At 33.2% G+C, this 57,671-nt stretch carries 51 protein-coding genes (1 of these 51 running past the window's edge); 14 read left to right on the plus strand and 37 right to left on the minus strand.

What is annotated here, in order from left to right:
- Positions 1-341: 341 nt before the first annotated feature.
- The 3 genes from ACFHWD_RS15185 to ACFHWD_RS15195 all read right to left on the minus strand — a co-directional run bounded on the left by ACFHWD_RS15185 (position 342) and on the right by ACFHWD_RS15195 (position 3,569).
- Positions 342-1,217, minus strand: a complete 876-nt coding sequence (locus ACFHWD_RS15185) for a MurR/RpiR family transcriptional regulator (protein ID WP_150358990.1) — start codon at positions 1,215-1,217, stop codon at positions 342-344.
- Between the two features lie 137 nt (positions 1,218-1,354).
- On the minus strand, positions 1,355-2,068 hold the full coding sequence (locus tag ACFHWD_RS15190; RefSeq protein ID WP_150358991.1) for a pseudouridine synthase: 714 nt from the start codon (positions 2,066-2,068) through the stop codon (positions 1,355-1,357).
- Between the two features lie 103 nt (positions 2,069-2,171).
- Complete coding sequence (locus ACFHWD_RS15195; protein WP_179977351.1) at positions 2,172-3,569, minus strand: glycosyltransferase family 2 protein; 1,398 nt, start codon at positions 3,567-3,569, stop codon at positions 2,172-2,174.
- A 265-nt stretch (positions 3,570-3,834) separates the two neighbouring features.
- On the opposite strand from ACFHWD_RS15195, the gene yedF reads away from it, so the two are divergent.
- Positions 3,835-4,416 (plus strand): sulfurtransferase-like selenium metabolism protein YedF, encoded by a 582-nt coding sequence (gene yedF / locus ACFHWD_RS15200; protein WP_150357178.1) that lies wholly within the window; start codon positions 3,835-3,837, stop codon positions 4,414-4,416.
- A 108-nt stretch (positions 4,417-4,524) separates the two neighbouring features.
- Here the strand turns inward: yedF and ACFHWD_RS15205 are convergent, their stop codons facing one another.
- On the minus strand, positions 4,525-5,352 hold the full coding sequence (locus tag ACFHWD_RS15205; RefSeq protein ID WP_150357179.1) for a carbon-nitrogen hydrolase family protein: 828 nt from the start codon (positions 5,350-5,352) through the stop codon (positions 4,525-4,527).
- A 223-nt stretch (positions 5,353-5,575) separates the two neighbouring features.
- Here ACFHWD_RS15205 and ACFHWD_RS15210 point away from each other — a divergent pair, with 223 nt between their 5' ends.
- Positions 5,576-6,346, plus strand: a complete 771-nt coding sequence (locus ACFHWD_RS15210; protein WP_150357180.1) for a ThiF family adenylyltransferase — start codon at positions 5,576-5,578, stop codon at positions 6,344-6,346.
- A 15-nt stretch (positions 6,347-6,361) separates the two neighbouring features.
- On the opposite strand, the gene ACFHWD_RS15215 is transcribed toward ACFHWD_RS15210, so the two are convergent.
- From ACFHWD_RS15215 to ACFHWD_RS15245, 7 genes are all read right to left on the minus strand, one after another.
- The gene (locus ACFHWD_RS15215) at positions 6,362-6,883 is read right to left on the minus strand and encodes a hypothetical protein (RefSeq protein WP_179977350.1); all 522 of its coding nucleotides are present in this window, start codon (positions 6,881-6,883) and stop codon (positions 6,362-6,364) included.
- A gap of 28 nt (positions 6,884-6,911) precedes the next feature.
- Positions 6,912-8,090 carry an alanine--tRNA ligase-related protein gene (locus ACFHWD_RS15220; protein ID WP_150357182.1) on the minus strand — a complete coding sequence of 393 codons (1,179 nt, stop codon included), beginning with the start codon at positions 8,088-8,090 and terminating at the stop codon, positions 6,912-6,914.
- A 237-nt stretch (positions 8,091-8,327) separates the two neighbouring features.
- Positions 8,328-9,728, minus strand: coding sequence for an APC family permease (locus ACFHWD_RS15225; RefSeq protein WP_378062644.1), 1,401 nt, complete (start codon positions 9,726-9,728; stop codon positions 8,328-8,330).
- Between the two features lie 25 nt (positions 9,729-9,753).
- Complete coding sequence (hutH, locus tag ACFHWD_RS15230; RefSeq protein ID WP_150357184.1) at positions 9,754-11,277, minus strand: histidine ammonia-lyase; 1,524 nt, start codon at positions 11,275-11,277, stop codon at positions 9,754-9,756.
- Positions 11,278-11,322: 45 nt separating this feature from the next.
- On the minus strand, positions 11,323-11,961 hold the full coding sequence (locus ACFHWD_RS15235) for a cyclodeaminase/cyclohydrolase family protein (protein WP_150357185.1): 639 nt from the start codon (positions 11,959-11,961) through the stop codon (positions 11,323-11,325).
- 30 nt (positions 11,962-11,991) lie between these two features.
- Positions 11,992-13,257 carry an imidazolonepropionase gene (gene hutI / locus ACFHWD_RS15240; RefSeq protein WP_378062645.1) on the minus strand — a complete coding sequence of 422 codons (1,266 nt, stop codon included), beginning with the start codon at positions 13,255-13,257 and terminating at the stop codon, positions 11,992-11,994.
- 41 nt (positions 13,258-13,298) lie between these two features.
- Positions 13,299-15,323, minus strand: a complete 2,025-nt coding sequence (locus tag ACFHWD_RS15245; protein ID WP_378062646.1) for a urocanate hydratase — start codon at positions 15,321-15,323, stop codon at positions 13,299-13,301.
- A 283-nt stretch (positions 15,324-15,606) separates the two neighbouring features.
- Here ACFHWD_RS15245 and ACFHWD_RS15250 point away from each other — a divergent pair, with 283 nt between their 5' ends.
- Positions 15,607-18,666: an AAA family ATPase gene (locus ACFHWD_RS15250; protein ID WP_150357188.1), complete on the plus strand. Its 3,060-nt coding sequence runs from the start codon at positions 15,607-15,609 to the stop codon at positions 18,664-18,666.
- Positions 18,667-18,767: 101 nt separating this feature from the next.
- Here the strand turns inward: ACFHWD_RS15250 and ftcD are convergent, their stop codons facing one another.
- The 4 genes from ftcD to ACFHWD_RS15270 form a co-directional block, all read right to left on the minus strand.
- Entirely contained in the window at positions 18,768-19,664 is an 897-nt protein-coding gene (gene ftcD, locus ACFHWD_RS15255; protein ID WP_150357189.1) for a glutamate formimidoyltransferase, read from the minus strand.
- A 119-nt stretch (positions 19,665-19,783) separates the two neighbouring features.
- A complete protein-coding gene (locus ACFHWD_RS15260) occupies positions 19,784-20,668 on the minus strand; it encodes a potassium channel family protein (protein WP_150357190.1) in 885 nt (294 codons plus the stop codon).
- 206 nt (positions 20,669-20,874) lie between these two features.
- Positions 20,875-22,287: a cysteine--tRNA ligase gene (gene cysS, locus ACFHWD_RS15265; RefSeq protein WP_179977344.1), complete on the minus strand. Its 1,413-nt coding sequence runs from the start codon at positions 22,285-22,287 to the stop codon at positions 20,875-20,877.
- Between the two features lie 99 nt (positions 22,288-22,386).
- Positions 22,387-23,310, minus strand: a complete 924-nt coding sequence (locus ACFHWD_RS15270; RefSeq protein ID WP_150357192.1) for a patatin-like phospholipase family protein — start codon at positions 23,308-23,310, stop codon at positions 22,387-22,389.
- A 135-nt stretch (positions 23,311-23,445) separates the two neighbouring features.
- Between ACFHWD_RS15270 and ACFHWD_RS15275 the strand changes: the two genes are divergently transcribed.
- Entirely contained in the window at positions 23,446-23,832 is a 387-nt protein-coding gene (locus tag ACFHWD_RS15275) for a hypothetical protein (RefSeq protein ID WP_229981711.1), read from the plus strand.
- A gap of 88 nt (positions 23,833-23,920) precedes the next feature.
- Here ACFHWD_RS15275 and ACFHWD_RS15280 read toward each other — a convergent pair whose 3' ends face one another.
- The 7 genes from ACFHWD_RS15280 to ACFHWD_RS15310 form a co-directional block, all read right to left on the minus strand.
- The gene (locus ACFHWD_RS15280; RefSeq protein WP_150357194.1) at positions 23,921-24,877 is read right to left on the minus strand and encodes an ROK family protein; all 957 of its coding nucleotides are present in this window, start codon (positions 24,875-24,877) and stop codon (positions 23,921-23,923) included.
- Positions 24,878-24,914: 37 nt separating this feature from the next.
- On the minus strand, positions 24,915-25,949 hold the full coding sequence (locus tag ACFHWD_RS15285) for a methylcobamide:CoM methyltransferase MtbA (RefSeq protein ID WP_150357195.1): 1,035 nt from the start codon (positions 25,947-25,949) through the stop codon (positions 24,915-24,917).
- Between the two features lie 10 nt (positions 25,950-25,959).
- On the minus strand, positions 25,960-27,039 hold the full coding sequence (locus ACFHWD_RS15290; RefSeq protein ID WP_150357196.1) for a uroporphyrinogen decarboxylase family protein: 1,080 nt from the start codon (positions 27,037-27,039) through the stop codon (positions 25,960-25,962).
- Positions 27,029-27,697, minus strand: coding sequence for a corrinoid protein (locus tag ACFHWD_RS15295; RefSeq protein ID WP_150357197.1), 669 nt, complete (start codon positions 27,695-27,697; stop codon positions 27,029-27,031). Before ACFHWD_RS15295 ends, ACFHWD_RS15290 begins: the two co-directional genes overlap by 11 nt.
- A 20-nt stretch (positions 27,698-27,717) precedes the next feature.
- Complete coding sequence (locus tag ACFHWD_RS15300) at positions 27,718-28,590, minus strand: uroporphyrinogen decarboxylase family protein (protein WP_150357198.1); 873 nt, start codon at positions 28,588-28,590, stop codon at positions 27,718-27,720.
- A gap of 13 nt (positions 28,591-28,603) precedes the next feature.
- On the minus strand, positions 28,604-30,313 hold the full coding sequence (locus ACFHWD_RS15305; RefSeq protein WP_150357199.1) for an ASKHA domain-containing protein: 1,710 nt from the start codon (positions 30,311-30,313) through the stop codon (positions 28,604-28,606).
- Positions 30,314-30,504: 191 nt separating this feature from the next.
- Complete coding sequence (locus tag ACFHWD_RS15310) at positions 30,505-31,806, minus strand: cation:dicarboxylate symporter family transporter (RefSeq protein WP_150357200.1); 1,302 nt, start codon at positions 31,804-31,806, stop codon at positions 30,505-30,507.
- Positions 31,807-32,046: 240 nt separating this feature from the next.
- On the opposite strand from ACFHWD_RS15310, the gene ACFHWD_RS15315 reads away from it, so the two are divergent.
- Both ACFHWD_RS15315 and ACFHWD_RS15320 read left to right on the plus strand, forming a co-directional pair.
- Positions 32,047-33,348, plus strand: coding sequence for a HAMP domain-containing sensor histidine kinase (locus ACFHWD_RS15315; RefSeq protein WP_236035205.1), 1,302 nt, complete (start codon positions 32,047-32,049; stop codon positions 33,346-33,348).
- The gene (locus ACFHWD_RS15320) at positions 33,348-34,274 is read left to right on the plus strand and encodes a response regulator (protein ID WP_150356717.1); all 927 of its coding nucleotides are present in this window, start codon (positions 33,348-33,350) and stop codon (positions 34,272-34,274) included. Before ACFHWD_RS15315 ends, ACFHWD_RS15320 begins: the two co-directional genes overlap by 1 nt.
- 45 nt (positions 34,275-34,319) lie before the next feature.
- Here ACFHWD_RS15320 and ACFHWD_RS15325 read toward each other — a convergent pair whose 3' ends face one another.
- The 5 genes from ACFHWD_RS15325 to infC form a co-directional block, all read right to left on the minus strand.
- Positions 34,320-34,454: a FeoB-associated Cys-rich membrane protein gene (locus ACFHWD_RS15325; RefSeq protein WP_150356716.1), complete on the minus strand. Its 135-nt coding sequence runs from the start codon at positions 34,452-34,454 to the stop codon at positions 34,320-34,322.
- A 1-nt stretch (position 34,455) separates the two neighbouring features.
- Positions 34,456-36,612 (minus strand): ferrous iron transport protein B, encoded by a 2,157-nt coding sequence (feoB, locus tag ACFHWD_RS15330; RefSeq protein WP_150356715.1) that lies wholly within the window; start codon positions 36,610-36,612, stop codon positions 34,456-34,458.
- 42 nt (positions 36,613-36,654) lie between these two features.
- Complete coding sequence (locus tag ACFHWD_RS15335; RefSeq protein WP_150356714.1) at positions 36,655-36,876, minus strand: FeoA family protein; 222 nt, start codon at positions 36,874-36,876, stop codon at positions 36,655-36,657.
- A 39-nt stretch (positions 36,877-36,915) separates the two neighbouring features.
- Entirely contained in the window at positions 36,916-37,125 is a 210-nt protein-coding gene (locus ACFHWD_RS15340) for a FeoA family protein (protein WP_106008614.1), read from the minus strand.
- A gap of 278 nt (positions 37,126-37,403) precedes the next feature.
- Positions 37,404-37,934: a translation initiation factor IF-3 gene (gene infC, locus ACFHWD_RS15345; RefSeq protein ID WP_179977341.1), complete on the minus strand. Its 531-nt coding sequence runs from the start codon at positions 37,932-37,934 to the stop codon at positions 37,404-37,406.
- A 171-nt stretch (positions 37,935-38,105) separates the two neighbouring features.
- Here infC and ACFHWD_RS15350 point away from each other — a divergent pair, with 171 nt between their 5' ends.
- Positions 38,106-39,959 carry an Nramp family divalent metal transporter gene (locus ACFHWD_RS15350; RefSeq protein WP_378062647.1) on the plus strand — a complete coding sequence of 618 codons (1,854 nt, stop codon included), beginning with the start codon at positions 38,106-38,108 and terminating at the stop codon, positions 39,957-39,959.
- A gap of 5 nt (positions 39,960-39,964) precedes the next feature.
- On the opposite strand, the gene ACFHWD_RS15355 is transcribed toward ACFHWD_RS15350, so the two are convergent.
- Positions 39,965-41,281: an NRAMP family divalent metal transporter gene (locus tag ACFHWD_RS15355; protein ID WP_150356712.1), complete on the minus strand. Its 1,317-nt coding sequence runs from the start codon at positions 41,279-41,281 to the stop codon at positions 39,965-39,967.
- A gap of 206 nt (positions 41,282-41,487) precedes the next feature.
- Between ACFHWD_RS15355 and ACFHWD_RS15360 the strand changes: the two genes are divergently transcribed.
- Positions 41,488-42,156 (plus strand): helix-turn-helix domain-containing protein, encoded by a 669-nt coding sequence (locus ACFHWD_RS15360; RefSeq protein WP_150356711.1) that lies wholly within the window; start codon positions 41,488-41,490, stop codon positions 42,154-42,156.
- Positions 42,157-42,239: 83 nt separating this feature from the next.
- On the opposite strand, the gene ACFHWD_RS15365 is transcribed toward ACFHWD_RS15360, so the two are convergent.
- From ACFHWD_RS15365 to ACFHWD_RS15375, 3 genes are all read right to left on the minus strand, one after another.
- Positions 42,240-43,058: a purine-nucleoside phosphorylase gene (locus ACFHWD_RS15365; protein WP_179977339.1), complete on the minus strand. Its 819-nt coding sequence runs from the start codon at positions 43,056-43,058 to the stop codon at positions 42,240-42,242.
- Positions 43,059-43,108: 50 nt separating this feature from the next.
- Positions 43,109-44,053: a homoserine O-succinyltransferase gene (metA, locus tag ACFHWD_RS15370; protein ID WP_179977338.1), complete on the minus strand. Its 945-nt coding sequence runs from the start codon at positions 44,051-44,053 to the stop codon at positions 43,109-43,111.
- 76 nt (positions 44,054-44,129) lie between these two features.
- Positions 44,130-44,756: a B12-binding domain-containing protein gene (locus tag ACFHWD_RS15375; protein WP_150356708.1), complete on the minus strand. Its 627-nt coding sequence runs from the start codon at positions 44,754-44,756 to the stop codon at positions 44,130-44,132.
- 238 nt (positions 44,757-44,994) lie between these two features.
- Here ACFHWD_RS15375 and ACFHWD_RS15380 point away from each other — a divergent pair, with 238 nt between their 5' ends.
- A complete protein-coding gene (locus ACFHWD_RS15380; protein ID WP_150356707.1) occupies positions 44,995-46,563 on the plus strand; it encodes a CdaR family transcriptional regulator in 1,569 nt (522 codons plus the stop codon).
- Positions 46,556-48,397: an ASKHA domain-containing protein gene (locus ACFHWD_RS15385; RefSeq protein ID WP_378062648.1), complete on the plus strand. Its 1,842-nt coding sequence runs from the start codon at positions 46,556-46,558 to the stop codon at positions 48,395-48,397. Before ACFHWD_RS15380 ends, ACFHWD_RS15385 begins: the two co-directional genes overlap by 8 nt.
- A 168-nt stretch (positions 48,398-48,565) precedes the next feature.
- Here ACFHWD_RS15385 and ACFHWD_RS15390 read toward each other — a convergent pair whose 3' ends face one another.
- The 6 genes from ACFHWD_RS15390 to ACFHWD_RS15415 form a co-directional block, all read right to left on the minus strand.
- The gene (locus ACFHWD_RS15390; RefSeq protein WP_179977335.1) at positions 48,566-49,672 is read right to left on the minus strand and encodes a uroporphyrinogen decarboxylase family protein; all 1,107 of its coding nucleotides are present in this window, start codon (positions 49,670-49,672) and stop codon (positions 48,566-48,568) included.
- On the minus strand, positions 49,669-50,301 hold the full coding sequence (locus ACFHWD_RS15395) for a B12-binding domain-containing protein (protein ID WP_150356704.1): 633 nt from the start codon (positions 50,299-50,301) through the stop codon (positions 49,669-49,671). Before ACFHWD_RS15395 ends, ACFHWD_RS15390 begins: the two co-directional genes overlap by 4 nt.
- Positions 50,302-50,380: 79 nt before the next feature.
- Positions 50,381-50,938 carry a DUF2284 domain-containing protein gene (locus ACFHWD_RS15400; protein WP_150356703.1) on the minus strand — a complete coding sequence of 186 codons (558 nt, stop codon included), beginning with the start codon at positions 50,936-50,938 and terminating at the stop codon, positions 50,381-50,383.
- Positions 50,935-51,357 carry a hypothetical protein gene (locus tag ACFHWD_RS15405; RefSeq protein WP_150356702.1) on the minus strand — a complete coding sequence of 141 codons (423 nt, stop codon included), beginning with the start codon at positions 51,355-51,357 and terminating at the stop codon, positions 50,935-50,937. Before ACFHWD_RS15405 ends, ACFHWD_RS15400 begins: the two co-directional genes overlap by 4 nt.
- Positions 51,350-51,958, minus strand: coding sequence for a GTP-binding protein (locus ACFHWD_RS15410; RefSeq protein WP_229981723.1), 609 nt, complete (start codon positions 51,956-51,958; stop codon positions 51,350-51,352). The genes ACFHWD_RS15405 and ACFHWD_RS15410 overlap by 8 nt, the downstream gene beginning before the upstream one ends.
- A gap of 47 nt (positions 51,959-52,005) precedes the next feature.
- Positions 52,006-52,803 (minus strand): methyltetrahydrofolate cobalamin methyltransferase, encoded by a 798-nt coding sequence (locus ACFHWD_RS15415; protein ID WP_150356700.1) that lies wholly within the window; start codon positions 52,801-52,803, stop codon positions 52,006-52,008.
- A gap of 218 nt (positions 52,804-53,021) precedes the next feature.
- Here ACFHWD_RS15415 and amrA point away from each other — a divergent pair, with 218 nt between their 5' ends.
- From amrA to ACFHWD_RS15435, 4 genes are all read left to right on the plus strand, one after another.
- On the plus strand, positions 53,022-54,425 hold the full coding sequence (gene amrA / locus ACFHWD_RS15420) for an AmmeMemoRadiSam system protein A (protein WP_179977331.1): 1,404 nt from the start codon (positions 53,022-53,024) through the stop codon (positions 54,423-54,425).
- A gap of 10 nt (positions 54,426-54,435) precedes the next feature.
- Positions 54,436-55,293: an AmmeMemoRadiSam system radical SAM enzyme gene (gene amrS / locus ACFHWD_RS15425; protein WP_150356698.1), complete on the plus strand. Its 858-nt coding sequence runs from the start codon at positions 54,436-54,438 to the stop codon at positions 55,291-55,293.
- A gap of 124 nt (positions 55,294-55,417) precedes the next feature.
- Entirely contained in the window at positions 55,418-56,359 is a 942-nt protein-coding gene (locus tag ACFHWD_RS15430; protein WP_229981724.1) for a CsxC family protein, read from the plus strand.
- Positions 56,360-56,552: 193 nt separating this feature from the next.
- Positions 56,553-57,671, plus strand: partial view of a CsxC family protein gene (locus tag ACFHWD_RS15435; protein WP_229981725.1) — the 5' portion only. The gene runs 99 nt beyond the window's last position; the window shows 1,119 of its 1,218 coding nt (coding positions 1-1,119); it begins with the start codon at positions 56,553-56,555; its stop codon lies off the right edge, out of view.

Below are 57,671 nucleotides of genomic sequence, written 5' to 3' on the forward strand. Positions count from 1 at the left end.
ATTTTGTTCCATATATTCAGGATGCTTCTCAAATACTGGTCCTATAGATCCTAAAACTTCTTCCACTGTTTGTAGGAATTCAGGCTCGTTTGAATTTCTTGCCTTTACTTTTTCAATTACTCCATTGACATAATTTTGTACTTTCTCATCAGTCATAAGTGGTAACACCCTCCTTGTGTGATTATTAATCACTTATTTATTAAATTACAGAATTAAGACATTTTTAATTTATCTTATATAAAAGTATTCTATATAAAATTCAAAATTCCTTCTTAAAATTACATAAAATCTTTTAATAATTTAATAAATTATTGCATATTATTCAATTTTCCTAATTTTAGCTAATTTTGATCTTTAAATGAGTAAACCTGGTATTCTTTCCAGATATCTTCCAAATCTGAAAATGTAGAGGATATTTTTTCTTTTTCTCGTAATCCTACAGCAATAATCAATGCGTTGATTACGCTTAAAGGTGCTACCAATGAATCTACAAACGAAGCCATATTGCTTTGAGCAATTAATGTATAATCAGATCTAGCTGCAAGAGGTGACAATAAGCTGTCAGTAATAGCTATTATTTTAGCATTTCTACTCTTAGCAAAGGCCAGTGCTTCAATAGTTCTCACCGCATATCTAGGAAATCCTATTCCTATGACTAAATCTCCTTCCTTTAAATTTATCATCTGCTCAAAGATATCACTTATTCCATATCCAACCACCTTCACATTATCTAATATTAAATTCAAATAAAAGCCTAAAAAATCTGCAATTGCAGTAGAACTTCTAAGGCCCAATATATATATTTTTTGAGCTTCAAATATACTGTCCACTACATCATCAAAAGTTTTATGATTTATTTTTTCCAGGGTAGCTCTTATATTTTCCATATCAGATTTTAAAACACTTTTTAAAGGGCTCTCCTGACTTACAAAATCATTTGACAATTCTATTCTCTGTACAGTGGTAAGTTTATTTTTTATAAGCTCCTGAAGGGATTTCTGCAATTTGGGATATCCTGAGAATCCCAGTTCATTTGCAAATCTAACTACCGTTGATTCACTTACACCTACATTTAAACCCAATTTTGCAGCAGTCATAAATGCTGCTTTGTCATAATGCTTTAAGATATACTCGGCTATTAATTTTTGACCTTTACTCAATCTTGGGAATTTAATTTGAATTGTCCTTATTAAATCTTGATTATTAACCTGTTCCATTTTCATTCATTCCTTTCTATCCACACTCAATCTATTTTGCAATATTTGTTTCATTTTACCATCTATTGATTAGATTATCAAGACATCTTTCAATTGTTTATCTATTTTATTTATAAGTATTTGTCATATTTGCATTTTTATTTTTTTATATAATTTATTTCTTCTTTATTCAAATATCTCCAACTTCCTTCTTTTAAATCTCCCAACTGTATATCTCCTATGGCTATTCTAGTTAATTTTAGTACAGGACAACCTATCTTGTCACACATCTTTCTTATCTGTCTGTTTTTACCTTCATGTATCTCTATTTTAACTTTCGACTCGTTTTTATTTTTATTTGCATTAATTACTTTAAAATTTGCGGCAGCAGTTATATATCCACCTATGTCCAATCCATTTTTAAATTTTTCTATGGCATCATTAGATGGTATGCCTCTTAATGTAGCAATGTATACCTTATTTCGTTCTCTCTTAGGGTGAGCTATATTATTATACACTTCTCCGTCATTAGTTAATATTATGAGCCCCGAGGTATTATAATCCAATCTGCCTATTGGATAAATCCTCTCTTTTACCTTTACAATATCCAGCAGCGTATTTCTTCCCCTATCGTCTTTAACTGTAGAAACATATCCTATTGGCTTATTTAACAATATATAAATTTTTTTCTCCCTCTTTTTTATTATCACATTATCTACAGAAATTACATCCATTTTATCATCAATCTTCACACCTAATTTATTTACAGTAATGCCGTTCACTTTTACTCTTCCCTGTAATATTATATTTTCACACTTCCTTCTTGAAGCTACACCACAATAGGACATGTATTTTTGTAATCTTTCTATCATAATTCATCACCCTTATTCTTAATCAATGCACAATTCACAGCTTTTAAATTTTTATTTAAATTAAAAAACAATCCTCAATGATATATCACCGAGGATTTTCTTCCTATTCCATTTCCTGTATGCTTATCTGTCTTATATGTTTAGTATGATCCCATTCCTTATTATTCTTGTCCAATATTCCCTGTATTGTTATCGGTATCCATGTTAAAGTGTATATTCCATAGAGCAAATACCATATAAACATCTTAAGAGGCTCTTTACCCCAGTTAAAAGATATAAAGGATACGAATATCAGCAGGTATACTATATTTCCAAGCAGCATTTCTAAAAAAGTAGGAGAACCAAAGATGTACGAAAGTACTATTATGTTTAGAGAATATAATGCAAATACAGAAAACATTTTCTTAGAAAGTTTACATTCTAAGGTCATTATAAAAGGTGTAATCAAAAATTGAAATATACTGAATATCTTCCATAAAGCCGGCAGAAACAGTGAATTTATGACAAATATATTTAAGCCACGTTCATTATTGTTCTGTAAAATAGTTATTAAAGCTGATAAACCAATCAACAATGTTATAAAAGGTTGTATAGTATATATCGCACAATCAAGAGATGTAAAACTTCTATCTCTTATAGATTTTTTTATAAGCTTAAAGAAAAATCTAGAGGAAACATCAGTGAAACCCTTCATCCATCTTTTTCTTTGATTCCAGGACTGTTTTAATGTCAAAGGCTTTTCATCATATACCACTGCATTATGAGCCCAGCCAACTTTGTGTCCATTTAAAACCAATTTACAGGTAAATTCCAAATCTTCAGTCAGGCAGGTTGCGCCCCATCCCAGTTCCCTGAGAATGTCTGTATCCATACAAAAACCGGTTCCACAAATCTGAGTTGACAATCCAAGATTTGATCTAGACAACTGGAAGAGCCTATTTGTAGTCCAAAATGAAATTGAATAAGAACCTGTTATCCATGAATCGTTTGGATTTTTACTGTCAACATAGCCCTGAACAACCTTGTATCCCTTGTTCAGTTTATAATTCATTTCCATTAGAAAATTTTTTGAAACCAAGTTATCAGCATCAAAAATAGCTATAGAATCATATTTTCTATCCATTTTAAATATCTTATTGAACATCCATTCAAGGGCATATCCCTTCCCCCTTTTATCGGGAACTTTTCTTTCATATACATTTACACCATATTTTCTTGCTATATCAGCAGTACTATCATCGCAATTATCCGCAATTACAAAAATATCATACATATCTTTAGGATAATCTATCTCCTTTAAACTCTCTATTATCTTTGCAATAACCATCTCTTCATTATGAGCTGCCACTAACAATGCAAAAGTATGATTGGGCGCACAATTTTTGGCACCATCATCTCTTTTTTTATAGAGTCCAAATAAAGAAAGTACTAAATAGTATATTGTGATTGTAAAAACTGATATTTGAAAAATAAATGTAAAATTAAAAATAAACTCTTTCATCACAAAAATCCTTCCTCGATATATTATTCTATTGTCCTCTAACAAATATACATAAATATCGTATATCATGATAACACAAATTTTAAATTGTACTGTATAAGTTGAAATATTCTGAATAGTATGAATTAACGTAAATATAATATTTTTTTATAGTTGTACAATTTAATATTGATAAAAAATATAATATATGTATTTACCCTATGCTATAATTTATTTGAGCAAATTTTAATTTCTAATAATATAAATTCTGAAAGGTGGTACGTTAATGGAACATATAATAGACTGCAAGGGTTTACAGTGTCCTCAACCGGTGATAAACACCAAAAAGTATTTTGATTCAATAAAAGAAGGAACTGCTACTGTCATTGTAGACAACGACGTTTCTAAAAGTAATCTGTTAAAATTCGCAAAGAGTAATGGTTTTGTCAGCGAGGCAAAACAAAAAGACAATCTATATTATATAACTATTACAAAGAATGCAGATAGCTGTCAACCAATGAATTTCGATGATAGAAAGCTAACTATAGTCATATCCAATGATAAACTGGGGCTTGGCGATGACAAACTTGGAGCAATTTTAATAAAGAGCTATTTGTATGCATTGACTGAAAGCAACAATTTACCAACTGATTTAATATTTTTAAATGGAGGAGTCAAATTGACCACAGAAGGTTCTGATTCCATAGATAATTTAAAAGTATTAGAAGAAAAAGGAGTACATATTTATAGTTGCGGAACTTGTCTTGACTTCTATGGCTTAAAGGAAAAACTTGTTGTAGGTGAAATAACTAATATGTACAGCATAGTTGAAAAAATGAATTCCTCGGACAACACCATAAAATTGTAATAACGCATCTTTATTTTAATATTTGATTGTAACGTCTTGATAAACTTTTCTGAGGTTCAGGTGGATGAAATCATTTTTCATAATCAGACTCCATCTGAACCTAAAAATTTACAACAATAAATTTCTGTATATATCTTTCCTTACATTTTTTAAAATAGGCAGAGAACTTCTAACCTTCTCTATATAATCTAAATTCAATTCTGATATTAGTATTCCCTCTTTTTCATCTAATATATTTATTATTTTTCCCCAGGGATCTGCTACAAGAGATTTTCCATAAGCAACATAGGAATAATTCATGTTTCTTGCTGGAGATATACCCACCATATAAAGTTGGTTGTCCATAGCTCTGCTTCTAAATAAAGTCTCCCAGTGATCAGGGCCTGTAGTCATATTAAAAACTGCAGGAACAAATATAATTTTTGCACCCTTAAGTGCCATAATCCTTACAAGTTCTGAAAATCTTATATCAAAGCAAATAATTACACCTATTTTCCCCCACCTTGTATCTATCACCGGCATTCTATTTCCTGGAGTTAAAATATCGGATTCCTTAAAATTTATCTTGCCCTGTATATTCACATCAAACAAGTGTATTTTTCTATACTTTTCAGCTAATTTCCCACTTTCATCGAAAATAAAGGAGGTATTATATAGATTATCTTTTTCATCAATTTCAGGTATAGATCCTCCTATTAAATATATTCCAAGTTCCCTTGCTGTAGAAGATAACATATTTAAAGTCTCACCATAATTACTGGAACTTTCTGCATATTCTCTAAAATATTTGAGATTATAATAGCAGTTAAAAATTTCGGGCAGAGCTACTATCTCAGCCCCTCTGTGCACTGCTTCATGAATCATATATTGAGCTCTTTTTAAATTATCCTTTTTACTTGACTTTGAAACCATCATCTGGCACAAGCCTATTTTCATTATCAAAGCACCTCCAATATTCCTGGGCTGTATTCAATTACATATAATTATAATTTATTGTCCTAAACTATTCAATGTTTGGTAAAAAATTAATAGTTAATACATAATTTTAGATTAAGTTCAATGTATATAATATAAAATCTATTGCTTAAAAGAATTTAAAACTATATAATTTTATATGGTATTAATCATCAACATTTTATAGTTAAGAGGAGATCTTTTAATGAAACAACATGCATTTTCAAGAACTGAACTGTTAATTGGTACAAAGGCTTTGCAAAAATTAAGAGAAAGTACCGTAGTAATATTTGGATTAGGTGGCGTAGGTGGGTTTACTCTTGAATCACTTGCCAGAAGTGGTATAGGTCACCTAGTACTCGTAGACGATGACACTGTCTGCCTAACCAATATAAACAGGCAAATACAAGCCAACTTTCATACAATAGGTAAATATAAAGTAGATGTCTTAAAAGACAGAGTTTTAGACATAAATCCAAATTGCAGAGTAGAAACTTATCGTACATTTGTAAAAGATGACAATATAAATGAGATTATACCAGATAATACAGACTATGTAGTGGATACAGTTGATACAGTATCTTCTAAGATATCTTTAGTACTCTGGTGCAAGTCTCACAATATAAATGTAATAAGTTGTATGGGAGCTGGAAATAAAATGGATCCGACTCAATTTAAAATATCAGATATATACGATACAAAAATATGTCCTTTAGCCAAGGTAATGCGGCGTGAATTGAAAAAAAGAGGGGTAAGGGAATTAAAGGTCTTATATTCCGAGGAAGTTCCTCAAAAACCTAAAATTGATGAAGTGGTAACCTGCAAAGAAGGCTGTGTCTGTATAGGGGGCTCTAGAAAATGTCTTGCCAAGCGTCAAATACCTGCAAGCAATTCTTTCGTGCCTCCTGTAGCAGGAATGATAATAGGTGGAGAAGTAATTAAAGATATAATATATGGATACAATAATCATCAGTAAAAACAGAACTATTTACTAAATGTTATCTTGATCCTCTGAAGTAAAAGCATTTGTAGAAAAACATTTTTCTACCTCCTTTATTTCAGAAGGAAGTACCTTCCAATCGTTTGTTTTTATTTTATTTTTTCTTTTTAATTTAAATATCAATATGTTTTTTCTATTCTCCATCCATTTCCATTGAACAATATTTTCCCAGTAAGTAAAATTATAATATGCATTACTATAAAAACTCTTTTCACCTATTCCCTTCGAAGTGATTATTTTTATCTTGCTGAAATCATAAACACTAACCAATATATAGGCAACAATCAATACAGAAAGTATTGAAAAATAACCTGTCACCAATATGTAAATTATATATATCACAAGTCCTATAAAAATCAAAGATAGAGCTTTTCTTCTTTCAGAACTCCATTCCAGTATTAAAATATTTTTTCCATAATCTCTTTTAAAGGATCTTCCTTTCACAAAAGATAAAAAAAGCTGTGCTATTAAAGCCATAGATAACATTATTTTTAATACATTATCAAAATACAAACATTTCACCTAATTTCTTAAAATTTGATTATACCACTTTAGAATACAGGAAATTTGAAAAGCTTGCAATATCATTATTATTTAAAAATATTCCCTGTGCCTGGTAAGCATTTCCGCCACCCTTCCCATTAAAACTTTTTATATTATCTTTAAACAGCTTTCCGCAGTTGATTTCATTTTTCAAATTATTTATAAACAATATTCTCTTATCTATATTTGAATACAAAATCAATATATATTTCTCCGACTCCTCCTCTAAAATAACAGAAGCTATAAGTTTAATTTCCTCAAATTTCTTATCATCATATCCCTTTAAAATTATATTCGAAGTTTTATCTTTAATAATATCCTTTACCTCATATCTAGCTAGGGTTTTTTTCATATCCTTGTTTTCTGTTAGAAGTTCTTTAATTTCATTTTTTTCAAAATTTACCCTGTCTTCTATGTGAAAAATCTCTGTTGAAAAATCTTTGCTTAAATCCATGATTATTTTATGTTCTTTCTGAAAATCCGCTAATGCTCTATTGCCGCACTTAAAATATATTCTAGTCATCTTTTTATACTTTTCTGCCTTCAGTATTTTCAATATACCTATTTCGCCAGTTCTTAATACATGAGTGCCACAGCAGGCACAGCAATCCATATTGAGTGCTTGAACTATCCTCACATTTTCTACACCTTCCTTAACTTGCTTTCTTAAAGGAAATTTCAAACTTTCTTTCCTTGAAACCACATAAGTTTTTATAGTTCGATTTTTATAAATACATTCATTTACTAAATTCTCTATTCTGTTTATCATGTTCTCATCCATAGGTTCTATATCAATATCTACCGTTACATGATCTTCCCCCAGATGAAATCCTCTATTGTTTCCATTGAATAAAGTAAATATAACTCCAGATAATAGGTGTTCTCCAGAATGCTGCTGCATATAATCAAATCTCTTTTTAAAATCAATTTTACAGGTTACACATTTATTTTTGGGTTTACCTTCAATACAGTGATATATAACTCCATTGTCCTCATATACATAATTTACCTTTAAGCCATCAATAGTACCTGTATCAGAAGGCTGTCCCCCACCTTCTGGATAAAATATGGTCTTATCTAAAACCACTTTTATTTTATCATCTTCTTCTAATATCCGTACTATTTTTGATCTACATTCTTTTAAATATGCGTCTTTATAAAATAATTTTTCGGTCAATTTTATCAGCTCCTTTTATGTTCTATTTTTATTATATACTTTATTTGGTTTACATTGTTTTTAATTTACATAATATTTATAATGTAAATTAAACAGCTGTCATAATATTTTCATTGGTAAATATCTTATGTAAAATAAAAAATTTATCTCTGAACTTTTAAAAAAGCACAGATTTTGACTTGAAATCAAAACCTGTGCTTTTTAGATAATTTTAATTTAGCAAACTTTTATTTTATACTAGCTTTTATTTTTAAGAGTACGTTTTTCATCATTTAATATACTGTGCCTCATACCGTAGATGAAATACACCAATAATCCTGCTCCCGTCCATATTGCAAATCTAACCCAAGTAACACCTGGAAGACTTAGCATGAGATACAGACAAAATATTATTGTCAAAATTGGCGTAAATGGGACTGCTGGACATCTAAACTTTCTTTCCACATCAGGCATGGTTTTTCTCAGTATAATAACTCCTATAGACACAAATAAAAAAGCTGACAGTGTTCCAATATTACATAGGTCTATAATTACAGTTAAAGGGAAAAATCCACATATTATAGCAGTTATTATTCCAGTTATTATAGTACATGTACCCGGAGTCCTGTGTTTGTCATTCACTTTAGAAAATACTTCAGGAAGTAGTCCATCTCTTGCCATAACCATAAATATTCTAATTTGCCCATATAATATTACAAGAATAGTTGAAATCATTCCAACAACAGCTCCAACACCAACTAATGCAGATCCCCAGTTAATGCCCACTCTAGCAAGAGCTCCTGGAAGAGCATTATTTAAGTCAATGGATTTAAAAGGTACCATTCCTGTAAGTATAGTTGAAACAGCTATATACAATACTATGACCAATCCCAGACAAATAGCAAGCCCAATAGGGACATCTCTTTTGGGATTAGCCGTTTCTTCCGCTGCAGTAGATACTGAATCAAAACCTATAAAAACAAAAAATATAATGGCGGCTCCAGACATTATACCCTTGAATCCATAAGGTGCAAAAGGATGATAATTTGCAGGGTTTATATGTGTTACACCGATAAATATGAATATAAATATCACTAACACTTTTATAACAACTATAATATTATTTACTTTAGAGCTCTGAGTGACTCCAATGTACAATACCCAAGTTATAATTGCCACAATTATAATAGAAGGCAAATCCACTATACCTCCTGCCAACGGAGAATTAGTCAGCTGATAGGGTAAATTAATACCACAGGCTTTCAGTACTCCAACAAAAGTTCCTGACCAACCAGAAGCGACTGCTGCTCCAGAAACAAGATATTCCAGCATTAGATTCCATCCGATAATCCATGCCACAATCTCACCAAAAGCTACATAACAATAAGAATAAGTGCTCCCTGCTACTGGAAACATTGTAGCAAGTTCTGAATAGGTAAGTGCACAAAGTGCACTTGTAATAGCTGCTATGGCAAATGAAATTGTAATAGCAGGACCTGCCAACTGTGCTCCTTGCCCCGTAGATACAAATATACCAGTTCCAACCACAGAACCAATTCCCAAAGCTGCAAGATCAAAATAATTCAATTTTTTTCTGAGCCCGCTTTTTTTCACGGAAACCCTAAAATCCTCCACAGTTTTTTTCCTCAATAGATTCACATACAATCCCCCTTATTTCTTAATATTATATTTCTACTTTTATTTTCTTTTCCACCAATTTTAAAAGCTCTCCACTGGTTATAAGCTCTTCACATTTATCCAGATCCTTATACATGATCTCATCCTTTTCTATGAAATTCACCCTATTTCTAACAGCTTTATATGCTTCTCGAGTACCCTTTCCCAATTTAAGTCCGTCTCTAAAATCTATAGCCTGACATGCAGCCATCAATTCCGTTGCCAATACTCTGGCTGTATTATTTACGATTTCCAGGCTTTTCCTTGCAGCAATAGTACCCATACTCACGTGATCTTCCTGATTTGCAGAAGAAGGTATAGAATCTACTGATGCCGGGTGAGCAAGTATCTTGTTCTCCGATACCAAAGCTGCTGCTGCATATTGCGTAATCATAAATCCAGAATTAAGTCCTCCGTTCTTCGAGAGAAAAGGCGGCAGATCATTAAGCTGATAATTTACCAGTCTCTCCAACCTTCTTTCAGATATATTAGCTATTTCAGCCACTGCAATTCCAAGAAAATCAAAGCTCAAGGCCATAGGTTCGCCGTGGAAATTTCCTCCAGAAATCACATCTGAATTTTCAAATATAATAGGATTATCCGTAACAGAATTTATTTCTATTTCCACTTTTTCTTTAACATAATTTACAGCATCCTTGCTGGCTCCATGAACCTGTGGTACACATCTTAACGCGTAGGCATCTTGTGTTCTAAGATCACCCTGATTAGTTATGAAAGAACTATCCTGTATCAAAGCAAGTATATTTTTAGCCGTCTGTACCTGACCTTTATGAGGCCTCAATTTATGTGTCCTCAAGTCAAACGCATCTCTTATTCCTCTTAAAGCTTCCATGGTAAGAGCTGCTGTAATATCACTTACTTTCAAAAGGTTTATGGCCTTGTATAATGCCAGGGAGCCAACCGCAGTCATCACCTGAGTTCCATTTATAAGGGCCAATCCCTCTTTGGCTACTAATTCAACTATAGGTATGTCTGCTTTTTCCATAGCCTCTTTTCCCGGTAAAATTTCTCCATGAAATTCAGCTTCTCCCTCGCCAATCATAGGCAATACCATATGTGCAAGAGGTGCTAAATCACCAGAAGACCCTAAAGAACCCTTCTCAGGAATAGATGGATGTACTCCCCTATTTAGCATATCAAGAAGTGTTTCAAAAACATTTAACCTTATTCCGGAATATCCCTTTGCCAGATTATTCGCCCTCAACAGCATTATCGTCCTTACTATCTCTTTGGGAAATTTTCGACCAAAGCCGCATGAATGGGACATTATTAAGTTCTTCTGAAGTGTTTTGCACTCTTCTCCCGTTATGATCACGTCAGAAAATTTGCCAAATCCCGTAGTAATTCCATATTTTATATCATTTCTGCTGACTATTCCGTCGATTACTCTTCTCGACCTGTTGATTTTTTCTTTAACTTCTTCAGTCACATCAACTTTATAATCATAATATGCAACATTTATAACCTCTTCCAGTGTAAGATTTTCACCCTTCAAAGTAACAATTTTCATATCTTTATTTCCCCCTTATGATCTCTGCCATTTGCCAATTGAGTGTTATTCTAATTTACTCTCTACAATTCTCATTATCTTTTCTTTTTCATCTCTGCTTTTTTTCAGTAAATTATCACACTTGTTTTTCAAATCCACTTTATGATCTTTATCCTCAATATTTTGAATATTTATTTTTATATTAAGAACAGCACCTTCTACTGCAGTTTCTACCAAAGAAGCTGCCACTCCAGCATCTGAAATTGCATTTTTGTTTCCATAATTTACAGCAATAAATATATATGGATACAGCCTATAGGCACTTTCAGCCACCTGAAGAGGAATTTCAAGAGAACTATCATTACCTTTCTTTATAGCATTTTTCCTTAATTCTATCTCCATATCCGTATTTTTTGGCATTTTATAAGCCTTCATCAATGACAGAAAAGCTTCTGTATCTTTCTCCACAAGATTTAAAAATTTTTTACTATATAAATTCACTTGATACAGCGAAGAGTCAATAGCATTCTTTACTGTATCCTCATATTTCAAGTAGTCCTTTTTCCCAATTGTCAAGTTAAATACCATACTAGCTAATGCACTGGCCAGAGAGGCCGAAAGGGCTGCAATACTTCCTCCTCCTGGAGCCGGCGAGCTTGATCCCAATTCCTCTACAAATTCTTTTAATCTAAGATCCTGTAACATCGATTACCTCTCCAATCAAAATCGGTTATATTATACTATATTAGTGTACACTAATTTTCCATTTTTTACTACAATTTCTCCGTTCTTAACTACAGTGTCAACCGCATTTACTCCAAAATGATATATAAGATAATCTAGACTTTTAGCATTAAATACAGTTATATCCGCTTTTTTCCCAGCTTCAATACTGCCTATTTGACTTTCTCTTGAAATTGCAGCTGCCCCATTTATGGTCATAGCATTTATTATTTCTTCCGGAAGCATTTTAAGTCCAAAGCAGGCAAAAGTCATGGTTGCCTGAAGAGACTCCGTAGGCGAAGTACCTGGATTGCAGTCCGTAGCCAGAGCCACTATAACCCCTTCTTCTATCATCTTTCTTGCTGGTGCAAACTTATTTAACATCAGATAAAAGGATGTAGTAGGTAAAAGTACTGCAACTACCTTATTATCAGCCAGAGACTTGATACCTTCATCAGAAGCAGATACTAAGTGCTCTGCAGATACTGCCCTCATTTCACCTGCTAATTCCGCTGCTGACGCAGATTCAACTTCATCCGCATGAATTTTAGCTTTAAGTCCAGCTTTTTTTCCTGCCTCTAAAATTTTTCTCGCCTCTCCTGCAGTGTATACACCTTTTTCACAAAAACAGTCAACAAATTCAGCCATATTATGTTCCCTTACATATGGTATCACCGAATTTATCATGAAATCTATATAGCCCTCTCTATTATCCTTAAATTCCTCCGGAATAGCATGGGCCCCCAAATAAGTGGAAACTATATCCATAGGGTGCTTTTTATTTAAATTTTTATTTACTTGAAGCATTTTCATTTCATTTTCAAAATCCAGTCCATAACCTGATTTACTTTCCACAGTAGTAGTTCCATGAAGAAGCATCCGATCCAATCTATCCTTTGTCTCATTTTCAATTTTTTCCATAGGGGTCTTTCTCACACTATTTACAGTGCTCAGTATTCCCCCTCCGGCTTTAAGTATATCAATATATTTTACATTTTTGAGCTTCATGGAAAGCTCCTTTTCTCTTGAACCCGCATATACAACATGTGTATGGCTGTCCACCAGACCAGGAGTTACTGTTTTGCCCCTGCCGTCTATTACAGGCCTATTACAATCTAAGTATTTTTTGTATCCATCCCCACTGCCAACTTCAACTATATTATCCTTGTCTACAATTATATACCCATTATCAACTATACCTGCATCCTTTAAATTTTCTTTTATTTTGGGAAAATTTCCTGCACAAGTGACAAGACAGCTTATATTTTTAATTATCATAATAATTACCTCCATTTTTCAAGCTAATAACAAGTATATATTTATTTAAAATATTTACCCACTGCTTTTTTTACAGCTTCTTCATCTGCCAGATATGGAAGAGTTACATGATCTGTTCCAACATTGTTTTTATTAAACTCCATTACAGTTTCAATAGCATGCTCATTTCTGGCCCAGGAACGCCTTGAAACTCCACTCATAACATCCCAGTTCAAGGCTGACTTAATAATTCCGTCTACCCTGAAGCTTCCATCAAGCACCAGTCCAAAGCCTCCATTTACAGCTTTTCCTATGCCTACTCCACCTCCATTATGCAGGGCCACAAGGCTCATTCCTCTGGCAGCATTCCCTGCATAACATTGAACTGCCATATCTGCCATCACATTGCTTCCATCTTTGATATTAGAAGTTTCCCTGAAAGGAGAATCCGTACCACTCACGTCATGATGATCCCTTCCCATCATAACAGGCCCTATTTCGCCCTTTCTAACCATTTCATTAAATCTCAATGCTATATCAACTCTACCCTTAGCATCCTGGTACAATATTCTGGCCTGGGTGCCAACTACCAACTGATTTTTTTCGGCATCCTTTATCCAGTTGTAATTATCTCTGTCCTGATATCTTCTATCTGGATCTATACATTCCATAGCAGCTCTATCAGTTTTAACCAAGTCTTCTTCCTTCCCACTTAGACAAACCCATCTAAAAGGTCCATAACCATAGTCAAAAAGCTGAGGCCCCATTATATCTTCTACGTAGGATGGGAATATAAAACCATCTTTTTCATCTATTCCATTTTTAGATATTTCTTTAACACCTGCATCGTATACAGCTTTCATAAAGGAATTTCCATAATCAAAGAAATAAGTCCCCTTATCTACCAAAGATTTTATCAATTCAAAATGACGTCTTAAACTTTTATTTACCAAAACATTAAATTTTTCTCTATTTTCTGCTAGAAGTCTTGTCCTTTCTTCAAAGCTAATTCCCTGGGGACAGTATCCACCTTCATATGCAGCATGACAGGAAGTTTGGTCCGACAGCAGATCAACTTTTATATTGTTTTTAACTACATACTCCAGTAGATCCACTATATTTCCATAATAGGCAATTGATATACTCTCTTTCCTTCTTAAGTAATCCTTTACAGTTCTAAATATTTCATTTAAGTCTGAAGAACATCTTTTAACCCATCCCTGCTTAAGCCTTGTATTTATTCTCGATTTATCCACTTCAGCTATTACTCCAACTCCTTTTGCTATTTCTATAGCCTTTGGCTGGGCACCACTCATTCCGCCAAGACCTGAAGTAACGAACAAATGCCCCTTCAAGTCACCATCATTTGGAATTCCAAGTTTTAATCTTCCTGCATTCAACAGAGTGTTAAAAGTTCCATGTACTATTCCCTGGGGTCCTATATACATCCAACCTCCGGCAGTCATCTGCCCATAGTTTGCAACTCCCATTTCCTCTGCAACTTCCCAATCCTTTTCATTATCGAACATGCCTACCATAAGTGCATTAGTTATTATGACTCTAGGCGCCTCCGGCTTTGATTTAAATAGTCCGAGAGGGTGACCTGACTCTACTACAAGTGTTTGATCTCGAGTCATAATTTCCAGATATTTTTTTATAAGTCTATACTGCATCCAGTTTTGACATACACTTCCTGTCTCACCATAGGTAACAAGCTCGTAAGGGTACAACCCAACTTCAAAATCCAGATTATTGTCTACCATAACTTGAAAAGCCTTGCCCTCTATGCAATTTCCCTTATACTCTTCAATTGGTTTACCATAAATTCTTCCTTCAGGTCTAAATCTGTATCCATAAATTCTTCCTCTTGTAGTCAGTTCCTCTAAAAATTCAGGTATCAACTTCTCATGATATTCAGGTGGTATATACCTTAAAGCATTTTTTAAAGCAATTTCAGTTTGAGATCTCGACAAATTAAACCCTCTGTTTGGAGCTCTCCTTATTCCCTCTACAAATTTAGGCATTTCAGGCAGTTCGTCATCTAACTTTACAGTCATGGACTTACTGATATATAGATTATCAATCATAATACTTCCTCCTTCTAAGATTAAACTGTTTACGTGTAAAATCAACATATAGTTATTCAAATATTGCATTAATTGAATATCAACAAAAAATAGTTTCATCCATTTATTATATATTACCGTTCATACATCTCTAAAGAGTCAATTTAAGTTAAAAATCAATTTTAAAAGTTTTATATTTTTTATACACTGAAGACGCTTTACATTTAAATTCATTTAAATACTATGTTATAATATATTTGAAGTATCTATCAAATGGTCTGTTCAACGGAAGAAGGGATATATAGTGAATTTTATAAATGTGAAAATGTTTGGCAATTTTGAGGTAACCATAAACCATAAGAAGATCTTATTTCCCTATAATAAAGCACAGGCTCTTTTTTGTTATTTACTTATAAATAAAGAATGTACACGGGAAAAATTAGCTGGATTATTGTGGCCTGACGAGGAAGAAAGCATTGCAAAGAAAAATCTGAGAAATGCCATATACAAAATAAAAAAGACGCTTAACCTAGAAGTGCTGATATCTCCGAGAAAATCAACTGTTATGATAAATCCAGATATAAGTATAAAATCTGATGTGACTGACTTTCTAAAAAACAAAAATGAAATCAATCTTTACAAAGATCCATTTTTAACCGGATTTTATGTAAAAAATGCAGAAAATTTTCAAAACTGGCTGACACAATACAGGGATTATCTTCAGCAGATATACATACATAGACTCAAGGTAAAAATATCTCTAGAAAATAAAAACAGGAACTATGATAAAATGGAAGATTATTGTAGACTGTTGATAAAAGTCGATGAATTTGATGAAGAATCCTATAGAAAATTGATGTGCAGTTTAATAAATAACAACAAACCAAATAAAGCCATTGAAACGTATCATAAACTTTCAGAGATTTTAAATAAAGAGTTAAATGTAGAACCTTCCAAGGAGACAAAAAAATTATTCAATGAAATTTTAAATAAAATGGGAACAGGATATGTAAACAATAGCTCAAGAACCCAAAAATTTTTCTTTGGCAGATACAACGAATTAAAATCCTTAAGGATCAATTATTTTAAATTTATCAATAATATACAGTCCAAATCCGTTTTAATACTAGGAGAAGCTGGTATTGGGAAAACAAAGCTCAAAGAAAAGTTTTTGGAAAACGTATCAGAAAATAACGTATATATTTTCGAAACCTGCTGCTATCAATTTGAAAAAGAATATATATTAAAACCCTGGAATCCAATAATGTCAGATTTGGTTGAAATAATTAAATTGGATAAGGTAAATCTGCCGCAGGGATGTGAAAACATAATAGGTAGTTTTTTCCCCCAATTTGATAAAAATTATTCTATGGACTTAAAACTTATAGAAAGCAATAATAACTTAAAATATGAAGTCATTATAAATGCAATAGAAAATGTCTTTAAGAAACTCGGTGCCATGAAAAAAATTCTACTGGTATTTGAAGACATTCAATGGATTGACTCAATGAGCTTATCCCTATTAGGCAGCATAATCTTAAGTGAAAATAAAAATATAATTTTACTTGCCACCTGCAGGAAAGAAAGAAATGAAGAATTAGATAAATTTGTTACATCCATGAAAATGCACAACAAACTCAATATAATTGAACTATACAGACTTGATTACAGGGAAACCGAAGGCTTTATAAAACAGGCCCTCCCTAACTACAATTTAAGTAAAAAAATGATAAAGAAAATCTACAGTGAAACAGAGGGCAATTTATTTTTTCTAACTGAATACATGAATATAATAAAATCCAATGGAAATATAAATATAATGTCTTCCAAAATGCAGGATATACTAAAAAGCAGATATTTTGACATATCCGAAAATGGAAGAAAAATTTTAAATATATGCTCTATGTTTTTTGACGAAACACCTCTTTATATATTGGTAAGACTGATGCACAAAGATGAATTAGAAATAATGGACATGCTTGAGGAACTGGAAGCTAAATTCATACTCACAGAAATCTTAAGTGAGGATAATATAAGTTTAAAATTCACCCACCAAAAGATGGGGGAATTCATATATTCAAATCAATCTCTCGCTAGGAGAAAAATACTTCACAATAAAATAGGTAATATTTTTGAAGAAAACTTGAGCAGGAATAAAGAGGATTTGAATACCTATTATAAATTAATATATCATTTTTCACATGCCAGTAATTATATAAAAGAACTTAAATACAGCATGAAAAGCCTGAACGTATATTTAAGCTTCAGCCATGAACTTTTTCCGGTACTTTATTACAGCAACACCAAATATAGTAATTTATACTTCAGTGATGAAAAAGCCCTAAATAGCCTGAGCAAAATAGAGAAACTCTTGAATAAAATCGAAAATCAAGCTTATTCTAAAGAAATTACCTTTCTGGAAGTCACATTTCTTCATATGAAGGGACGATATTTAATTCGAATAGGTAAATACAAAGAAGGTACTTCTATAATAAAAGTTATGATAGATAAAGCAGTTAAGATAAAAAATACCAGCTATGCCCTTGAAGGCTATAAACAAATGATCTATTATTGTATTCAGGCCTATAATGTAAAAGACATGATTACATACGTGAACCTAGCACTTAACATTGTTGTATTTGAAGGTCATGAAGATGAAAAAGCCGTACTATTTAGGTTGAAAGCCCTTTACAACAATATGTGCGGAAATTATGTAGAAGCGGAAAAACTCTTAAATAAATCCATAAACATACTTGAAAGAAACACCACCATATCAGATAAATATGCACTAAATATAGCAGCTGCTTACAATTATATAGGTGAAATAAGAAGATATTCCATGAAATTCTCCCAGGCCATTGAATACTACAATAAGGCTATTAAAATATGTGAGAGAAAAAAGGTAGTTTCAACCAGTGCAATATTCAATATAAACGCAGGTGAAGCAGCTTTTGACATGGGGGATTACGCTCTTGCAAAAAAGTATTTTAGCAGCTCACTTAAAATATACAACCATTTTGATTTAGTTTGGGGGCGTTCTGTAGCAGAAGCATTTATGTCTCTACTTAAAATAGACGAAAATGAATTCGATACAGCTTTAAGTTATTTAAAAGCTGCTCATACTCATTCAGAAATGCTAAAAAGCCCACATGAAATAGGACTCGTATACAGTATTAAAGCTGCGATACGAGCAAAAATGCTTAAAGATGAAAATTTAAATTGTATTTTTCAAAAATACCTCTGTGAAGATATAAATTACTACTGCGACATTGGAATTAACTATTTAAAAAAATCCCTGGATGATTATGAGATCAATGTACTTTTAAAATTAAAGTACAAAGTTCAAAATAGAGATATCAAATAGGTAGGAAGGATTTTCGGCAGCAGTCGAAAATTTTCCAAAAAAGGTTCAGGTGGAGAAAAACATTCCTTATTAGAAAACTCCATTTGAACCTAAGAATCACTTTATCCGCTTATTCTGGATTCCAACACCTGGCTCATATTAAAATTTTCTATTTGAAGATAATATTCTGCACAATCTATCAGAGCTTTCATTGGAACTAGACCTATAACTTCACTTCCTACTACAGGTACGCCGTATCTTTTTGCCTCCATTTTGACCATTTCCTGGGCAGCATAAATAGGTGTCTTTTCATAATTTACTAGATTCATAGATACCTGTACTATATTTCTCTCCGTTACCTTTACACCTACAGCTTTAACATACCTGAGTCCTCCTCCTATGTATCTTATTTTTCGAGCTATGGCGTTGGCAACTTCCACATCATCAGTACCCAAATTTATATTATATGCTACAAGTGGAAATCTGGCACCTATAACAGTTGCACCGCTCTTCACGTTTATCTCATCCGGTCCAAAATCCGGTTTCCATTCAGGCTGTTTTATTTTTTCAAAAAATCCTTCATACTGGCCTTTTCTTATATTTGCTAAATTCTTCCTTTCTGCACAGCTAGCAGCATCTTCATATAAATAAACAGGTATCCTCAATTCATCCCCCACTTTTTTGCCCAATCTTTGTGAAATTTCTACACATTCTTCTGTTGTGACATCCTTAATCGGTATAAATGGCACTACATCCGTGGCACCCATCCTAGGATGTGCACCTCTATGCTTTCTCATATCTATAAGTTCAGCTGCCCTTTTTATGAGATTAAAAGCAGCTTTTTCCACTTCATCTGGAGCCCCTAAAAAAGTTACTACAGATCTATTGTGATCTTTATCTGAAGAATAGTCCAGGAGTTTTACACCTTCAACTTTTCTAACTTCATCTACAATGCTTTCAATTATTTCCACATTCCTGCCTTCGCTAAAATTTGGGACACATTCTACCAATTTTGACATCTTAACTTCCCCCTAAACCCTCGTTTAATGTTAAATCTACGATAATTATAAATTAATTACATCTTTAAAACGTCTAAAAAACTTATAAAAGACATATATGCATATAAAATTTTTAGACGTCACTCCTTGTTCCAAAATAAACATGAAGCAAACATGCCCACGATAGTCACCCCAAATACAGTTTCTAACATAACTAAAATACGTACTATAGTTGAGTTAGGTACAATATCTCCATATCCCAGTGTAGTCATAGTCACTGCACTGAAATACATAAAATTCCACAGTGGGTATTTAAGATTTTCATCTACTATTGATTTAAGTACTAGAGGACTGCCATCTAAAAAAGATATAGAGTTTTTTACAAGCTCTGGAAAATAAAAATTTAACGGATAATAAAAATAACCCTTTCCAGGAAACTCATTGTACAGTAATGGATATTCATTCACCCACATATACTTGGTAAATATTTTTTTAAAATCATCATCATAGCTTTCCGGATAACCCTTAAAATCTTTTAAATCTTCAGTCATCTTATAAAAATCCACCTTTATTTTATAGCTGTCAAATCCTCCACTTATTTTATCTTGGCCTAAATTTTTTACGGCAATATGGGTGATCCCTGCATTTTTAAACAGCAAGTAATAATAATCAGCCCACTCCCAACCTAAAACTTTTTCAAAAGAAAACACGTTGACAGAGATGACCGAATCATCTACTGTTTCCACTTTTGCAACAGGCCTTTTATATTCACTGGACAATAATAAGCTTTTTATGCTGTTTTTTAATTCATTACTACATACTTCAATATTCAAATTCCTTTTAAAAATCTCTATTTTTCTATCTATATTTATATCATTCTGAAATATAAAAAATTCTCCATTGGAGTCATTTGCAATATCCCAATAGATAATTCCAAAGCAAATTAATACAGTTATATAAAGTAAAGCCAGAAGTAGTAAAATAGTCCTTTTTTTAATTTTATGTATATTAATAAACCATTTCATATTATAACCTCTGTATTAGTATACTTATTTATACTTATATGAAAAGTTCATTATCACATTTTATTATTAATTTTTTATAAATATATTTTAGACTAGAAATTGACACTTAAAAACACTGCTGCAGTATAATACAAATTATCTGAACAGTGTTTTTACTATGTTTAAAATTATCTATTGTAAAATGTAATTTTATATAAAATTAATATTTATCTTCTTACTTTCCACGTGGTTCCATTTTTTGAATCCAGTATCTCTATGCCCAAATCCTTAAGTTTATTTCTAATTTCATCAGCTTTAGACCAATTTTTATTATTTCTCGCTTCTTCTCTCTCAGCTATTAATTTGTTTACTAAATTTTCATCTATATTCTCTAATTTGCTATTATCGGTCTTTAACAAATCCAGCGAAAGGACAGTGTCAAAACTTTTTATCAATATCTCTTTCTCTCTATTTGTAAGTCCATCGTCCTTTATAACTTCAAACAGCACTGTAAATGCATTTGGCATATTTAAATCGTCAAATATCTGTTCTTTGAATTTTAATTTATAGCTGTCTATTAATTTTTCATCAGCTCTTTCATTTTCTTTTACGCATGAAATTATGGAAGCTATTCTTTCTCTCAATTTATTATAAGAAGATCGTGCCTGCTTAAGAGCACTGTAACTAAATATCAACTGCTTTCTATATCTTGATTGAAGGCAAAAATATCTGTAGTCCAGTGGAGAAAATCCATGTTCTTCAATTTTTGATAATGTTAGAAATTCTCCACTCGATTTAGACATCTTTCCCCCACTTGTAACCAAAAATTCTCCGTGCATCCAATAATTTACACATGCATGGCCTACTGCTGCATCTGATTGAGCTATTTCATTAGTATGATGTACCGGAATATGATCCACTCCTCCGCAGTGTATATCTATTCTTTCACCAAGATATTTCATTGACATAGCAGAACACTCTATATGCCATCCTGGAAATCCCCTTCCCCATGGCGAATCCCACTGCATTATCTGATTTTTAAATTTAGAATTCGTGAACCACAGTACAAAATCCAATGGATTCTTTTTATTTTCATCCACTTCTACTCTGCTCCCTGCTTCCAACTCTTCCATACTCAGATGCGCAAGCTTATTGTAATCTTTAAACTTGTCAATGGAGTAATAAACATTTCCATTGGATATATAAGTATACCCCCTTTCTTCTAGTCTTTTGATTAAATTTATCATATCCTGGATATGTTCCGTTGCTTTGCAGACCACATCAGGTTTTTTTATATTGAGTTTCCTGCAGTCTTCAAAAAAAGCATCTTCGTAAAATTTTGCAATTTCCCATACGGTTTTATTTTCACGCTCTGCCCCTATCTGCATCTTATCTTCACCTGTATCCGCATCGGATTGTAAATGTCCTACATCTGTTACATTCATAACATGTTTTACTTTATAGGAATCATATTCAAGAGATTTCTTTAATACATCTTCAAATATATAAGTCCTTAAATTTCCTATATGAGCATAATTATAAACTGTAGGACCACAAGTATAAATTCCAACTTTTCCCTTATGCACAGGAATAAATTTCTCTTTTTTTCTACTCATAGTATTATAAATATAAAAATTCATACTTATCTCCCCTTATTACTGTAACCTTTTAGCATTACATGTATAGATATTACCACATTATATATAAATATTACCACAATGACAATATAATTCAACAATTTATTTCTCAACTACATACTCCCTTATATAATTGTCAAAATCCCAGAGGTGCAAAAAACGCTGAGCGCTTTTATAGCCTGATTCAAACAATTTTAACCTCATATCCCTGGATATGTTGAATTCTGTGGTTTTAACACCCAGTGTGGGAATAAACACCGTTCTCACTGCATACTTATCTTTTACATAAACTTCTTCGTTTTTATCAAATATAGTCCCAATTATATCAAACAGATATGAAATAAAATCCATCTTTTTGGACTCATTATGGTTGACATTCTTTTCTGTCAATTTAAAACCTATAGTAGGCCAAGCCGGAATATCTTTTGTGTCGAATATCCATATTGGAAAATTGCTGAGTAATCCACCATCTACTATATAGCTGTATTTATTTCCATAATAGAGCTTCACCGGTTTAAAATATAGTGGAATACTTATACTCATCCTCACTGCCTCAGCTATTTTAAATTTCATAGGATTTATTCCATAATTTACTAAGTCATCCGGCAGTATGAGCATGGATTTTTTCGTCACATCAGATGCTATTATTTTAAGGGGTGACTTATTGTCAGTACTTATATCTCCAAAAGTCACTTTGCCTTTTTTCAACAAAAGTTCCTCTATATACTTTTCTATGGCTCCCGTAGAATATATGCCCTTGTCCTTAAAAAGTGAAATGGTCTTTTTAATCATGGATATTTTCCATATGTCCTTTTTTTTTAAAAACATCTTTTCATCTAAATTCATCATTATATTCTTAAGCTCCTCGCCTGTATATCCAACAGCAAGAAGAGAAGCTATAATTGCTCCTGCAGAAGTTCCTGCAAATCTATTCCACCTATATCCCATTTTTTCAAAATAACATACAGCACCTATAAGTCCTATTCCCTTTATTCCTCCACCTTCAAATACAGCATCCGCTTTCAATAAAATCACCTCAATATATAAATATGTAACTATATAAAATAGGACACTTAAAATAAAGGCATTGAATAATTTTCATATAAGTGGAAAAAATAATTCTAAACTTAAAATTTTACTTTTATAGGGAGTGATTTTAAAATGAGAATTGAAATCTATTACAACGGTATAAAAAATGCAAATGATGCAGTTAAAAAATTAAAAAATGCAGGTTTCCAAAATGCAATCGTAGATTTAAATGATAACTACATAGATCTATACAATGCAAATTCAGACTTAGAACCTGATATAAATTTTTCAAATGTAATAAATTCCGATAGATTTTCACGTAACTCGTCTCAGAAAGTACGTACTTCGGGAAGCCCCTTACTGGGAGGTTATGGGAATTCAAGAGAAATTGAAAACACAAATTATAAAGTGGTAATAAATTCTGATTCCTTTGATTCCCAAAAATTAAAAGAAATCCTAAGAGAAACCGGTGGGCAAATTAAAAATTCTACTTCAGCTGCAACAGATAGTCTACAATAACATTTTTTCCATAGTAAAAGTAAAATTTTCTTGATCTTGTCAAGCTTTTTACTTATAAAATGGTATTTTTGCACTTATAAAATATTTTCTATACTTTTTTAGATTCCAAAATCGCCAATGCAGCTGCACCTATAACACCTGCATTGGTTCCCAATTCGGCCTTACATATTTTAGTGTTTTCACTTATAATTTTAAAGCATCTTTTCTTCACCACTCTTTTCACCTCATCAATAACCATACTATCTCCTTCTGAAACACCACCTCCTATTATCAATACTTCCGGATCAAAACAATTCATTACATTAGCTACACATATTCCCAAATAATTCAAAGCCCTATTCAATATCTCTTTAGCTCTATGGTCACCAAGCTTTGCCTCTTTAAAAACTTCTTTTGCAGTTATATTTTTATACTTACAAAGGGATGTAACTGTTCCCTCTTTTACAACCCTTTTTGCTTCTCTTGCAATAGCAGTGCCTGATGCCAGAACTTCTGCACAACCCCTGTTGCCGCAATTGCACAGAGGTCCGTCTTCTTTCAGAGTCATATGCCCCACTTCCAGTGCATTTTGAGTATTCCCTCTGTATATATCACCGTTAAGCACCGCTCCTGCCCCTATTCCTGTAGAAACTGTTATAAATATCATATTTCTGCTGCCTCTTCCTGCTCCAAACATGTATTCTCCTATGGCCGCAGCATTTGCATCATTGTCCAGATAGACGGGAACATTAAATTTACTTCTCAATGGATTCACAATATTGAAGTTTTTAAAAGGTAAATTAGGAGTACATATTATTTCACCATTAACTAAATTAAGAGGTCCTGGTGCGCCAATTCCAATACCCTTTATTTCATTCATACTTAATTCACATTTTTTTATTATGCCCTCTATAAGAGCTGCCATATTACTCAATATAGCCGCGTCGCCTTCCTGCACATTAGTTGGAATTGTCTTCTCATATATAATACTGCCCTTTAAACTCACCAAGGCAGCACAAATTTTTGTGCCGCCCAGATCCACTCCAATTACAAACTTATCTTTCAAATCAATTCCCCCTATGATTCAAAGTTTAAATATAGTGCTATGAAGTATACAATTCCTTAAAATCCTTTGCTGCCTTTACCATGGTCTTTATGTTTATAAGTGGTGTTTTAGGACCTATTCCACAAGCAGGTGCCAGTATATCCACTCCCGATTCAATACAGTTGAAACACATCTTTCTAATATACTCCGGTTTAGAATTTTCAAGAGAAAATGTACTCATATTCCCCATTATGGCTTTGTTTTTAACATTGCTGCATATCTGCTTTACACTGGTGATGGAATCAAAACTTATGGCATCACTGTGGAGCTCATTTAATTCAGGGTATATACTTCTCAGCCTCCCGCATATATGTACTATAATTCCATACTCAGTATACTCCTTCAGGGAATCCACAATTTTATTCAAATAGGGAAGTGTAAAGTTCCTAAAGTTCCTGGGACCCATTATTTCCCCCGTACCGCTGGGATCCGATATAGTAAGCAGATCAGCACCAGCCTTCAGCTGTGCCTTACCAAATTCTATAAGATTATCGGTAACAAATTCCAGAAACTCCCGGGTCTCTTCACTTTTTCTTATAATTTCCTTGTAGAATATCTCCGGTTCCATTAGAGAAGACGCAACGCTTATAGGTCCCGTCAAATTTGCCATGATAGGCACAGGTAATTTTTTCTCTCTTAAAATTCTTATAGCTTCTAAAACCACCTTGGCCCTTCCGCTGTTCATATCCATATTTTTCAATTCTTTCCAGCTGCTTACGGAATTTATGGGATATTCAATAACTCTGGGTTCATTTATCTTGCTGCCAAGAGAAATTTCTGCACCCATAGCTTCCGCTTCCACAGTCATGCAAAACGGGACTCCAACATTTTCAAATCCTCCATATTCATAAATTCCCGCAGCAAGCTCCGCCATAAATTTCTCATCAACGTGAGCTCTTGGCCAGCTGTATCCTGTTAGATCCATGATCTCACTTATTGCCATGTTCATCATTCCGCCGGGACATATACAAGGCGGTCTGTCAACCTTAGATTTTTTCAAAACCAGCTTCAATCGTTCTTTTGGAGTCAACATGTAAAACCACCTACTTTACCTTCATCTTTTCCAGTTTCTCTACATTCACTGGATAGCCTATTTCTCTTACAGTATCCATCATGGTCTGTATATTTTCAAAAGGTGTCTCCACTGGAAGGCTGCACCCTGACATAACCACGTAACCTTTAGGAGTATTATACCCTTCCTCTACAGCTTCTACAACTGCATTTCTTATATCATTTCTGGTACCTGCATACATTATGCCGGAAGGATCTACATTTCCAAGTATTTTCATCTTATCTCCAATAGTCCTGCTGCACTCCGCAAGGCTTACTACATTGTCCATACTAAAACCTGTAACTCCATCTTCTGCCATACTGCCAACATCATTCCATATTTTTTTCGTATTTCCGCATATATGAAGCGTACAGCCTGAGCCCTTTGATTTTATAAATCTAACAAGCTCCTTCAGGTATGGAGCACAAAATTCTCTGAAATGTTTTGGATTTACTACCGTACAGGAAGCCAGAGGTTCCGATATAGTCGGCGTAAGGCCATTTTCTATAATAACTTTTGTATACTCTATACAATTTTCAAGAGATATTTTACACAATTTATGAACTGCCTCAGGATTTTTCAATAAAAGCCTCGTCATCTTGTCCACTCCTATTAAAAAGAAAGCATTTGAAAATGGTCCCACTATACCCCCTGAACAGGGTACTTCTTTTCCAATAGCATCCACCAAATATTTCATGGCCTCTATAAAAACAGGCAGTCTACCGTCTTTGTACGGATTTGCCACTTTAAGCTTGCCTATATCTTTAACATCCTCTAAAGCCGGCTTTAACAAATCTGCCGTATTGTCTTCCGGAAGCACTAATTCTGCTCCCATAGCCTCAGCCCAAACATACAGATCGGTAAATACCCTCACACCATCCATGCCAAACCTTCTATAAGCCGCTATCTGGGATTCAGCTATAGCTTTCCCGCTGGTATTAAAGTCAGATATTTTACAACCGTAAATACGGGCAACTCCATTTGCTATATTGGGATTACAGGGTAGCCTGTCAACATCTTTTCCCTTTGCCAGGGCTGATGCTCTCTCCATGGGCGTCATCTTATCTCTCACTCATCACACCACCTTTTGCAAACATTTTTCTTGCGGTTTTAGCAGCTTTAGATGCATCTGTAGTGTATATATCAGCTCCTATTTTATCTGCAAAGCTTTGAGAAATAGGCCCACCGCCTATCATTACCTTTACTCTATCTCTTATCCCCTCTTTTTTCAACAACTTTATAACCTGATCCATTCCATCCATAGTAGTAGTCATAAGAGTAGATAGTGCTATTATATCAGCTCCAACTTCTTTTGTTTTGTTTACAAAATCTATAGGTGGTACATCTCTTCCCAAATCTATAACCTCAAACCCTTCAGTTTCCATCATTATCTTCACCAGGTTTTTGCCTATATCGTGGGTATCCCCCTCTACAACTCCTATTACCACTTTATGTTTATCACCCTCCTCACTCTTATTGAGATGTGGCTTTAACACATCCAGACCTGCATACATGGCGTCTGAACACATCAGAAGTTCTGGTATATAGTATTCCTCCTGCTCATATAAGACCCCCGCTCTATTCATGCCGTCAGACAATCCCTTATCTATGGCATCATAGGCCTTTAATCCACTTTTTACCCATTTGTTAGCTGCTTTTACTGTCTTCTCTTCCTCCATGTCCACTACGGAATCCGACAATTCTTTTATCAAGTCCTCTTTAATACTCATTCATATCCTCTCCCTTTAATTTATAAATTTATCTTCCAAACTACAGACGTTTTCATCTTAGCTGGAGTTTTCCTCATACAGTTATGGCCTACTATTTTTACATCCTTTCTATTTTCCATTATGTAATTCAGCGCTTCTCCATAGGTAAATCCCTTTTCCACTTCAATGGGCTCAGAAGTTACAAAGCCGCCTTTATCCATGGAACTCGAAGTTATTCCACAAAAATGTACAATGGCATCCTGCAATCTGGGATATAATTTTTTCAAGACTTCATAACTATATCTTCCGCTGTAATTTTTATATATTCTGGGCCCAAGTATATCCAAAGTTCCTGCCGAATCTCCAAAAGAAATTATCTTTGCCCCATTTTCAATTCCAGCTTCTGCAAAAGATACTATGCTGTCTATAATCACTTCCATAAAATCATCTACGCTGGCTTTGTCCTTTCTAATGGCTTTATAAAACGTCCTTGGATCCATCAGCGAACTCATTACAGTAAATGGTCCCTGGACAGCTAATGCAGTTTGCTCTCCACTGCTGCTTAAAATATTTACAGCTTTTAATACCTGATTAATTCTGCCTTTGCTCAAATCAATTGGTTTTATCTTCTTAAAATCTTCCATATTTTTAAACACATAATTTGAAACTCTAGGTCCCCTTTTCCTATCCCCCATTTTTATATGTGCTCCAAGGGCTTCTGCTTCCACAGTCATACAAAAGGGTACCATGGATACAGTATCTTTATTATATATTCTTATGGCCTGCGCAAGCCTTGCCATACTTTCTCCATCATAATGTACCTGTGGAAAATTGGCACCGGTATCCAGCACTACCTCTTCAGGTATTTCCTCATCATTGTCAGTTACACATTTAAAATCAATAACATATTCCATTTATTCACCTCCTTTAAAAATTCAACGCTTTTATAAAATAATTCTGAAAATCATCCTTTACAGAAAGCTCTACTATCCTTATATTTTTTCTTATTTCCTCCATTTCTTTAAGCTTATCCACGTTTACAAGAACCATCCTGGCTCCTTCTACAGAAGAATTTCCCACAAAGCTGACACTGCCTCTGAAACCTTTTGGTATAAGCCCTATCTTTTTTATACTCTCTGCATTGATATGATATCCAAAGGCACCTGCTATAACTATTTCTTCTATATCCTTTATATCTATATTTATTTCTTTTAAAAGCATTTCCATACCTGAGCATATAGCTCCTTTGGCCAATTGAATCTGCCTTATATCTCTCTGTGATATAAATACTTTATCTGTTATGTAGAACCTTTTCTCTACTAATCTGCCGCTGATTTTATCCGGGAGTGTTTTATTAAACCTGCCGGTTTTAGTTATTATACCTCTTTCTAAAAAAGCCGCCCCAATATCCAATAATGCACTGCCGCAGATTCCAACTGCTTCCCTGTTTCCTATAGTAGTATAATTTAGTTCAAAATTTTCACTTATATCAAAACTATCTACAGCCCCCTCTTCTGCTCTCATTCCACAGTCAATATTCATTCCCTCAAGTGCCGGACCTGCCGCTGTAGAACAAGCTACCATTTTCCCACTGCATATGGCAACTATTTCTCCATTAGTCCCTATGTCTATAAATAAAGACGGCCTAGTTTTTTTGTGAAAATCTATAGCTGTAATTCCTGAAATTATATCTGCCCCTATATAAGGTGAAGCTGAAGGAAGTACTGTTACAATTCCCTGTTCATTTATATGTATATCAAGCTCTTCTGCTCTCAAATTCAGCGTATTTAAAAATACAGCCTCATAGGGAAATACAGCTATGGAATCCGCTTTTACTCCCAGAAACAAATGAAGCATGGTGGTATTCGCAGCTATTGAAATTCTATAGATATTATTTCTCTGATAATCTTTTTGTGTTAGCTCTCCAATCATATAATCTATTTTTTCCCTTATGCAGCTGCTTAAAATTTCACTTCCATCTTTATTTTCCATAGAATAATTTATTCTTGAAATTACGTCTCCACCATATTTTGTCTGGGGATTTAAACCGGAAACCCTTTCTAGCACTTGACCATTTTCTAAATTTACAAGGTAGGCAGATATACCGGTAGTCCCTATATCCACCGCGACCCCCAGAATATTTTTTATGTACTCATCAACATCCAAAAGAGTTTTTTCAAATAGAATTCCTTGAACTGCTTTCGGCTTTTCTTTCTTCAGCAGGCCCATTTTTTTTAGAACATTTAAATTTACCACCTTATAGTCTGCATTGGAATCTACTGAAATCTTCTTAAATAGCTCCAGTTTTTCAAAACCGCTCCTTATTTCCACATCCTTACAATGACCTCTATTTATAGTTTTCAAGTTCCCCTCTTTTTCAATGAGTTCTACATTCACATCACCTTCAACTTTAGCCATACAAGATAACCTGATATTTTCTTTTTCTGCCAAATTGTATTCATCTGCAGTTTTAGAACTTAATTCTCCATAGGCTATAACTTTACATTTCCCACATTTTCCAGAACCTCCGCAGAAAGTTTCTACATCAAAACCCGCTTCTCTTATACAGTCTAAAAGTTTTGTACCTTTTTCCACATGAATTTTTATATTTTTATCCCAAAAAGTAACACAGCACATTTTCTACCCCTCTAAATGTTATAAATTAATATTCAAACTATTCTTAACTTTATTTTCAATCTTATACTGTTATTTTATCATAGATACATCTAGCTAATTAATTCATATAATTTATCTTTAAAAGTTCATGTATAACAAAAAGATATAAAGGTGAGAATTTAATATTTCTTATATTCTCACCTTTATATCTTTTAGACCGTTATATTGCTGTCCACCTTATCCGTATTTTTAATAATGCTTTCATAATATTTATTTCCTTTTTCTCTATCATATTTATGCTCCCAGGTAGAAACAAATACACTGGCAAGGGAATTTCCCACAACATTAACTGCTGTTCTTGCCATATCTAAAATACGATCTATTCCGGCTATAAAAGCAAGCCCCTCTACTGGAAGCCCTACAGTGCCTACTGTAGCAAGTAATACTACAAAAGAGGCTCCAGGAACACCTGCCATGCCCTTTGAAGTTATCATCAACACCACTATCAGACTTATCTGAGCTCCAATAGAAAGATGTATACCATAAAGCTGCGCTATGAATATAGCCGCAATTGATTGATAAAGAGTGGATCCATCAAGATTAAAAGTATAACCTGTAGGAACTACAAAGGACACAACAGCATTTGGGCATCCGTATTTTTCCATTTTCTCTATTATTTTTGGAAGTACTGTTTCCGAACTGGCAGTACTGAAGGCAAGTAGAATTTCATCTTTTAGTATTCTCATTATTTTAAATATACTGTTCCCTACAACTTTTGCCGCTATTCCCATAAATACCAATATGAATAAAATCATAGCTGAATAAACCACTATAGTTAATTTACCAAGAGGTATAAGAGACTTGAGCCCAAAATTACATACAGTAACTCCTATAAGTGCAAATACTCCAATAGGTGCAGTTTTCATAATCATATTCGTTACCCAAAACATTGTGTCTGCTGTACCCTGAAAGAATTTTAATAGAATTTTTCCCCTTTCTCCAATAGCAGAGATGCCAAGTCCGAACATAACTGAGAAAAATATAATAGGAAGCATATCTCCTTTACTCAAAGATTCCGCAATATTACTTGGAACTATATTGATTACAGTATCTATGAATCCCTTATTACTAGCTTCCTTAGCAGTGCTCATATAACTGGCAATGCTTGTTTTTGAAAGTGAACTCATATCAATCCCCGTACCTGGATGAAATACATTTGCAACTACAACTCCTATAATCAAAGCAATAGTGGTCATCACTTCAAAATACACTATTGCTTTCAGCGCCAAAATGCCTATCTTTTTTAGATCCCCCACTCCAGCAACACCTACTATAAGACATGACACTACAATCGGAATAACTATCATTTTAATCAGCCTTATAAAAATAGTTCCAAAAGGCTGTAGAATTTTACTAACATTTGGATTCCCGTAGAACACAGCCCCTACTATTACTCCAAGTATAAGACCTATGAGGATCTGAGTGGCTAGTCCACATTTAATCTTTCTCTTCATTTTAAATCACTCCCTGTATAATAAATCATATAATATCTTTGAAAACATTTTCTTATTACATATTACATGCCAATATATAAAAAACTACTATATTATACTTCAATATACACAAAAATTTTTATAATTTTATAATTAATGAATATATAAGACTATATTATTTCATACACTTCAAATATTAATTGCAATTTTATGGTATAATGTTTTATGTCTTAAAACTGTGCTAAAGAGGTGAGTGTCTACTTGAAAACTAATGAAAACATAAAAGACGATCTATATATTTTAATTCTAATGACATTTTCACTACCCATAATAAGTCAATTAAAATTCTACCCATTTCACAACACCTTTCGTGTAAGCTTCAGTTCTGCAGTATTTCTATTTTTTTTATTGTGGGTAAAAAAAATACCTTTGGTATTATATGGAATTGCAATTGGAACATCTACCGTTGTATTTAGAATCACACTTGATTATATTTTTAAAAGTGGATTTCAATTTTACAATGATTTTCTACTACATTTTCCAGCTTTTTTTTATTATCTGGTATTTTCGTATTTACTGTATATTATAAAAATAAATAACTTTCATAATAGACCTCTTTTAATAGGAATAATAGCTACTTTTGTAGATATAACTTCCTCTACCACAGAGCTATTAATACGATTTCTAGTACTTAAAAATTCAATTTCAGCATATACCCTAGGACTAATTTTTATCATTGCCATCACAAGAAGTTTTTTTGTACTTGGATTTTTTAATATAATAAAATTAAATGAAGCCAGGACTATAGTAAAAGAAAAAGAAGAGAAAAACAGATACATGTTTTTACTCATTTCAAACTTATACGCTGAATCCATACAATTAAAAAAATCTCTTTCCTATGCTGAAAATATTACAAGAAATTGCTATAATTTATATGAAAGGCTTCAGAATAACCATTCTGACTTTAATTCAAAAAAATTATCTCAAGAGTTGTTAAATATTGCTGGACAAGTACATGAAATAAAAAAAGACAATCAGAGAATATATGCAGGTCTCTCAAAAATCATTTTATCTGAGGATTCTAAAGATTACATGAATGTAATTGAAATTGCCAGCATAATGATTAAAACTAATAGAAAATACGCTGCATCCCTTGGAAAGAAGATTGAATTTTTAACAGATATATCTTCAAATATACCGGAACTTCACAGCTATACAGTAATGTCAATTATAAATAATTTGGTGTCAAATTCCGTAGAATCCATAGAAAGGAACGGTATTATAAAAATTTACATCCACAAAACATATAGTTCAATTGTGTTTAAAGTAGAGGACAACGGAAGTGGAATACCCGAAAGAAAAAGAGAGCTTATTTTTAAACCAGGTTATACTACAAAATACAACGAACTCGGAGAACCTTCTACAGGCATAGGCCTTTCTTATGTAAAAGAAATAGTTACAAACCTAAAAGGTAAAATTTTTTTAAATAATGAAGCTAAAAATAAACAAACCATTTTTACTATTGAAATTCCCATTAAAAGTTTAGTAAGGAGGATGACATAATGAACTTTTTTATCGCCGATGACGATGACGCCATTCGTTCAATGCTGGAGGAAATTATCGAGAATAATAATTTGGGAAATGTAGTAGGTGAAGCAGTAAATGGTTCTTTAATATGCAGTGATTTTCTACACAATAAAAATGTAGACATATTGATAATTGATCTTTTAATGCCTATTAAAGACGGCCTTCAAACTATAAGCGAGCTAAATTCATCTTTTAAGGGTAAATCAATAATGATCTCTCAAGTAGAAAATAAAGAAATGATAGGCAAAGCCTATTTATTAGGAGTTCAATATTATATTACAAAACCACTAAATAAGATTGAGGTTATTGAAGTGATAAAAAGGGTCATCTCTAACATAAAACTTGAAAAATCCATAAATCATATTCAGGATACTATAAGCTCTTTAAAAACAGACAATTCAGAAAATAATATATCAACAAATAAAAACATTTTGGAATACAGTGAATTACTCCTAAGTGATTTAGGAGTAATTGGTGAAAGCGGAAGCAAGGATTTGCTTTCTATTATAAAATATTTATATACCCATAAGAACGATAACAAAACCAGTACAGTTCCAACTTTTCCTCCTCTTAAAGAACTATTTACTCACATTGCAGAGGAAAAATTAAGTGAAAATAGTAGTTTGATCAATGTACGGAAGGAAGTTAAGGCTTCCGAGCAGAGAATCAGAAGAGCTGTCATGCAGTCATTAAATTATATAGCTTCCCTTGGTCTCACTGATTATTCCAATCCTAAATTTGAAAAATATGCTGCTGAATTTTTTGATTTCATTGAAGTTAGAAAAAGAATGCTCCAGCTTCAAAATGACATTTCTTCAAATACCCCCATTCATATAAACGTTAAAAAGTTTATAAAAGTCCTGTATTTAGAATCCAAAAAACATCTTGAAAATAATTTATAGTAAAAAAGACATCGAACTAATTCAATGTCTTTTTTATAAATTAATTTATTTTTGAATGGATTTACTGCAGCCCGAGCAGCCGCAGCTGCAGCCACCGCCCCTTTTGTGAGACTTATAAGTTTTGTATGCAGAAAATCCAATTATGCCAAACAATACTACTGAAACTATAACTGTTGCCATATTATACCACCTCTTTTTCTCTTATAGGCTCTCCAACACCCTCGGCACCATGTCTCTCACTGTAAGGTCTTCTAAACATCAGATAAAGTAATCCTATAATCAAAAGAATAGCTACAGCTGTACCGATTCCAAATCCCTTCCCTGTAACAAATGAACCAATCTGGAATATAATCAGGGATACAACATATGCAAATACGCATTGATATCCAATGGAAAACATCGTCCATTTTCTTGAATTCATCTCTGTACGAACTGCACCCATAGCTGCAAAACAAGGAGCACACAGCAAGTTGAAAACTAAAAGTGAATATCCGCCAAGCAGCGAAAATGATGCTTGAAGGTTCCCCCACATCTGTGCACCATCTTCAGCAACTTCAGAGAATCCATAAAGTATTCCAAAAGTTCCAACCACATTTTCCTTGGCCATCAATCCGGTTATGGAAGCTACTGCTGCCTTCCAATTTCCCCAGCCCAACGGATCAAATATAGGTGCAATTGCATTTCCTATACTAGCAAGAATGGACTGTTCCATATCAACTGTCTGCATTCTCCAGTTAAAGGAACTAAGGAACCAAACAAGCACCGTGGCAAGAAGTATTACTGTCCCCGCCTTTTTCATAAAAGCTTTGCAGCGCTCCCACATATGGATTAAAACACCTTTTGCTCCCGGCACATGATATGGTGGAAGTTCCATTATAAAAGGAGCTGGATCACCCGAAAAAATCTTCGTCTTTTTAAGAATAATACCTGAAATAATAATTGCCGCAATTCCTAAAAAATATGCAGATGTTGCAACCCAAGCGGCTCCATGGAAAAGCGCACCTGCAATAAGTGCAATAATGGGAATCTTTGCGCTGCATGGAATAAATGTAGTTACAATGACCGTCATTCTTCTATCACTTTCATTTTCGATGGTTCTGGTGGACATAATTCCAGGTACACCACAACCTGTCCCAATAAGAATCGGAATAAAGGATTTACCTGAGAGCCCAAACCTTCTAAACAGTCTGTCCATTATAAATGCAATACGTGCCATATAACCGCAGTCTTCCAGTATAGCAAGACATAAAAACAGCATTGCCATCTGAGGTACAAACCCAAGCACAGCGCCTACTCCTGCAATAATACCATCCAGGATAAAGGAATTCAGCCAGCCGGCCGTCCCAATACTGTTTAAAATCCATTCTACATTGTTAGGTACAAAATCTCCAAATAAATTGTCATTTACCCAATCAGTCATGGCACCGCCTACCGTTGAAATGGAAAAATAATAAACTAAAAACATAATTGCCACAAAAATAGGCAGGGCCAAAATTCGATTGGTTATGATCTTATCAATTTTATCGGACATTGTAACTTTGACTTTATTTCTTCTGTACAGTACCTGTTTTGTAAGATTGCTTATATAGGAATAACGTTCATTGGTAATAATGCTTTCACTGTCATCATCAAATTTCTTTTCACAGCTTAAAATTATCTCTTCAATACGTTCTTTTAAATTCCCGCTGAGACTTACCTGTTCTAGAACCTTCTCATCCCGTTCAAATAATTTTATGGAAATCCATCGGGCGTTCACTTCATTTATATTATCTCTGACAATGCTTTCAATCTGTGCTAAAGCTTTTTCCAGAGGCTCTGAAAAAATATGAGGTGCAGAATAAGCTGTTTTGGATTTAGCAAGTTCTATAGCCCTTTCAGCTACTTCCTTTGAACCAATACCTTTTAACGCTGATGTTTCTATTACCTCACAGCCAAGAGCATCTCCCAGTTTTTTTATATTTATTGTATCTCCATTTTTTCTTACAACATCGATCATATTCAAGGCCATTACAACAGGTACACCAATTTCTATAAGCTGTGTAGTAAGGTAGAGATTTCTTTCAATATTACTGCCATCAACAATATCTATAATGGAATCCGGCTTTTCATTTATAAGATAATTTCTGGAAACCACTTCTTCCAACGTATAAGGTGAAAGAGAATAAATACCAGGCAAATCCTGAATAATAACATCTTTACGGCCCTTAAGTTTTCCCTCTTTTTTCTCCACTGTAACACCCGGCCAGTTACCAACATACTGAGAGCTGCCGGTTAAATCGTTAAACATTGTAGTCTTACCGCTGTTTGGATTACCAGCAAGAGCAATTTTAATTGACATTTACATCCCTCCTAATCGGCGTCAATTACCTAAAATACTCAACTAACTGATCTCTACTATCTCCGCTTCTTCTTTCCTCAGGCTGAGCTCATAACCTCTTACCTTAATCTCAACAGGATCTCCCAGTGGAGCTACCTTACGTATATAGATCTCTGTCCCCTTTGTAAGTCCCATATCCATAAATCTACGTTTAACGGCACCCTTTCCGTGAACCTTAACTACAGTGACATTTTCACCGCATTTTGTATCTCTCAATGTTTTCATGTTTCTAACTCCCTCCCTAAATATAAATGAAAAATCATACTACACAATAATTTTATTTGCCATTGCTTTATTTAATGCAATTCGAGCATCTTTGATATTGACTATCATATTTCCGGCAATTTCAGCTACTACAGTTACATTTTCCCCCTGGACAAATCCCAGGTTCTCCAAATGTCGACGGGTATTATCATTGCCTGTGATATTTTTAATGCTGCCTGATTCTCCAACTCTTATCATGGTAATTGGCATTTATACTCCCCTCCCACTTTATTTTCTCCTCCTAAACTAATGAGCTGTTGATTATGTATAGCTAAATGAAGATCATTAACATAAGATATCGAATTTCATTAACAAAGGATAATGATATTCAATATCATTTATGTATTTATTATAATATACTTACTTTCTTTTGTAAATATGTTTGTTAAAATTAATAATACTCAATTGACTTTACATTTTTACATAAAATAAAATCAGGGTCTGAAATTATCAAACCCTGATTTTTACTCTACTCTATTTAAAAAGTACTACTTTTTGGGAGCTAGAATCATAAACATGTTGTTTCCCTCCAATTTAGGTGCTCTTTCCACCGACGCACTTTCTTCTACCTTATCCAAAAACACATCCATTACTTTTCTTCCTAAATTGGTGTAGTTGTTTTGCCTTCCCCTAAATCTTATAGAAACTTTTACTTTATTGCCCTTATTTAAAAATTTTTTTGCATTATTGGCTTTAATTTCTATATCATTCAATTCAATAGTAGCACTTAACCTAATCTCCTTCATTTCAACAATTTTTTGATTTTTTCTGGCCACTTTGGCCTTCTTAGATTGTTCATAGAGAAATTTGCTGTAATTCATGATTTTACACACCGGCGGTTTTGCCTGAGGTGAAACCATCACTAAATCCATGCCTCTTTCCCTAGCCATTTCCAGAGCCTCTCTGGTTTTTAAAATTGTACTCTCTTTTTCCCCAACCAATCTAATTTTGTCCACCCTAATTTGTTCATTTAAATTATTATTTTTATTAATAATATACACCTCCACAATTATACTCATCTATTTATTATTATATCCAAGGATTTCCCCTTCTGCAACTGAAAAATATAACTGTTTGTTAAACTCACCTCATATTTTATAAAATTTTAATAATGCAAAGTATATTAAATCCTATTATAATAGTATTTAGCAAATCTTAAAAATTACCTTTAGCTTTGAGGGGGCATACTTATGAGAGAAAATAACAATTTAATTGAAATTCCAAAGGGAAAAAGCTTTTATAAAAAATTAATGGCCTTTATAGGCCCTGCATACCTGGTAAGCGTCGGCTACATGGATCCGGGCAATTGGGCTACAGATATTGCAGGTGGAAGTAAATTTGGCTACAATCTCATATGGGTAATATTAATATCCAACATAATGGCAATTTTTTTTCAAACCCTATGTGCAAGATTGGGTATTATAACCGGCAAGGATTTAGCTCAAGCATGCAGAAGCCACTACAACACAGCTGTAAATTATATATTATGGATTTTATGTGAAATCGCCATTGTTTCCACGGATATTGCAGAAGTCTTAGGGACAGCTATAGGTTTAAATTTAATATTTAACCTTCCACTAATATATGGCGTAATCATAACCGGATTTGACACACTACTTCTCCTATTTCTGGATAGATTCGGCATCAGAAAAATGGAAGCTTTTATCATAGGTTTAATTGCCATAATAGGTATAAGCTTCTTTATAGAAATTATCATATCAAAACCCGACTATCACGGAATAGCTTTAGGATTTATACCAAATCTTCCAAATAAAGATGCACTTTTTATAGCTATAGGTATAATAGGAGCCACTATAATGCCGCACAATCTTTATCTTCATTCTTCCATTGTACAGACAAGAAACATAGAGAGAACAGAAAGCGGTCTAAAACAGGCTGTTAAATTCAATAACATAGATTCACTGGTAGCATTAAATTTGGCTTTTCTCGTAAATGCAGCAATACTCATACTAGCTGCCTCGGTATTTCATAGAAGCGGCAACTACGGGGTAGATGATATTTTAAAAGCCCACAAACTTCTTGAGCCTGTTCTGGGAAGCACTTTAGCTCCTATTTTATTCGGCGTTGCTCTAATTGCCGCCGGACAATCTTCAACTATAACTGGCACTTACGCAGGTCAAATCGTAATGGAAGGCTTTATTCATCTTAGAGTTCAGCCCTGGGTAAGAAGACTTATCACAAGAATACTTGCAATAATACCCTCAATTTTAACTATAATCTATTTTGGCGATTCAGCTACAGGAGAACTACTTATAATAAGTCAGGTGATACTCAGTCTTCAGCTGGCCTTTGCCTTAATTCCTCTTATACATTTTGTCAGCAGTAAGAATTTAATGAAGGGATTTGCCATTTCCAAGAAGGCACAAATACTTGCATGGCTTTTATCTATTTTAATAATATACTTAAATGTGAGACTTGTTATCGAAACACTTATGGAATGGATGTCTAAAAGCAATTTAAAATCTTTCGAATATCTATCCATAACAATTTGCATAATGATGGGCATCTTGCTAGTTTATATAATATTTGAACCTATAATTTCCAAATCAGGAAACAGGGATGCAGTTGATATACACGGTGACGTACTCTTTCCTGAAATAAATAAAATTGAACCTTACAATAGTATTGCATTAGCTCTTGATTTCAGTAAAAATGACAGAGACGTATTATCTCAGGCTGTAAATTTTTGCAGCAAAGACAGTAATTTAATCCTAATTCACATAGTGGAAAGTGTAAGTGCCAGCATATACGGTAAAAAAGCAAATGATGTAGAAAGTAAAAGAGATATTGAGAGACTTAACATGTATATGGAAAAATTAGAATCACTGGGTTTCCAAAGTGTTATCCCAGAAGTAGGTTATGGAAAGGCAGAAAAATCTCTTGTCAAAATTGTGGAAAAACATCATGCTGATCTGATCATATTCGGTACCCATGGTCATCATGGCATAGCCGATATACTATTTGGCACAATAACAGATAAGGTAAAACACAAACTTTCCATCCCAATTTTGATTGCAAAATAATGGTATTACAATACAAAAGAATGCACTATAAACAACAAAGCTGTCCCAATCAATAGAACTGCAACTATGCAGACCCTGATATTCACAAAAAAACTGTTTTTGTAGCTTCCCATTATCTCTTTTTTGTTCGTAAATATTACTAGAAAAATCAATATGGGGATTATCAAAATACCTCCTATAATCTGCGTTAAAAGTGCCATGCAATTCAAAGGAAGATTTGGTATTAGCATAATAAAAGCTGCTATTAGAGCACTTCCAATATATACAGCATAAAATTTAGGCGCTTCACTTATACTGTCGTTTAAACTGTGATTCCATTTAAAAGCTTCCGCAGTACACCAGGAAGAAGATAAGGCTATTGTTATAGATGCAATAAGCCCTGCGTTAAATAAGCCTGCTGCAAACAGTACTGCGGCTGTTTTTCCGGTATTAGCTCCAATGGCCTTTATTATTAGATTGGGCCCAGCGCTTTCCATATTCCCCATTTGACCAAATAATGCGGTACCGGAAATAATTACGCAAAGAGCTATTATCACTTGAACTATACATCCTATACGGGTATCAACACGTCCAATACGTATGTGCTCTGCAACCGCTCCCCTATCTATACAGGCACTTCCCTGAAAAAATATCATCCAGGGCGCTACTGAATTTCCTATAATTGCAACAATATACCATAGTAGATCAGGGCTGTATACATTACAATTCCATTTTACAAAGGTATTTAATATAGACTGTAGATCAGGTTTAACCATAAATGCAATTATAACAAATACTATATTGACAATTCCCATAAAAAGTGCTATTTTCTCTTTTTTTAAATAGCCCTTGAAAGTTATAATTGATAACATGAATACCAGGCTAATAACAGTTCCCAGCCAGAGAGGTATACCAATCATTATAAGGCCTGCCGTCATTCCCATGAATTCAGTAGTCAACATTAAAATATTTTCAATGAGTAAAGTATATAGGTGATATTTCATCCAAAACTTACCATAATATTTACCAATAAGGAGCATAAATCCCTTCTGACTGACATTTCCAAGCCTCATGGACATTTCTTGAACTGTATACGTCAGCACACTAAGACAAATAGTAAGAGGTATAAATAAACTTATGCCAAATTTAGCACCGGTCATACAATAGGAAATAATTCCTCCTGCATCATTATCCCCCATTGCAGCCAAAACGCCGGGACCTATAAGGGCCAACACCGCCATATTTAATTTTAACTTATTATTTTTTTCCCTGACTGCTGTATTCTCAAATTTTAAGTTGCCTACATTAAGCCCATTTAAACTATTTTCATCTAATTGGTTCATTTATCTGCACCTCCATATATTGTCCTGATAATAGCTGATAATATATACTATACTTTTACCCTGAAATTGTTGCTTATATCTCAAATTATTGTTGAAATAATTTCAACAGTTTTTTTATATACTAATCGAAACTTTAGTGCATATAATCTACTATAGGTAATATAATTACAAGGCAATCGTCTAATAAATTAAGGAGTGAATAAAGTGTGTATGAGAGAAAATCTGAACTCGGCGCCCTCATCAGGGATTTATTGAAAAAAAACTCGCTTTCTATGCGTAAACTCAGTGCTTTAAGTGGAATAGACACTTCAACTATTTCAAGAATTGTGAATGGAAAACAACGTGCGAATATGAAACATATTCAAAGTTTTGCCAGATGCTTAAATGTATCCATAGAAAAACTACTGATAGCAGATGGATATGACATAGACATTTTAAACAATGAAAATTTTATAAACTCGCCTTCCTTTATAAAAAACATTCAGGAACTTTTAAAATTTTCAAATCTGCTTGATTACCACTATGATCTATGCAAAATAGAAGAGGAACTTGAAAAATACAAAAAATATGCTGCTACAAAAGAAGGTAAAAACATTGTATATAAGAATTTTAAAGAAAAGATAAATACCGTAAACGGAAGTGGACTGTTTGTAGATGAGCTAAAACAGATGTATGAAAAATTTTGTAATGACACTTCTCCTGAAGAAATTCGTATTCTACTTGGAAGCGGGCTTTTGTATTTCATACTTTCAATTGATATTATTCCCGACTATGTATTCCCTTTTGGATATCTGGATGACGTCATAGCTATAAAATTGGTACTTCACCATATTGCAGAAGTAAATGCCAGAAATGAAAAACTGCTTCAAAAATGATATTGACATATTATACAGTTAAATATGAGGTTTGTATTAAAAAGATAAATGACACCAAATCCACCTGTGATCTGGTGTCATTACTATATTATTTTAATTATTTCTTTAGTAAAATTTATAAATTTCTTACTGGCAGCAGCAGAAGTTTTTATAACTTCTTCATGGCTCAATCTATGATTCAATATACCTGCTGCCATATTTGTTATACAGGATATTCCCAAAACTTTCATACCGCTGTGATTGGCTGCAATTACCTCAGGAACTGTAGACATCCCCACTGCATCTCCACCAAGTATGCCCAACATATTTATTTCCGCTGGTGTTTCATAGCTGGGGCCGGTCATATATACATATACTCCCTCCTGAAGAGAAATTCCCAATTTAAATGCCGCCTTTTTTGCCATTTCTCTAAGTCCTTTATCATAGGCTTCAGACATATCCGGAAATCTAGAACCAAATTCATCCATATTCTGTCCTATAAGTGGATTTTGTCCTGATAGATTTATATGGTCTTTTATGAGCATCAAATCTCCACTGCTGTAATTTTTATTTATTCCACCTGAAGCATTGGTAACTATGATGGATTCAATGCCTATCATTTTCATGACCATAATAGGAAAAATTATATCTTTCATAGAATACCCTTCATAATAATGAAATCTTCCTTGCATGGCAAACACAGCTTTATTCTCAAGTTTTCCTATCATAAGGCGGTTCTTATGACCCTGTACTGTAGAAACAGGGAAATGAGGTATATCCCTATATCTATAGATTTCAGCACTTTCAATTTCATCCGCTATATTTCCCAAACCAGAACCAAGTATAATTCCTATTTTAGGTTTCAATTTCATATTTAAACTTATAAAACCTACTGCTTCTTTTACATTTTCATTTAAATTCATAATATACCGTTGATTCCATTTAACTACAACGATTTTTACCCTCCTCTAACTTATCTGATTCTATCCAATCTTTTTAAAGGTTCTATTTTATTTAAGTCATATGGAGTTTCTTGATAAACATAATAATTCAGCCAGTTTGAAAACAACAGATTGGAATGTCCCCGCCATCTTACTACTGGATCTTCCTCAGGATCATCCTGTGGAAAATAATTTCTTGGTATCTTTATATTACTTCCCTTGGCCTTGTCTCTTAAATACTCTGATTTTAAAGTAAGGGGATCATATTCAGAATGTCCCATAACAAAAATTTGCCTTGCATTTTTATCTAATACCAGGTATATTCCTGCTTCATCTGATTCTGCAACTATAGTCAACTCGTCTACTTTTTCGATATCCTCTCTTCTAACCTCTGTATATCTAGAGTGAGGGGCAAAAAATTCATCATCAAACCCTCTGACCAATTTAACATCCTTTTGTACCACCCTATGCTTAAATACTCCAAACATCTTCTCCTTTAAACTATATTTGGGAATACCATAATGATAATATAATCCCGCCTGGGCTCCCCAACATATATGCAAAGTGGAGTATACATTGTGTATACTCCATTCCATTATATTCTCAAGCTCTTCCCAATAATTCACCTGTTCAAATTTCAGATGTTCTATTGGAGCTCCGGTTATAATCAATCCATCAAACTTCTCATCTTTTACATCATCAAAAGTTTTATAGAAGTTAGTTAGGTACTCTTCCGAAGTATTTTTAGATATATGAGTTTTGGGATGGAGTAATTCGACTTCAATTTGCAGCGCAGTATTACCTATAAGTCTCAAAAGTTGTACTTCTGTGGTAATTTTAATTGGCATCAAATTTAAAATAGCTATCTTAAGAGGCCTGATATCTTGATGAAATGCTATATTTTCAGGCATGACAAATATATTTTCATTGTTCAAAATTTCAGCAGCTGGTAAATCATCTCTTATTTTTATTGGCATGTTATCACCTCTAAAGTATAAATTGTATTAAATTTTATTATAGCATAGTATTATATATAAATACAACTCAACTAATTCAATCCAATCGATATAATTTTTTACAGTATCTAACAGTTTCTTGAATGGTTTTGCACAACATATCAGCTTTTACATACTTACGCACATATTCATCTAAAGGTCCTCCTCCAATTAAAATCTTTAAATCCTTTCTAAGCCCTTTATTTTGAATTGATTGTATACATTCCCTCAAATTATCAAAGCAGTTTGTAAGAAGACATGAAATTCCAACTACCTTGGGTTTATATTGTTTAATTGCTTCTATAAATTCTTCAGTAGCTACGTCCGTACCTAGATCTATTACACGAAAGCCATTACTTTTCATGACAGTAGCAACAATATTTTTGCCTACATCATGTATATCCCCATATATAGTTCCTATAATAAAATTTCCCTGTTCTGAAGTATTCAAAGGAAATTCCTTCCTAAGTATTTGTGAAGCTTCTTTAAATATCTCCCCAGATATAATGAGTTCAGACATGAAATACTTTTTTTCTTCAAAATTCTTTCCTACGATCTCTATTCCCCTCTGTAAATACTGAATAATTTCCAATACCGGAACATTGTTTTTTATAAGAGACTTTACCTCCTCAATAACTATATCTTCATTTAATTCTGCCATTGCTTTCACAAGTGTTCTGTTCATAAGATATCCCTACCCTCTAATCTATAAAAATGAACCCTTTGTATATAACCTATCATAAATACATCAATAAAACACCATACACAATGAACAAATTTCAATATAAAAATAAGCATTATGTGCATTTTATATGTATTTTCTCAATTTTATTTAAATTTAAAATTTATGCTTCTTATTTATAAATTATACCTTTAAATCCAATGCATAATAGTTTATTATTTCTATATGGGGAGTGTCCAACATGAATTTAACTATGCACAGTCTTTTAAATAAAATAAATAAATATAATCCCAAGTTATATATATGTCAAAAAGAAGACATATCAATTAAAGCCGTAAAATTTCTCAGTGAAAGTCAATCTTTTTTTAACCCAGATTATCTATATGTAGGAAAGGATTCAGATTTTCCAAAGGTTTTGCCTCAGAATAGTACTGTCAATATACTTTGTATTTCAAATAACCTTATGACTTTTAAATACGCAAAAAAACCTATGTTAAATCTAATAGTGTTAGACGATAAGATAAATATATTTAAAATTTTCAATGAAATACAGGAGATTATTATAGAATATCAGGAATCAGATATTAATTCATCCAAATTACTAAATGCACTGATCAGTGGAAAAGGTATTCAACATATTGTAAACGTTGGATATGAGATACTTGGAAATCCTATATGTATTCTAGATCTAAGTTTTAAACTAATTGCTTCTTCAAAGAATGCAAAAGTAGATGATCCAATATGGGTTGAACTTCTAACTAAAGGTTATTGTTCTTATAACTTTACATCCAAACACAATATCAAAAAATTTATAGAAATAATTCACAAAAATAATTCTCCTGTATTCATGAATAAGGATAAATTTAGAATTCCAAGAATAATATCAAATATAAAGATCAACAACACAGTGGTGGCTTATCTTACATCTTTGGAATATGAAAAGCCTTTTTCCAGAAACGACATGGACCTAATTATACTCTTATGCAGAATAATATCTTCCGAAATGCAAAAAAACAGGTTTTTTCAAAATGCAAAGGGGTTTAGATATGAAAATTTTATAATAGATCTGCTCGATGGCAGTGAAAACAATAAAAAAACAATAGAAGATAGATTAAATTTCTTAGATTTAAACTTCTATTATAACCTGTATGTACTTGTAATATTTGTTCCCCAGAATAAGTTTGTTCACACTTCACTACACCAGGTAATGGACACAATTGAATATATGCTCCCCGGATCTAAAATAATTATATATAATGATTTTATTGTTGCACTCATAAATCGTAAAGATAAAATCTTCAATATTGAACACACTTTTTCAAGATTAATAACTTTTTTTAAAAGCAATAATATCTATGGCGGACTAAGCCGCTGTTTCCATAACATAGCTGATATAAAAAATTACTATGAACAGTCAGTAAAGTCCATTGAACTTGGAATAAGGCTTATAAAAGATAAATTTCTCTTTTACTATGAAGATCTAGCAATATACCATCTATTAGAGATCTGTTCCCGGCAGGAGGATTTAAAAAAGTTCTGTCATGCCTCAATATTTGCACTGATAAAATACGACAAGATCAATAATACAAACTATCTTCACTGCCTTTACACATATCTATTAAATGAAAAAAACCAATTGAAAACAGCCAGTAATTTAAACATCTGCAGAAGTACTCTGTCTCATCGCTTGAAAAGAATTCAGCAGATAATGAACATAGACCTAAATGACACTACTACAATTTTGAGCCTCACCCTAACTTTTATGATTTTTAAATATATGGATATTTATGGAGGTGTTATTCATGAATAATTACGTAATTACTTTTAAACCTATAAATCAAAAAATCTCCATTCCTGAAGGAAGCACTCTTAAGGACGCAATTGTAAAATCAGGATTGGATTTTGATTTTCCCTGCGGCGGAATAGGAAAATGTGGTAAATGTGCTGTCAAAGTTCTAAGTCCCAAAATTGAAACACTTAAAAAAGAATTGGAACATCTCAGTAAAAATGAAATCTTAAAAAATATACATCTAGCTTGTCTAACAGAAATCCACGACAATATGATTGTAGAATTGAACATGAGAAAAAATACAGATTATAACATACTACAGTCATCTGTTGAAAAAAAATCCGACCTACTTCCTCTTTTAAAAAAAGATTTCATTCAGCTAGACGCTCCTTCTCTAGAAAACCAAAAATCCGACTTGAATCGTTTAAGAGAAAAACTCACTTTAAAAAATTCTGAATATAAGAATCTAAAAATTGGGATTTCAACTCTGCGCCAATTGCCTGACAAGCTCCGTGAGGCATGCAATAAAGTAACTGTGGTAATCGGTAAAGATGAAATCCTGGGAATAGAAGAGGGTGATACCTGCCATAAAATGTTTGGTATAGCCTTTGACATTGGAACTACAACCGTAGTTGGATATCTAATGGATTTATACAGTGGAAAGGAGCTCGCTGTTTCATCTTCACTCAACCCCCAAATTAAATTTGGCGCAGATGTAATTTCTCGTACAAACTATGCCAATCAAAATAACAACGGTTTAGAATCACTCCAGTCTACTATTGTAAAATTGCTAAATGAACTAATAGATAATGTATCACAAAAATCAAACGTAAAAAAAGATGATATATACGTCTCAACTGTAGTGGGAAATACCTGCATGCATCATCTTTTTCTGGGTTTAACTCCACGGTATATAGCAGCTGTTCCCTATGTTCCTGTAGTAAATGAAAGTGTAAAATTAAGTGCATTAGAATTAAAATTAAACATAAACCCTAATGGAAGAGTATTTGCACTGCCTACTATTGCCGGGTTTGTAGGAGCTGATACAGTAGCTGTAATTTTAGCTACAGATATGGATAAAAGCAAAGATATAAAATTAGCCGTTGACATAGGAACCAACGGTGAAATGGTACTAGGTTCTTCTAAAAAACTCGTGTCCTGTTCTACTGCAGCAGGTCCTGCTTTTGAGGGAGCCCAAATAAGCAGTGGAATGAGAGGAGCTAATGGGGCTATAGATCATGTATGTTTTGGTGAATCAATGACTTATACAGTCATCGGCAATGAAAAACCAAGAGGCATATGCGGCTCCGGCCTTTTAGATATTATTGCAGGATTTGTTAAAACTGGTCTTATAAATAAAAGAGGTAAATTATTATCACCGGACAAACTCACAAACCCTGCAGCAAAAAACTATAGTAATCGCATAATAACTTATAATGGTACCAATGCCTTTTTAATGGTACCTGCATCTGAAACAGTTAATGGAAATCCTATACTAATTACACAAAATGACATCACTTCAATTCAATTGGCAAAGGGAGCCATTTCGGCGGGTATTAAAATACTTGTGGAAAAACTTGAAATAAATCTAGATGACATTAAAGAGGTTCTTCTTGCCGGTGCTTTTGGTAATTATATGAATCCACACAGTGCCTGCACAATAGGCCTGATTCCCAAAGAACTGGAATCTAAAATCAAACTAGTGGGAAATGCCGCCGGCAGCGGTGCAAAACTTGTCCTCTTATCACAAAGTGAATTTGAACGGGCAGATAGAATTGCAAATAAAGTAACCTATATTGAACTGGGGGCACAAAAGCATTTCAATCTGGAATTTGCCCGTGGAATGCAGTTTTAAAAAAAGAATCAACAAAGTTCAAAGCCCAAACAATTCTAATTCCAGATAATTAGTTAAATATTACATTTGAGCTTTGAACTTCAATCAAGTGATTCTCAGGTTCAAATGGAGTTTGCTTATAAGAAATGCTTTCCCATGATCAATTTTTATATCGACTCAAGAATCCACTTACTTTCCAGTTGCTGCAGAAATCATGGCTTTTACATTTTCAGGCTTTGCATTAGGAGGTATAGAGCATCCACTAGATAATATAAACCCATCTCCCATGTCCTTGACAAGCCTGGAGGCATAATCGTATACTTCATCAGAAGTTCCAAGAACAAGTTTCCCTGCCGGCACATCTCCCTTGATGCACTCACGATTTCCCAATTTATCTTTTATCTTATAAATATCAGTTACACCATCTGTTTCAAATACAATTTTACCCTTGGGAAAATCCTTGAAATAATCCAAATCTCTTTCCCAGTTCCCATCGCAATGAATATCACACACTGCACCTTCTTCTATGATTATATCTGCTGCACCTTTAATATATTTCCATACAAAACGTTCCCATAATTTAGGTGAAAAGAATTCGCTGGCTCCTCTTGCAGGGGATAAAAACACCACAGTAGGCTTGACAGCTCTCATCTGTTTCCTCAATTCATCCATGTTTTCCTTCTGGATAACTTGTAAAACAGCTTCCACTTTATCCGGCATTCTATATAAATCCATCATGAATTTTGAAAGTGAACGTCCCCCACCCAGAGCTTCATTAGCAGTTAATGTTACAAAGGGACTGTATACTACATAACCGGAATCTTCAATATTTTTATCTGCCTGAGATGCATAAAGCAAATCACTTGTAATACCATCCACATCGACTTGTAATCTGTTTTTAAGATAATCTTGTTTGAAATCATTCCATCCTTTATTTAAAATAACATCATAATCTTTTACAGTCATCATTTCGGCTTCATCCAACTGCCACAGCATATCATCCGGCAGCTCACGGCCTGGAAGTCTTACTTTTGACATAAACACCAAAGGAAATATAGGACCTGCAGCATAAGAAGAGTTTACTCCATCTACCTCTCCAAAAGCTTTCAATGAATTCAATATCACTTTGTTGGATATTTTAATGCTCTTGCAAAACTCAGACATTTTAACTCCCATATGTTTGGCACAAAATCCATCCATCATTAATATAACGGGTGTTCTATCCGTTTTTTCAAGTGCTAATGCTTTTTTTAATCTATTCAGCCGTTCATTATATAATTCCTGGTTGCTTTTCATTTTGCTGCACCTCCCATAATTTCTTTACAAAAGTCTACAGTTTGCTGGGCATCCTTACATACCATATCTGCATTTGCATACTTACCTGTGGCTTCATCTACAGGCCCTCCACCTATCAATATTTTCAAGTCCTTTCGAAGTCCTGCATCTTCTATAGTTTTTATACACTCTCTTATATTGTTAAAACAGGTAGTTAAAAGACAGGATATTCCTATAACCTTAGGTTTATACTTTTTTATGGCTTCAATGTATTTTGAAGTAGGTACATCAACCCCCAGATCTATGACTTCAAACCCATTGCTTCTCATCACAGTAGATACAATATTTTTTCCTATGTCATGGATATCATCGTATATCGTTCCTATTACAAATTTGCCATATTTTGAATCAGTGGATTGATCCAACCCGCCGATTAGCTGTGAAGCTTCATTAAACACTTCTGCAGACATAATGAGCTCTGAAAGGAAATACTCCTTTTCCTCAAATTTCTTCCCCACAATTGACATACCTTCCTGTAAATAACCTATGATTTCAAGTGGAGCAGTTCCAACTTCCTTCAATCTTTTTACTTCCGAAAGCACCATGTCTTCATCTAGATTTGCCATTGCATCAACTAACTTTTTACTCATAACATATCCTCCCTTTAATAAACATAAAAATCTTGATGTTAACTTTTTTATCATAAATTAAATAATATAACTTAAAACATTAACCTTCATTGAAAAGTATTAACCCTGCATAAGAAATTGTATTCAACCCGTTATAATATGGAATCCCGCAGCTTTTTTCAAGAGCTATTACATCAATTCCATAGGCCTCCAAGGACGAAAGCGCCCTGTCTGGAAATCTGCACTCAGTTCCTTCAACATAGGTACATACCTTGCAGAGCCTGCAGCATCCAGCACTTAAAGGCAATATCTCTTTAAACTTGTATTTAGCCCTCACGTGAGAAAGAATTTTTCTAAATATTTCCTCATGAATTTGAGCTGAAGCCTTCATTCCCTTTAGGTCAAAGGTACCTGACAGTTGATGTACTGTCTGTATTAGAAGTCCCTCATTATATCCTTTAGCTTTAGCTATCAATTCATCAATTGGACCTACAGCTGGTGGTCCCATCCAGTTGGTGTTGTAATTGCCGCAGACATTTTTTTCACATGCCTTTCTGGCATCCTCATAAAATTTAATCTGTGATACATCTATCATCGCTGCATGATCAGCCTTTAATTCAATTGCTTCTTTTACCAAAGATTGAAATTTAGATCTCATACATTTCTCTCCTCTGAATCAATGGATAAACTTTTATTCAGATTTTTTAAGGCCTCTGACTTTAAACTTTCCTCATCAGTTCCAAAAACAATCAGTGTAATATTTAAGTCAATATGCTTAATATTGCTTTCATCTTGTCCTGATAATTCTTTTACATTAATTTTTTTACCAGTAGTCGCAATCCAGATATTAAAATTATTTTCACTCTTTGCAAAAACCTTCAAATGTCCTATAAAATATTTATTCTTCTGTACCCATTTTTTAACATTATTCATAAATTCTAAAATACTATCTCTGATTTCATCTCCTGTAAGTTCATTTTTGAACTCAAAAGAATTGGAATAGGAAAATACTGCAGGTGTCTCCTTAAACCTTCCATAAAAAATTCCATGGAAATGATCTCTATGGATATCATTCATATTTTCCAGTCACCTCTTTCCATATATCTTTATCTGTACTTGTATTTGCAGACAACATATGCAAACCAGCTGTTGGATTAAGCTTTTTCACATGATTTTTTATTTGTTCTAATTCTTTTTCTTTAACTAAATCCATTTTGTTTATAAGTATTATATCCCCATCTGCTATTTGATTAGTTATAAGTACAGGCGTTACAGCAATGAGCTCCTTAAAACGCTCTCCATCTACTACTGTTACAATTTTTATACTATCTATGTTTTTTCCATACTCCTTCAATGTACTCAATATTCTACCAGGATAAGCCAATCCCGTGGTTTCAATAATTACCCATTCAGGATCTATTTTTTCATGAATATCATTTAATGTAATTATAAGATCTGAAGAAAGCTGGCAGCATATACATCCTGAAAATAATTCTCTGACACTTAAGCCACTGTATTCAAGAACCTTATCATCAACTCCAATTTCTCCAATCTCATTCTCAATAATCACCACGTTTGATTTAACTGAATTTTTGTTTTCCAGCAGGAAATGTGACAGAGACAATATTAAACTTGTTTTTCCTGAACCGAGAAATCCTCCAAAAATAATTAAATTCACTTTATTTTGCCTCCTTTTTTCAGACTAAAAACACAAATCCAAATTTATTATTTATATATGCCATCGCGAAAACCTTTGATAAATTTCCTTGAAAACCTGTCCTGGCCCATCAATGTCTGAGATGCCATAAGCGAGGCTCTCATTTCATTATCTGTCGGATCCAAAATATAGGAATCCATTCCCCTTGCCATGGTCTGTATCATAAATGTCCTATTCAGTAATTTTCTTGCAGGAAGGCTGTAAGATATGTTTGTAAGCCCGCAGACAGTGTGTATTCCAGGGTATTTTGCCATAATTTCCTCTATGGCATCAAGTACTTCTACTCCATGCTTTTCTCCTGCACTTATAGGTTTTATAAGAGGATCTATATATATGTCATGAATGTCAATTCCCTCATCTGTAAGCCTGCTAACAAGGTATTCTGCAATTCTAAGTCTATCTTCTTGTGTTTTTGGCATTCCGGTATTATCAATACAAAGAGCTATGATTTTGGAATTGTATTTTTTTATCAGCGGAAGTACCGCACTCCATCTTTCATCCTCACCTGTTATAGAATTTATCATAGGCCTTCCATTTTGTGACTTTCCAAGTCCAGCATCTAAAGCAAGAGGGTTTGGACTATCTATACAAAGAGGCAAGCTGCACCCTTTAAGCACATTGTCTACTAGCCATTTCATAATTTCAACCTCAGCCTGCATAAACGTGCCGCAGTTCACGTCAATATATGTAGCTCCACTCTCCTGTTGAAGTTTTGCAATATACCTTATATACTGTCCATCTTTCTTTTTCACAGCTTCAGATATCAGTTTTCTGCTGGTATTTATTAATTCCCCTATAATTTCCATTTACTCTGCCTCCCTTTAATTAAACATTTACATTAACCATAGAATAGCACATGTATTCCGTAAATTCATCTTACATAGTGACTAATTCTACTATATTTATTTATACATATTGTATTCTTTTAAAAAATTACTTTTATACCTATAACTATTTAGTAAAAAAGAGTATTATTATTATAAAAACTCTATTAATCAGATAAATTATTTTCGAGGTGATTTTGTTGAGTATAAATGGTTTTTACTTGTCCCCCCACCCTCCCATAATAATTCCCGAAGTAGGCAGGGGTGAGGAAAATAAAATAGCTGATACCATAAACAGTTTAAACGAAGTATCAAAGGATATTGCAAAAAAATCTCCTGATACCATAATAGTAATTACACCACATGGCACCATGTTCAGGGATGCTGTAGCACTTACCTTTTGTGACAGTGTAAGCGGCAGTTTTAAAGACTTTGGTGCAGGTAGTGTATCCATGAAACTCTCTATCGATAAAGAACTCACAGATAAAATATATCAGACTTCAATATCACAAAAAATTCCCGTTGTAATGGCTGATAACTCATTGTTGTCTAGATACCACAGATCTACAGTCTTAGATCATGGAGCTATTGTTCCACTTTATTTTGTAAATAAAAACTATACAAATTATAGACTCGTTCATATAACTTATGCACCAATAGATGATATAGAGCTCTACAAATTTGGCATGATAATAAGCAAATCTGTAGATGAACTAGGTAGAAACGCAGTATTTATTGCAAGTGGAGATCTGTCTCACAGACTCAAAGAAGAAGGACCTTATAGTTATAGTCCAAATGGTGAAAAATTCGACAGAGAATTTTTAAATGACCTCAAAAAGGGAAGCGTAGAGGATACTTTCAGCATAGATAAAAGTGTAATACAGGATGCCGGAGAATGTGCAAGACGTTCTGTGCTCATTCTCCTTGGAGCCTTTGACGGTAAGAAATTCAAAGGCAATCTTTTAAGCTATGAAGGACCCTTCGGTGTAGGATACGGCGTTATGAAATTTGATGTTACTTCAAAGGGCACTTCCATACTTGAAATCTTAGAAAAAAACAGGAAACACAGATATGAAGAAAAATTAAACTCCATGGATCCATATGTCCGTCTGGCCAGAGAAAACTTGACAAATTACTTAACAACCGGGAAACCTATATCTAAACTTCCCGATTACGTAACTCACGAGATGAAAAACAGTAAAAGAGCCGTATTTGTCTCATTAAAAAAATACGGGGAGTTAAGGGGCTGCATAGGTACTTTACTCCCTACCGCCAATTCAGTGGCAGAGGAAATCATAAGAAATTCTATAGAAGCCGGTATCAACGATCCAAGATTCATTCAAGTAAATAAATCAGAGCTTACAGATATAATCTTTTCCGTAGATGTGCTCACAACACCTGAAATTTGTACTAAAAAAGACCTAAGCCCTAAAAAATACGGAGTTATCGTAGAAAGCAAGGGAAAGACTGGTGTTCTACTTCCAGACTTAGAAGGTGTAGATACTGTAGATAAACAATTGTCCATTGCTTTGAAAAAGGGAAATATAAATCCTCATGAAAAATATACTATAGAAAGATTTAAAGTAGTAAGACATATAGAATAGGGTGATATTTATGAAAATGGAAGCTAAATTTTATGAAAAATTAAACGACAATAGAATTCACTGCTGCCTATGTCCTCACAACTGCATTATAGGTGAAAACAATTTTGGAAGGTGTAAAGTAAGAACTAATGAGAAAGGAAAACTTTTCACTATCAACTATGGAGAAATAACTTCTATTGCTTTAGATCCTATAGAGAAAAAACCCCTATACTATTTCAAACCCTCAACTTGTATATTATCTGCAGGAAGCTTCGGATGCAATTTTACCTGCAGCTTCTGCCAGAATTATAGTATTTCCCAGTTCAAAGCAAAAAGCCATTTTCTTCCCCCGGAGCAATTGGTAAAAGCAATATTGACCACCAAAAATAATATAGGCATTGCTTTTACTTATAATGAACCCACCATATGGTATGAATATGTATATGAATGTGCAAAGCTTTTAAAAGAAGCAGATAAATCTTCTTCTGTAGTTCTCGTAACCAACGGGTATATAAATGAAAAACCTTTAAGTGAACTTATTCATTATGTAGACGCCATGAACATCGATTTAAAAAGTTACAGCAATAAATATTACAGCAATATCTGTGGTGGAAACCTAAAGCCAGTATTGGATACAATAAAAATTTCATCTAAAATCTGTCATGTGGAAATAACCAATCTATTAGTAACTGGTGAAAACGACAATATGGATGATGTAGAATCCATAGCAAAATTTCTAAGCAGTATAGATAAAAATATTCCTCTTCACCTAACCAGGTATTTTCCACGATATAAACTGAGTAATCCCCCTACGGATATAAAATTCATGTTAAAAGCAAAAGAAATTGCTAAAAAATATCTCAACAAAGTGTGCCTGGGAAACATATGAATATTAAATATGGATATTCTTCCTGTAACAAAAACTATAAATATGAATAGTATATATTAGAATCTGATACAGTCAACATTTACTAATCATATTTTCTTAGATAAAAAGGAGGATAACATTATTTATGAGTGATGTATATGAATCAGGTCAAAAAAATGAAGTTTATACAGACAATACCTCTAATAATTTAGCTTATAATCAAAACAATGATAAATCTTGTGCAATTGTTACGGCTAAAACTGAAGGTATGTGTGATCAAATTCGTGTAAAACCAGATGTGATTCCATATGGAGACACATTTGTTAAAATTCCAGTTATACTAGCAGAGACAAATATAACTATTCCAGTTGAAGCTACTATAACATTAGACAAAGAAGCAATAGAAATAAAACGTATTAAGAAGAATGTATATTTAACTCAATGCCGCCTTATTCCTTTCTCTCAAGATAAGAAATCCGATACCGGTATATTATATATATCAGGTTTCGTAAGAAAAAATATTGAGTATGCAACAGAAAAATGTATAAGCAGTGACAAAAAAAATATATGCGGCGATATAAGACACTGCACAGTTAAGGTACCTTTTAATTGTACTACTAGGGTTAAATTCATTAGAAAACCTTTCTTCCGCAGTAACCCTAATTCACAAGAGCTGCAATACTTTACAGATAGCCTCAAAAGCTGTGACGTTTGTGCAGATCCTATAATTGGACGTAATCCTTGTGATCAAAATTTCACTACTACGGAAATATTTAATGAAAAACCTTTCTGTGAATTAGTAAAATCATGTATTACTGAAGTTGACATTCATAAATGTCCAGTTCCAGTAAACGGTAAACTCTATGGAAGTCCTATGGAGCAGGAGTTCCGTACATTCACCGAAAAAATAGTGATAGATCTGACATTAAAAGTACTGCAAAAACAACAGGTAAGAATCGATTCACTGGGAGAACCTAAGAAGACTTTTGAAAATTCATCTCAAAAATATGATACTTCTGTCTCTGAATGCACTCCGTGTGATCCAGTTGACCCTCATGATCCATGGCCTAAAGAAAAAGATTGTTAGAAGTAGAAATTTAGTAATATTAATATCTTTCTAAATATTATATTGTCTAACTTATATACTGAAGATCCAAAGCTTATCTAAAAAAAGTTTTGGATCTATTTTTTAGAATATAAAAAACAGTGATAAAATGATCTAAAATAATTGTACCTTTCAAACACCTTAATTTACAATACTATTAAAAGGGGAATGAATTATGGAGATAAAATATTCTTCAACTGAATATGATAAAAATCATCCTGGAAAAAATTATTATGACAATGAGCTTAACAGGAAACATCATAAGAGACATCATAAAAGAAAAGACCATGACAGGCATCATAAAAAGCATCAGAATAAAGATTATGAAGTGATCTTAGATAATGAACATAATATAAAAAATGATAAAAAACACCGTGAGCACAATAGCCACAGATATAGAGAAAGACATGATAAAAAACATTATAGTGGAAAAAATTATTTGTGGAACCACTATTACAAAAAATTTTTAGTATTTGAGAATGATAAAATCGTAGAATACATTGAACCTAATAGAAATTATTACAACAATCAAAACAAAAAATATATAGAAGATAATTCTGTTCATACGCCAAATCTTCTTGAATCTGATTTAAATCATAATCAACAGTGCAATGAAAATCATATCTTATTAGAAAATGTTAATACTGAGCAAATTATACCCTCAAATAAAAATAAAATTGCTGTCGAAAATTGCGAAACGACCGTTACTTCAGAAATGCTACCTCTTTGCGAAAACATTCCTTATATTTCCAAGGCAATTAAAGGACCAGTGACGATAAAAGTTCCAGTAGTACTAGCAGAATGCAAAGTAATTATTACTGTTCAATCTTCCCTTAAGCTGCAAGATACTGTATCAGAAATTAAGGACATAGGAAAAAACGTATATTTAAATCAGTTTAAATTTACACCTAGCTTTGAAAGCCACAAATATAATACGGGAATAGTATTCATAGATGGTTTTATTAAAAAAAATATTGAATATATTTCGAAAGAACAGGTTAAAGGAGAAATTTTAAAATATTCTTCCGCTAAAATACCATTTAAGTGCGCCACTAAAATCCCCCTTAAAACTCCCCCTAAATTTACACCTACTCCTTCTCAAAATAAAATAGATATATCAGAAACTGATGTTAAAATCTGTGGTATTTCCGAAAAAGATAGTATAGCTCAAAATGCCCATGAACAAAATTTTAAATTAATTCAACCTTTTAATGAAAGTGTATTTTGTCAATTGATAAATTCAGAAATTGTTGAAACTGATATTCTTGAACATCCAAAAAACCAAGATCGCAAA

This window comes from Clostridium sp. MT-14 (assembly GCF_042436595.1).
Taxonomy (GTDB): Bacteria; Bacillota; Clostridia; order Clostridiales; family Clostridiaceae; genus Clostridium_B; species Clostridium_B aromativorans.

What these genes read in the sequence shown, in the direction of transcription:
- ACFHWD_RS15185 (WP_150358990.1), bottom strand. Translation starts at nt 1,217, where the DNA reads ATGGAACAGGTTAATAATCAAGATTTAATAAGGACAATTCAAATTAAA.
- ACFHWD_RS15190 (WP_150358991.1), bottom strand. Translation starts at nt 2,068, where the DNA reads ATGATAGAAAGATTACAAAAATACATGTCCTATTGTGGTGTAGCTTCA.
- ACFHWD_RS15195 (WP_179977351.1), bottom strand. Translation starts at nt 3,569, where the DNA reads ATGAAAGAGTTTATTTTTAATTTTACATTTATTTTTCAAATATCAGTT.
- yedF (WP_150357178.1), top strand. Translation starts at nt 3,835, where the DNA reads ATGGAACATATAATAGACTGCAAGGGTTTACAGTGTCCTCAACCGGTG.
- ACFHWD_RS15205 (WP_150357179.1), bottom strand. Translation starts at nt 5,352, where the DNA reads ATGAAAATAGGCTTGTGCCAGATGATGGTTTCAAAGTCAAGTAAAAAG.
- ACFHWD_RS15210 (WP_150357180.1), top strand. Translation starts at nt 5,576, where the DNA reads ATGAAACAACATGCATTTTCAAGAACTGAACTGTTAATTGGTACAAAG.
- hutH (WP_150357184.1), bottom strand. Translation starts at nt 11,277, where the DNA reads ATGAAAATTGTTACTTTGAAGGGTGAAAATCTTACACTGGAAGAGGTT.
- ACFHWD_RS15235 (WP_150357185.1), bottom strand. Translation starts at nt 11,961, where the DNA reads ATGTTACAGGATCTTAGATTAAAAGAATTTGTAGAGGAATTGGGATCA.
- hutI (WP_378062645.1), bottom strand. Translation starts at nt 13,257, where the DNA reads ATGATAATTAAAAATATAAGCTGTCTTGTCACTTGTGCAGGAAATTTT.
- ACFHWD_RS15245 (WP_378062646.1), bottom strand. Translation starts at nt 15,323, where the DNA reads ATGATTGATAATCTATATATCAGTAAGTCCATGACTGTAAAGTTAGAT.
- ftcD (WP_150357189.1), bottom strand. Translation starts at nt 19,664, where the DNA reads ATGTCAAAATTGGTAGAATGTGTCCCAAATTTTAGCGAAGGCAGGAAT.
- ACFHWD_RS15260 (WP_150357190.1), bottom strand. Translation starts at nt 20,668, where the DNA reads ATGAAATGGTTTATTAATATACATAAAATTAAAAAAAGGACTATTTTA.
- cysS (WP_179977344.1), bottom strand. Translation starts at nt 22,287, where the DNA reads ATGAATTTTTATATTTATAATACTATGAGTAGAAAAAAAGAGAAATTT.
- ACFHWD_RS15275 (WP_229981711.1), top strand. Translation starts at nt 23,446, where the DNA reads ATGAGAATTGAAATCTATTACAACGGTATAAAAAATGCAAATGATGCA.
- ACFHWD_RS15285 (WP_150357195.1), bottom strand. Translation starts at nt 25,949, where the DNA reads ATGTTGACTCCAAAAGAACGATTGAAGCTGGTTTTGAAAAAATCTAAG.
- ACFHWD_RS15295 (WP_150357197.1), bottom strand. Translation starts at nt 27,697, where the DNA reads ATGAGTATTAAAGAGGACTTGATAAAAGAATTGTCGGATTCCGTAGTG.
- ACFHWD_RS15300 (WP_150357198.1), bottom strand. Translation starts at nt 28,590, where the DNA reads ATGGAATATGTTATTGATTTTAAATGTGTAACTGACAATGATGAGGAA.
- ACFHWD_RS15305 (WP_150357199.1), bottom strand. Translation starts at nt 30,313, where the DNA reads ATGTGCTGTGTTACTTTTTGGGATAAAAATATAAAAATTCATGTGGAA.
- ACFHWD_RS15310 (WP_150357200.1), bottom strand. Translation starts at nt 31,806, where the DNA reads ATGAAGAGAAAGATTAAATGTGGACTAGCCACTCAGATCCTCATAGGT.
- ACFHWD_RS15320 (WP_150356717.1), top strand. Translation starts at nt 33,348, where the DNA reads ATGAACTTTTTTATCGCCGATGACGATGACGCCATTCGTTCAATGCTG.
- ACFHWD_RS15325 (WP_150356716.1), bottom strand. Translation starts at nt 34,454, where the DNA reads ATGGCAACAGTTATAGTTTCAGTAGTATTGTTTGGCATAATTGGATTT.
- feoB (WP_150356715.1), bottom strand. Translation starts at nt 36,612, where the DNA reads ATGTCAATTAAAATTGCTCTTGCTGGTAATCCAAACAGCGGTAAGACT.
- ACFHWD_RS15335 (WP_150356714.1), bottom strand. Translation starts at nt 36,876, where the DNA reads ATGAAAACATTGAGAGATACAAAATGCGGTGAAAATGTCACTGTAGTT.
- ACFHWD_RS15340 (WP_106008614.1), bottom strand. Translation starts at nt 37,125, where the DNA reads ATGCCAATTACCATGATAAGAGTTGGAGAATCAGGCAGCATTAAAAAT.
- infC (WP_179977341.1), bottom strand. Translation starts at nt 37,934, where the DNA reads ATGAGTATAATTGTGGAGGTGTATATTATTAATAAAAATAATAATTTA.
- ACFHWD_RS15350 (WP_378062647.1), top strand. Translation starts at nt 38,106, where the DNA reads ATGAGAGAAAATAACAATTTAATTGAAATTCCAAAGGGAAAAAGCTTT.
- ACFHWD_RS15355 (WP_150356712.1), bottom strand. Translation starts at nt 41,281, where the DNA reads ATGAACCAATTAGATGAAAATAGTTTAAATGGGCTTAATGTAGGCAAC.
- ACFHWD_RS15365 (WP_179977339.1), bottom strand. Translation starts at nt 43,058, where the DNA reads ATGAATTTAAATGAAAATGTAAAAGAAGCAGTAGGTTTTATAAGTTTA.
- metA (WP_179977338.1), bottom strand. Translation starts at nt 44,053, where the DNA reads ATGCCAATAAAAATAAGAGATGATTTACCAGCTGCTGAAATTTTGAAC.
- ACFHWD_RS15375 (WP_150356708.1), bottom strand. Translation starts at nt 44,756, where the DNA reads ATGAACAGAACACTTGTGAAAGCAATGGCAGAATTAAATGAAGATATA.
- ACFHWD_RS15380 (WP_150356707.1), top strand. Translation starts at nt 44,995, where the DNA reads ATGAATTTAACTATGCACAGTCTTTTAAATAAAATAAATAAATATAAT.
- ACFHWD_RS15385 (WP_378062648.1), top strand. Translation starts at nt 46,556, where the DNA reads ATGAATAATTACGTAATTACTTTTAAACCTATAAATCAAAAAATCTCC.
- ACFHWD_RS15390 (WP_179977335.1), bottom strand. Translation starts at nt 49,672, where the DNA reads ATGAAAAGCAACCAGGAATTATATAATGAACGGCTGAATAGATTAAAA.
- ACFHWD_RS15395 (WP_150356704.1), bottom strand. Translation starts at nt 50,301, where the DNA reads ATGAGTAAAAAGTTAGTTGATGCAATGGCAAATCTAGATGAAGACATG.
- ACFHWD_RS15400 (WP_150356703.1), bottom strand. Translation starts at nt 50,938, where the DNA reads ATGAGATCTAAATTTCAATCTTTGGTAAAAGAAGCAATTGAATTAAAG.
- ACFHWD_RS15405 (WP_150356702.1), bottom strand. Translation starts at nt 51,357, where the DNA reads ATGAATGATATCCATAGAGATCATTTCCATGGAATTTTTTATGGAAGG.
- ACFHWD_RS15415 (WP_150356700.1), bottom strand. Translation starts at nt 52,803, where the DNA reads ATGGAAATTATAGGGGAATTAATAAATACCAGCAGAAAACTGATATCT.
- amrS (WP_150356698.1), top strand. Translation starts at nt 54,436, where the DNA reads ATGAAAATGGAAGCTAAATTTTATGAAAAATTAAACGACAATAGAATT.
- ACFHWD_RS15430 (WP_229981724.1), top strand. Translation starts at nt 55,418, where the DNA reads ATGAGTGATGTATATGAATCAGGTCAAAAAAATGAAGTTTATACAGAC.